Below are 57671 nucleotides of genomic sequence, written 5' to 3'. Positions count from 1 at the left end.
TAGCCGTAGGTGTAGTAAGACAGCATGCCCACATCAGACGTGTTCACAATCAAGGTGGTGATCACCAGTGCCAGCGCAATCACTGCCAGCAAGAAGTGATGGATCTTGACGCGCGTTACAATGGCAGTAGACGCCAATGCACCCAGCAAGGCGGCAGCCCAATATTGCGTGATGATGTTGCCGGCATCTTCAAACGGAATGTCGAACTTTTGCTTAACGAACAGCGGCGCCCATGTCAGGAAGGTATACAGCGCCAGCATGCCCAAGAACAAACCAAAGCCACCGCTTAACAGGCCAAAATTCCACTCCGATTTGGCGTTATCACAGCTTTCGGCACTTTGCTCGCAGCGGCGGAAGTTAGTGAGCGCGGCAATCAGCATGGTTACCAGCGCTACACCACCCACGGTCAGGTAGCTGTAGCTCCATGACATAGAACGCGTCAGCGTATAGGTGGTCACCAGTGGGAATACAACCCCTGCCACGTTAAAGGTGGCGTCTTGTACCACCAGCATGGTGCTTTGCAGTTTATCTTTCCATACTGCCACCACAATGGTACCGGCAATACACAAGCCAACACCGCCGCAAAAACCGATCACGGTCATAGCAGCCATCACGACGGCCAGCGATCCGGTAAGATGCAGGGTCAAGGCGCTAAGCGCAATCAGTGTATAGCTGAGCAAGGTAATGCGTTTGATACCGATTTTTTCAATCAGGAAGAAGGCGGCGATGGTGCCCGCCAGAGCGCCGCCATTAAGCAGCGAGAAAATGGCCGCCACATCGTTCACCGGCGCAGCAAATTTTGCAGCAATCGGCTCTATCAGCATGCCAAACTGGGTGGCAAACCCGGCCATAACAAAGTTTGCCAAGAAACTGATGGCGGTAAGTGAGAGTTTGTTTTTCATTGTTATTATCCCGTACTGATGTTGAAGGGTACGATATGGCGACCTTAGCTATCGCGACATTAGCGCGATAAATTAGCAGGACAAGGCCGTCTCCAGCGCCAACTCAATCATGTGATTGAATGACAACTGACGCTCTTCGGCGGTGGTCTCTTCGCCTGTCAGACAGTGGTCAGACACAGTGAGGATCGCCAGCGCTTCGATACCCTGCTGATGCGCCAGACCATACAGACCGGCCACTTCCATATCGATACCCAGTACGCCAAATTTCTCCAGCGCAGGGATCAGATTTTCGTCTGGATCGTAGTAGAGATCGCCAGTAAAGACGTTACCGGCACGCACAGGGATCTCCTTCTCCTTCGCTAAGGTGTAGGCGCGGTGCAGCAGGTTGAAATCTGCGGAGGTAGCCATGTGGTATCCGGCGCTGCGCTTGGCGTTGGTTGGTGAGTCAGTACCGGCGGCTACCGCCAGAATCACATCACGCATCTGCACATCACGCTGGGTCGCACCTAGGCTTCCGATACGAATGATTCGCTTGACGTTAAAATCATTCACCAGCTCATGGGCGTACAGCACCATGGAAGGGATCCCCATACCGTGGCCCATCACTGAGATCCGCTGACCTTGATAAAAGCCGGTGTAACCGAGCATGTTACGGACATTGGTCACTTCACGGGCGTCGGTCAGATAAGTTTCAGCAATATAGCGGGCGCGCAGTGGGTCACCCGGCATAATCACGGTTTCGGCAAAATCACCTGGCTGAGCATTGATATGTGCTGTCATTTACTTCATTCCTCTTACAACCAATTCGGTGCGTATCTACCGGTTATCTATACCCTTTCGACTTGAAGCTGCAGGTAGGCGGCAAGTTGTTTGGGTATACAGCGTGTTTGCTTTGCTAAAAAACACGAATAAAAAACACGAAAGAGCAGATACATAACTCGGTAGCGCGAACATGGTCGCAGTGTACGGCTGCGCTGACTGCGTTGCAGAGGACATATGTCCTGTCTGGCGGATCGGCCTCTCATTTCACGGATTTTATTCCGCATTGCAGCCAAATCACCGGATAAATGAGCGATTCAGAGGAAGGAAAAAATGAGAAAGCAACGGCGACCTATGAAAGCGCCGCCGTTGTCTTACATTGAGTTAATGTGTTTCACACTTCAACCGCCTACCCCAAGCCTCGCCCTGTGCACGCATGATGGCAATTATGTATGCCATTTATGTCATGTATGAGGTGAGTTGCACTGTGGCGAGTAGCGCGGTGGTGAGTCAGCCTCAGGCTTTAACTGGTTCGCCGGACACCGTTTTATGCCCTTCTTGCAAATGCACCACATCCACCAAATCATCACTGCTGACTTGGAACGCCTGACCAAATCCTTTCACGTACAGACCTTGCTCTGGCACCATGCGGAACAGGATAAAGTCTGCCATTTGCGACAAATTGGCCACGATATCACCGTGACGAGCTTCCAGCGCCGCAACAGCCTCCTGCCAGCTTGCCGTATCACGCGCCACTTTCTCAACACGCGCATCGAACGTCAGACGCTTACGGGCAAACAGCTGGCGCGACTGACTTTCATCCTCAATCATCATCAACGACGTACGCGGCACCTGCTGTAAATTGCGCGCATGCCGTGCAATTTCTGAAATCAGCACATAATAGCCATCCGCCAGTTGCACAAAGGGCGCGTAGCTGACATTCGGCATGCCATCGGCATCCACGGTCGCCAGCACCACGGTGCGGCATTCGTTACGAAACTCAGTGATTTCTGGTTGCAGGCGATTTTGCAGACGCTCTTGACGTTCGTTGGTCATGACAATGTCTTCCTTCATTCAATACTTATTAGTCTAATTTACTGCCCTGATAAGGCTATTCACGTTGTCGATTTTTATTATCATTCGCGTTGTTTGGCCCGGCGGAACGCCGAGCCAGCTAAACGCGAGGTATCCAACCCGATAGATGCCACTTAAGAGCGATGTCACTTAAGCGAGCGCGATTACTCTGCTGCCGGCTGCGGCTGGGCAATCAAGCGCACACGCAGCTGCTCAAACAGCGCAACTTGTTCCGGCAACAGCTGACGCTGTTTGTCTCTACCTAAGTACACTTTGAACATAGTGCGGCCGTTAGCAGCAAAGAATTGCAGGCTATAACTGGCCTTGCCCATAAACGGTTTGGCCAGCAACGCGATGTGCGAAACTTGCGATAACAGCAGGTGGCCATGCAAACCGGTTCCCTCTTTGGAGTACAGGTTGAAATAGCCGTGCCCCGGTTTACCGGCAGGGAATGCCCCTTTGAATTCAAAAATGCTGCCTTCGGACTCCACGATGGTGGTCAGTTGGCCCCAACCGGTCAGCTCTTCCAGCAGCGATTGCGCCCAGCTACCATGCGCCATCACCGCCATCTCTTCGGGCAGTGCGGCAACCAGCTGATATTCACTGACGCCAAAGCGCGCAGCTAACTCTTGTGTGCTGGCACTCATCTCTTTTTCTGACAGCTCCGCCAATTGCCGGCACAATTCGCTGTGAACGGCATCATTTTTCGTGACTGCATCAGCTTTAGGTGCGGTGTCAGCCAGTACATCCGTATGAGACATGTTTTCTCTCCGTATTCATTCAGGTTTCATTGCGACCCGATGAGAGCGCAATTGGGGCGCACCACATCAGGTCAGAAAAAGGGGACAAAATAGCCGTAACAGGCAACTCAGGCGGCTAAGGGCGGCGATAAACGCAATGCGTTAATCAGCCCTTGTGCCATGTTGATATTCCAGAAACTACCGGCCGTGGTTAGACGCGCTTGGTCTGCCTCTAACGCCAACAGCCCTCGCTCTTGCCACTGTGTTAAGAGTGGGCTGACGTAGTCATACAGCGCCATACCACTTAGGCTATCTAACTCGCTGCGTTGCAGTCGGCCACGATCAAAACCGGCCTTAATAGCACAGTGCAGCGCATGCTGCGGATTAGGGCTCATCATCATCACCACCGGATAACGCTCTTCGCGGATGGCTTGGTGATAGCTCTCAAGATCGCGAGTTTGCATCAGGGCAAAGCCGTCAATAAAGCCACCCGCGCCAGCCCCCGCCGGCAACACATCGGCGGTCGTTTTCGCCAGATGGTTGTAGCGGCTGCGTTCGCGTGCATCGCGCGTCCAGTGATTGACACTGATTTGCTGAATGCCGTGCTGCTGCATAAACGCGACGCCTTGGGCGTACATACGCGATTTTTCAGGTGTCGCGGCCGGTGCCGGCAGACGGTTCTCCTCCACCAAACGCGCCATCGGAGTGCCTTGCATCTCAATCAGCTGATACAGGTCCACCCCGTGTGCGCCGCTGTGTAGGAAGTCCTGCAGGTCTTGCTGCCACGCCGTGGCCGATTGATGCGGTAAACCAAACATCAGATCGACGATAATCGGCGCGCGGTCCAGCGCCACCAGATGACTCACGGTCTCCAGCAACTTTTCGCGTGGATCGAGCCGCTTGGCTTTACGCCGAACATCGGTATCGAAACTCTGCACCCCGAACGAGAAACGATTCACGCCACCATCAACTGCGGCGTGGTATTTCTCATCGCTAAAGCGATTGAGACGGCCTTCCAGCGTAATCTCACAATCGTCGGTCAGCGGGAAATGCGATTTAATCAGCTGGCCGAGGGCAAAGATTTGCTCGGCAGTCAGATCCGTCGGCGTACCGCCACCAATGTATACAGCGGAAAACGGTGCGGCTTGTGTCCACGGCATCGCCGCTTTGCGTTTTAGCTCTTCACTCAGCGCCGCGAAATATTCGGCCACCAGCGCAGGGCTGGCGGCATACTGAAAGAACGAGCAAAAGGTGCAGCGCACCCGACAAAACGGGATATGGATGTACAAACAGCGCGGACGAATCGCCGGCGTGTCTTGCATCAATAACTGCTGCAGTTGCCCTTGCACCGCCGGAGGAGGCAGCGGTCGCCCGCTGCCTCCGGCATGTGCCTGACGTTTGCCGGTAAAGGCGTACGCGAGAGGGTCTGGGCTGTGATGGCCCAGAATGGAGTCATCCAAAACAGATAAATCAATCATCATCAGAAGGAATACCGCACACCAACCTTAAAGTTACGACCGGCGGAATAGAGCTGGTCAAAGGCCTGACGGTAATATTCGTCAGTCACGTTATCGATACCCACATCCACTTTGACTGCTTTGAACGCGCCCGTTTGTGGCTGCCAAGTGGTATAGAGATCCACCAAGGTGTAGGACGGATACACATTGGTCACGTTAGATGGCAATTCATCTTGTGATTCGTAATGGCTGACGTTCACGCCCGCTTTCAAGTCGCGATCCATAAAGTAGTGGCTCACGCCCAATACCCACTTATGCGCCGGAATGTTATTCAGTGGCTGGTTGGTTTTCTTGTCCCGCCCTTCTGTCTGGGCATAGCTCAGGCTGGTTTCCAGATCGCGCCAGTTATAACGCGCGTCTAACTCAACGCCACGCAAACGCGCATCGGTCACGTTCACGTATTGGGTGGTGAACATGTTGACCTGCTGATCAATGTAGTTGTTGACGTTGTTATGGAAATATGTCGCGCCAAACGCTAACTCATCGTCAGCCAGCACGTTGTTAAAGCGCATCTGTGCTGAGATTTCTTTGTTTTTGGCGGTTTCCGGTTTCAAATCGGGATTGGCTTTAAACACGTTGCAGCCCATCGGGCCCATGCAGAAGTGAGTACCGGTGGTGTACATCTCTTCCATGCTTGGTGCACGGAACGCTTCGTCGTAACGCGCGTTTAAAGTCAGCCAATCGGTCGCCGCCCAGCGCAGGCCAACGGATGGCGACAAGTGATCTTCGCTACGCTCGGAGCCGGCAATATTCTTGTCTTCGGCGGTAAAGTGGTCATAACGCAGACCCGGTAACAGGTTCCACTGGCTACCTAATGGAATATCGGCCTGAACATAACTGCCCCAGACTTTGCTGCGGCCATCGGCTGGAATCGGACGGTTCTTCCCTTCCCGCTCGCCTTGGGTTTTATCTTCATAAATATCGCCGCCATAGGTCAGGCTCAGCAGATCAAACTGCGAATGGTTACTGATATTCATACCCAGTGTGCGGTAATCCACCTTATCGCTTTGCTTTTTCGTGACGCGATATTCATCAAATTCCGTTTTGTTCACATAGGCAGTAACGCGTGCGTCCAACCAACGGCTATCGGTTGGATTCAGGCGATAATCCAAGGTGGTATTGAAATCACGGGTTTTCTGCTGCACCAGCGGCACCGAGGTGCTGACCATCTGTGATGGGTTACTCGGTGCATTCTGATGGGTTTCGGCTTGGCGAACTGACAGCTCCAGACGCTGCGCGTCATCTGCCTGCCAGCCCAATTTGGCTAACCCCCCCTGATTGCGATAGGCCGAATCAGTCAGGTGCTCGCCGTTCCCCAAACGCAGGTTATTGGCATCGGCGTAGTAGCCGTTCAGCAGGAAATCGACGGAGTCCCCCAACAGGCCATACACGGCACCGCTGGTTTTGGTTTCATCATTGGCGCTGGCGTAACCTTGTTTCAGATAGCCACCCACACTCTGATCGCCTTGCAGCATATCGGGGGCGGAAATAGTTTGCTGCGCGACCACGCCACCCAGTGCGCCACTGCCCCACAGGGAGCTGGTCGGCCCTTTGATCACTTCGATGGATGACAACATTTCAGGATCCATGAAGTAAGTCGCACGGTGTCCTGAGGTGGTGTTCTGACGCACGCCATCCACCACCTGCAAAATGCGGTTGCCACTTAAACCCCGTACTGACGGGCTTTGCGCATTAGCGCGCGGACCGCCACTGACATCCACGTTAGGAATGTATTTCAGAGCTTCTGCCACGCTGGCCGGTTGTTGTTGCTGAATTTGTGCCTGCGTCACCACCGCAACCGAGCGCGTTTCTTGCGACAGCGCTTTATTTTCACGGGTTGCCGTAACCAGGACTTCATTGAGCTGAGTCTGAGGCTCAGCCGGTGCGGCGTTGGCGGCAAATGAAACCGCGACACTGTTCAGAATTAACAGACTCAGTGCTGAGCGTTTAAAGCCGGTGTGTTTAGCGGTCATCGCGGCTGTCGCGCTGGACAGTCGACCGGAAGATTGCAGATGGTTGGCCACTGGCATTAATTCCTTTTAGTTCATGATGAAAAGAGGAAAAACAAGCAATGTGTTAGCGGTGGCGAAGCGTAACCGATCATTGAATGCGAATGCAAATAATTTTCATTTGATCTCAGGTATCATCAAAATGTATAGTGCAGCCATTCTTGATTACTGACTGTTTTCTTTGCTGATAAGTCTGGAAGACCGGAGTTACCCATGCCGCTGACGTTGCTTACTGCTGGCGCTCACCTTCGCCGCAATAAACGCCTTTTACTGGCGTCAGGTTTATGTATGTCGGCCCACGCCGCCTTACTGCTGTTTGGACTGCAGCCAACCCAAACCCGAGCCGTCACCTTGGTCTCCCTCAGTGCAGGTCCCGCATTGGTGCTCAATTTGGCCGCCACCGGCGCACAAAGCGGTGCCGCAGCCGACGTACAGCCTGCGCCACAAAAGACTGAACCGAAAAAAGTCGTTGACCCGAGCGCCGTGCCAGCCAAAGCCGCTGAAACAGCAAAAACCGAGCAAGCTAAACCCAAGCAAGCTAAACCGGTCTTGAAAAAAGAACCTGCGCCTAAAAAAATAGCGCCGAAAATTCCAGAAGAAAAAGCTCCAAAAAAGACAGTTAAAAAGACAGCGAGAAAATCAACAGACAACACAGAACAGCACAACCCTGTCGCGGCTAACACGAGCACGACTGCCGCTCACTCCTTGGCCACCACGCAGTCAGCGGGCGGAGCACCGAACACAGCCTCCCGTGCAGCACCAGCCTCTACCGCACAAGCCCGTGGCAGCAGCAGTGAACCGCGTTTTCGCGTTCCCCCTTCGGCGCCGGAATACCCGAAAGCCTCACGCATGCGCCGTCAAGAAGGCACCGTATTGCTGGAAGTGAAACTGGGAACTCAAGGCGAGCAATTGCAAGTCGTACTGCTGAAAAGTAGCGGTTTCCCCCTACTGGATCGCTCGGCATTGAAAGCCGTAAAGGGATGGCAATTCTTGCCACAAGAAATCAACGGCCAAGGTGTCAGCCATGTGGTGCGAATTCCCGTGCGCTTTGAGCTGACTTAAACGCTGCCATTAAGACACAAAATTACGTACACCCACTTCTATTTAGACTTAAACAGGCTGTAAACCATGATTCTTGCGCAACTTGAACACCAACTCGGCAGCATGATGTGGCCGCTGCTGACCTGCTCTTTTCTGACCGGCGTGATTTTACTGGATCGGCTGTTTCGCCTGCTGCAAGCCGGTCGACTTGGCCAACATCATCTGGCCGCGCAGCTGTTACCTGGGCATAGCAATACCCTGAATAGCGTATCGGCCAGCCAGCTAGATACGATGCAGCAATCGTTGCAGCAACGCCGCTCGTTATTACTGCAAGGGGTCGCACTGCTGCTAACGCATCGCAACGAAAATAAAGCCTTACGCGAAGAAATTGCTGCGATCTGGCTGCAATCTAAGCGCCGTCAGCTCAGTAGTGGTCTGAAATTACTTAATCTGCTTGCCGCCATCAGCCCACTTCTGGGTCTGCTGGGCACCATTTTGGGCTTGATTCAGATGTTTCAGGATATCGGCGCGAGCAACAGTCCAGTGACTCCTGCATTGCTGGCCGATGGTTTAGGCGTTGCAATGTACACCACCGCCGCCGGGCTGTTTATTGCGCTACCGGCACTGGTGGGTGCACAGCTGTTCAGCTTATGGATTGATCGGCTGATTAACGGCGCCGAACACGGCATGAACCAATACAACTTGTGGCTAGAAGGGATCCCGCTGTGTGAGGATTTCACGTCATGATCCGCGATCGCTCAGCGCCAGAAAGCAGCAGCCTTGGGATAGATCTCACCCCGTTGCTCGACATCATCTTTATCGTACTGGTGTTTTTATTGCTGACCGCCAATGTGCGTATTCAGAGCATGGACATCACCTTACCGGAAGTGGCTGATAGCACCCAACCGGCACAAACGGTACCGGAAAGTCTGACATTACACCTGTTTGCCGATGCGCCTTACTGGGCGCTGGACGAGCAAAAATTCACGGATTGGGATGCCTTCAGCAACGCCATTTTGACCGCACGCGCCCAGCCGCATACCTCCGGCGCTCAGCCAGAGATTATTATCGCCGCCGATCGCGATGCCAGTACTGAACGCTTATTGAATTTACTCAATTTCCTGCAGCGACAGAACATTCCTGCCGCGCAGATTTTAACCAAGGGATCAGAATGAAACAGATGCGCCTTTCTCACTACGCCCTGCTGGCTTGCCTCAGCCTGCCAACCGTTACTTTGCACGCAGCACCTACCGATAGCGCGGCCATGAGCACACATCCAGTTGCAGCTTCTGCCACACCACCTATTGCGCCACAGACCGCGCCAACGCGCGTGATCAGTGCCGGTAGTAATGTGACAGAAATTATTGTGGCGCTGGGCGCTGGCGATGTACTGGTAGGTGTTGATAGCAGCAGCCGTCTTCCTGCCGACAGCAAAGCCGCAACACTGGGCTATATCCGTCAATTACCAGCCGAAGGCATGCTTGCCCTGCGCCCTGATTATGTGATTGGCTCAGATGAAATGGCGCCGGCCTCGGCGCTGACAGCGCTGCAACAGGCCAAAATTCCCCTGACCGTGTTGCAGTCCGATACCACACCAGAAGCGCTCAAAGCGCAAGTGACGCAAATTGCTGCCCTGCTGCATAAAGAAGCCGAAGGCCAAACACTGCAGACGAAAATCGATCGACAGCTCGAACAACTCGCACAAACGCGTGCTCAGTTGCAGAGCAAGCAACACGGCAAACCGCTCAAAGCCGTGTATCTGCTGCTGCATGATGGTCGCCCGCCGATGATTGCTGGCGGCAATACTCCCGCCGATACTCTGCTGACCTTAGCCGGCGCCGTGAATCCGGCCGCTTCGGTGCGTAATTACCAAACGGTGTCAGCCGAAAGTCTGCTGGCCATGCAGCCGGATTTGATTGTGGTCAGCGAGCGCAATTGGACTGACGATGCCGACTCTCTGCTGGCCAAACAACCGTTACTGCAAAACACACCGGCTGGACGCAATAAAGCGGTGCTACCGATTAACGGTAAAGCGTTGATTGGTGGTATCGGCCTGAGCACCTTGAGCGAAGCCCAGCGTCTGGCCAATCACCTGAATCAGCAGTAAGCGGAACGCCCGATGTTACGACTGAAACTCTCTTTGCTCGGTAGCAGTGGATTGCTGCTGCTGAGCTTCATGTTGCTGCTGTCAATTGCCACCGGTCCGGTGCGCCTGCCGTTAAGTGAGAGCCTGCAGGCGCTGCTTTCGTTACCGAGCCACGCCAACGATCTGAGCACACAGCAATTGATTATTCAGACCATCCGTCTGCCGCGCACCCTGCTGTGCATCAGTGTGGGGGGAATTTTGGCACTGGCGGGCGCGGTGTTGCAGGGGCTCTTTCGTAACCCCTTGGCTGATCCGGGCATTATCGGTGTCAGTGGCGGCGCGGCGCTGGGGGCGGGATTGTCGATTGTTTTGCTTCCTGCCGGCGTGTCGCTGGCCGGTTTGAGTATCGCCGGTTTCAGTCTGGGTTGGTTGTCGCTCGGTTATACCGCGCTGTGTGCGTTTTTGTGTGGGATGCTGACCACACTGCTGGTCTACCGTATCGGGCGCACACCGTTTGGCACCTCGGTCAACATGATGTTATTGGCCGGCGTGGCCATTGGCGCTATCGCATTTTCCGGTCTGGGATTGTTGAGCTATCTGGCCGATGATCAGCAACTGCGCGATCTGTCGCTTTGGCAGATGGGCTCCCTCGCCGGTGCCCGTTGGGACACCTTACTGCTCAGTAGCCTCACCCTGCTGGTATTGCTGGTCGGATTTTATCGACAAGCCCCTGCGCTCAATGCCCTGCTGCTGGGGGAGTCCGAAGCACGGCATCTGGGCGTGAATGTCGAGCGGCTCAAACGTCGCTTGATCATCGGCTGTGCGGTGGGTATTGGCGTTTCAGTGTCAGTCTCAGGGATGATTGGGTTTATCGGTCTGATCGTGCCCCATCTGGTACGCATGCTGTGCGGCCCAGATTATCGTAATTTGCTGCCGCTGAGTGCGCTGTGTGGCGCAATCTTATTGCTGCTGGCAGACTTACTGGCGCGCCAATTGGCGGCACCGGCAGAAATTCCGGTTGGGATCATCACCGCGCTGCTCGGCGCACCGTTTTTTATCTGGCTGCTGATCCAACAAAAAAGGAGCGCCGCATGACCGTGGTCGAATTGCGTAATCTGACCTTACAACGTGGTCGACGCCAGATTTTATCGCAGCTGTCGTTAGACTTGCGAGCCGGTGAGCTCACCGTACTGCTCGGCCCCAACGGCACCGGTAAATCCACCTTACTCAAGTGCATCAGTGGCGAAATGGCGGCGCAAGGCGAGATCCGCTTGTTCGGCCAACCGCAGTCGCAGTGGCCAGCGCCAATACTCGCCCGCCGGATGGCCATCTTGCCGCAAAGCTCGGCGCTGTCATTTTCGTTTTTAGCCCGTGAAGTGGTGGCGTTAGGCCGTCTGCCGCATGCATCAGGCAAAATCGCCGATGAGGCCATCATCCAGCGCTGCCTGCAAGCGGTCGGGGCGGAACATCTCGCCGATAGCGCCTATACCGTGCTCTCCGGCGGGGAGAAACAGCGCATTCACTTTGCACGCGTCCTCGCGCAGCTCGATGAGTATATGGCCGACTCGCCGCAGACCGAGCGCGAGCCCACCGCCGCCGCACCGAAACTCTTAATGTTGGATGAACCGACATCGGCACTGGATTTAAGCCACCAGCATCAGACGCTGCAAACGGCGCAGCGCCGTGCGCGACAGGGTGATGCGGTACTGGTGATTTTGCACGATTTAAATCTGGCGGCGCGCTATGCCGATCGGGTATTGCTGCTCAATCATGGGCAGATTCAGGCCGATGGCTCACCAGAAGAGGTGTTGACTGCTGAGTGTATTAAGCAAATTTTCGCTTTCGACGCGCAGGTGTTCCGTCATCCAGAAACCGGACGACTGCATATCAGCTAACGCGCCAACATAACGATAACGCAGCGCAGGCGACAAAATTGAGCGTTAAAAATACAAAAGGTGGACAGCATCCTTATGCCATCCACCTTTTTCTCATTTCTGCTGCGTGAAAGTACTTTCTGTATATTTAGCGAACTATTTAGTCAGCTATTTAGTGAGCTACCGGTAGTAAGCACGGCACGAATAGCGCGTGATTAACCTTCCAGCAGTTTAGTTAACAGCACGCCACTGTAGAGCGACTCTTTCACCAACCCCGCCCCCGGCATGGTGCCTTCGTTATAAAAACGGGTTGGCTCCAACGTGAGGTTTTGCGTATACAGTGGATAGGCATTGGCTTCCAACGTACGCATAATCACCGGAAACATAATGGACTGCGCCTGACTCAACGGTGAACCAAACAGTACTTTTTCTGGATGGAACAGGTTCACCAACATGCTGAGCAGCACACCAATGCGCTCCGCCGCTTCGGTAAGCAAATTCAGCGCCAGCGCATCAGCGTTTAATGCCGCTTGGCACAGGTTCGACACGTTCAGTGTCTGATGTCGCAACACGCTCTCTTCGCCGCTCTCTAAACGCTGCCGCGCTTTACGCAGCAAGGCTTGAATATTGATTTCCGTTTCCAGACAGCCACGATGCCCACACTCGCACGGCTCCCCTTGCGGGTTAACCACAATATGGCCAGCTTCAATCAGATTACGGTATTGGCCGTGGATCAGTTTGCCATCAATCATCACCCCAACGCCGACGCCATGATTGATACTTAGCTGAACCACGTTCTGACAGCCTTGTGAAGGCCCAAACAGCGCTTCGGCCATCGTCCACGCACACACATCATGGCGCAGCAGCACTGGCAGACCAGTTTTTTGCTCCAGCTCCGCCGCCAGCGGCATATCCTTCACATGGTAATACGGCATCTGGTGCACAATACCGCGCGTCGCATCAATGACACCGGGCAACGTAATGGCAATGGCACTCAAACGCTCCAGTTTGTCCTGATGACGAGTAAAGAACAGGTCAATTTCACTGACTAAACGCTTTAATAAAGCCGATTGCTCGCGCTCAATAATATCCAGCCGCTCTTCAATCAGCAGTTCGCTGCTCAGCTCATGCAATGCGAGGGTGAGATAGCCGCGTCCAAGACGCGCGGAGAGAAAATGCCAGCCTTCCGTATCCAAAATCAACCCGACCGCTGGGCGGCCACGGCTACCCGGCTCTTGGAATTCATCTTCCTTAATCAGGTGCGCATCCAACAACTCACGGGTAATTTTGGTAATACTGGCCGGAGCCAGATTAGCCTGCTTCGATAACTCAATACGGGAAATGGGTCCCAACTGATCAATCAGGCGATACACAGCTCCGGCATTAATTTGTTTTATTTGATCGATATGTCCGGGATTGTGCCCTTCCGCCATTTTAGTCCACTCCGACAGGGTATTTCATACCTCGAAATAATTAAGCCGTCATGGTGTTGGCTTTAAGGAACAGCGTCAACCCCGCTATCGTTGAAGCGTGACCAAGTTTACAACCAGCGCACCTTCTCGCCTTTCGACCACTGGCGGACCGCCTCGTTATAGCGCTGTTCGACCTTGTGCCGACGTAATTTCAGTGTCGGGGTCAGATCGCCACTGTCGATAGTCCACGGCTCGGAAATCACCGCAATCCCGCTCAATACCTCGTGCGGTTCGAGCTGTGCATTCACGCTTTCTAGATGTTCGGTCAACGCTTTGGCTAACATTTCCCGCGGCAGCGCCAGCGAACTGGCTGACAGTTGCACCAAGCCCACCGGCTGCGGTAAGCCGCTGCCAATCACACACAACTGCTCAATAATCTCCAACGAAGCCAGTTTAGCTTCCAACACCACCGGCGAGACATATTTGCCTTTTTCGGTTTTAAAGATGTCTTTCAAGCGACCGGTAATTCGCACATAGCCTTGCGCATCAATTTCGCCCAGATCGCCGGTATACAGCCACTCATCTTTAATCGCCAAAGCGGTTGAGATGTCATCCAGATAATAGCCCAACATGGTGCCGGGGCTGCGGGTCATGATCTCGCCTTCCTCCGACAACATCACTTCCACCCCTTTCGAGGCATGGCCAATTGAGCCAATTTTATCGGCGCGGAATGGATAATTGATGGTGCCGTAGGCTAAGTTTTCCGTCATCCCCCACGCTTCGGTGATATTCATCCCCAAACGGTGATACCAATGCAGAAGCGATGGCGCAACCGGCGCGGAGCCGCAGCCCAACACGCGGGCGCGGTGCAAGCCTAATTTGCGTTGGATGACGTACTTAATCAGGTTATTGACCAGCGGAATAGACAGCAGACGCTCCAACTTCTCTTCCGGCATTTTTTCCAAGATGCGCGAACGAAATGCTGACCACAGCCGCGGTACAGAGATAAAGATAGTTGGTGCCGTGGCCTTGATGTCGTCAACAAACGTATCTAGCGACTCAGGGAACGAAATCGTACAACCGCCATATAAGCTGCCACCGAGGATATACACCCGCTCAGTGATGTGAGACAGCGGCAGATAAGAAAAACCGCGATCATTCGGGCCTAATTGCACGGTTTGCGCCACCGATTTAGCCGCCCAGCCAAAGCGCTCGTGGCTGTGCATCACCGCCTTAGGCCGACCGGTACTGCCAGAGGTATACACCAGTGACATCAAGCTTTCCGGCTCAGGGATCGGACTTTCTTCCAGTGGCAGGAAATCATTAAGTAGCGCTTGCCACTGATACTGGCAAGGCGCGGTCGGATACGGGAAAGCGATACGTAAAATGTCCGGCGGCAATACCGCTTCGACATTTTCTGGATGATCTAATTTGCCGATAAAAATGGCTTTACTCTCGGAGTGCTCCAGCACATAGCGAATGGTTTCGCTGTTCGCCGTTGGATAGATAGGAACACTGACAAACCCGCCCATCATCATGGCGAAATCGGCAATAAACCATTCGGCACAGTTTTTCGAGAGCAAAGCTACCCGATCGCCCGGTGCAAGCCCCAAGCCACGCAGTGCGCTGGCAATCACCCGCGCTTGACGTGCCACTTCTTTCCACGAGTAGCAATTAAAATGACGATTAACCGGCTGGCGCAGATAGGTTTCATCTGGACGATGCGATTCCCAGTAGTAGAGCATTTCCAGCGGTTGTTTTCTGATGATACTCATAAATGCCCCCGATCACTGGTGTGGTAAAATCGACTTCATGGTTAATCTTTATTTAACATTATAATCACCATTAATCTACTTATGGCAATGAGTCACAACGGTTTTTCACGCTCTTTCCGCTATCCGTTAGCTGACTCGAATCAGGTTGCGATTTATTCGGTAACTTGCTCTCATCTCACCACTAAGCATGGGCATGCATAGTGCAAGCCGCCATCGGCCTAGAGCACAACCAGCAGGTTACGGTAGTCAGGGGGCGATGGGTTTGCGATAATCCGCGACTTGTGCTCAGACTATTCAACCACAGGCTTATTGATCCAGATGCTGTATCCGATTAATGAAGTATTTCAGACGCTGCAGGGTGAAGGGGTATATACCGGCGTTCCTGCAATTTTTGTCCGTTTGCAGGGCTGTCCGGTGGAATGCAGCTGGTGTGATACCAAACACACGTGGCAGCTTGATGCCGATCAACGCTTGTCTGATCCCGCGCTGATCTTAAAAACTGAAGATTCGGCCAGCTGGTGCTCAATGACCATCAGCGATTTACAAACGCTGTTTACCGAGCAGGGCTATACCGCCAAGCATGTGGTGATCACCGGTGGCGAGCCATGCCTGTATGACCTCACCCCGCTGACTACGCAGTTAGAAGCAGCCGGATTCCAGTGCCAGATTGAAACCAGTGGCACTTACGAGATTCGTTGCTCAGAACAAACGTGGGTGACAGTGTCGCCGAAAGTGGGTATGCGTGGCGGCTGCCAAGTACGTACCGATGCCTTGCTACGTGCCGATGAAATCAAACATCCGGTCGCGCGCGAAAGTGATATTGAAGCGCTGGATCAACTGCTAGCGCAGCGCGAGCAAAGCCTCGGCGCCGATGAAGCAAGCGCCCACAGCAAAACTCCGGTGATCTGTTTGCAGCCGATCAGTCAAAAGCCGCAAGCCACCGAGCTGTGTATCCACACCTGTATCGCCCGTAACTGGCGTTTATCAGTGCAAACACACAAGTACCTGTCGATTGCCTAAGACATAACAAAACGGTGTCGCCCACACGAAGTAGGCAGACACCGTTTTTTTGCCGTGCAGTTCGCGAACATAACTCTTCGCGAAAATGGCTCTTCGCAAGAAAATCACTCGCCGCGATAAGTACAACCTGACGTGCAGGTTTCCTTGATCATCACTGCTGACAGCAATGGCAATTGTGGTTTGAGTTTGTCCCAAATCCAACGCGACAACACTTCACTGGTCGGGTTTTCCAGCCCTTCAATATCATTCAGATAATAGTGATCCAGCTGGTCATAAATTGGCTTGAATACCTGCTTGATGTCACCGAAATCCATAATCCATCCGGTGTGCGGGTCAACTTCACCGCTGATCTCAATACGCACGGTAAAGGAGTGGCCATGCAGGCGTCCGCACTTGTGCCCTTCAGGGACATGCGGCAGGCGGTGCGCCGCTTCAAACATAAAGTCTTTGAACAAAGTGGTGGTCATCACTCTATTCCTATACAGCAATATAAAGGAACGGCGATGTTACCAGAATTTGTGGGGATGTGCGCCCGTTTGCAGACGCATGTGCACCCCGTTTATAGAACAGCACAGAGCTAATCCAACGTTTTACGAAAGCGGCGCGTCGCAATCAGTAAGCCGACGATAAAAAAGATCGCCAGCCACAGCAGCTCAAAACGCATATCCCACAGCCCCGCATCGCGCAGCACCACAGCGCGGATCACACGGATAAAATGCGTCGCTGGCAACACTTCGGCAATCCACTGCGCAGGCCGAGGCATGCCCTCAAACGGGAACATAAAGCCACTCAACAAAATTGACGGCAGAAGGATAAACACCGTCATCTGCATCGATTGCAGCTGCGTTTTCGCCAGCGTGGAGATAATCAAACCTAATGTCAAACTGGCACAAATAAACAGCAACGACGACAGAAAAATCGCATAGGCAGGACCGGTGATCGGCACATCAAAAATCAAATGCCCTAACCCCAACACGATCATGACCTGAATCAGCCCCACCAGAATGTAGGGAATGATTTTCCCTAGCATCAACTCCAGTGGCCGGATCGGCGTGTTGATCAGCAGCTCCATATTGCCGCGCTCGCGCTCACGCACAATCGCCGCTGACGTGAACATAATCATGGTCATGGTCAAGATAATGGCCGTCAGCCCCGGCACCACATTCACCGCGCTACGCTGCTCTGGGTTGTAATATTGCGCGACAGCAAACACCGGCACCTGCAAGTTCGGATTCTGATTTTGCAGTTCTGCCAGCGACATATTGCGCAGCTGACGTACCGCCGAGGCCACCATCAAATCCGAGCCGTCCACCAGCCATTGGCCTATCGGTTGCACCGTATTTTGCGTGCTGAGCGCAAAGTGTTGTGGTGTCTGCACATAATCGTTATAGCGGCGCTCCAAATCTGGCGGTAGCACCAACACCGCGCGTACTTTTCCCTGTCGTAAGGCATTTTCTGCATCGGGAACTTGAATGTAATGCGCCTTGATATCCACCACCTGCGTCACCGCTACCATCTGCTGCAGGATCCGGCTCAGCGAAGTCTGGCTTTGATCCACCACCGCAATCGGAATGTGCCGTACATTGGTGTTGATGGCATAGCCGAATAGAAATAGCTGAATCAGCGGGATCATGATCACCATGCCAAAGGTCATGCGATCGCGCGATAGCTGACGCAGCTCTTTGCGCACTACGGCGCTCATCCGCAGTAAAAATAAGCGTAACCCGCAGATCATTGGGGAATCAGGCATCTGAGTTGTCTCCCCTGTCTCGCTTAGTGTTATCTGAGGGGTTATCTGAGATTATCGCTTCGCGAGATCCTGCTGAATACATGGCTTGTGGGCCAGTCGCCAGCACAAACACGTCCTCTAGGCTGGGGCGAACTGGTTGAATGGTGCGAGCGTCAGAATCATCGCGCATGCTGTTAGCATCTATCTCAGCATTGTGTTGGGCATCCATCTGAGTATCAAATTGCCGCACCTGCTGCTGTAAAAATGTCAGTGGCTCAGCTTCAGCATGGCTCACCAAGACCCGCAACCGCGCCCCCAGCTGCGCGGCAGAAATCACCGACGTTAGCCCCAATAAATGCAGTTTGAGCTGACGCAAATGCGCGCCATCGACCTCAAAAACCGCCCCGCCCATCTCACTCATCAGCTGCGCTGGCGCGCCGGTCAAACGCATGCGGCCATCTTGCATGATGCCGATGCGATGGCAGCGTTCGGCTTCGTCCATATAATGGGTGGCGACCAAAATCGTGGTTCCGGCGGCGGACAGGTCAAATAGTTGCTCCCAGAATTCCCGCCGATTTTGCGGATCAACCGCAGCCGTCGGCTCATCCAAAAATAACAACTCGGGTTGATGGATAACCGCCGCGGCAAGGGCCAAGCGCTGTTTTTGTCCACCACTGAGACTCCCCGCCAAGCGGCGTTGTAACGCCTCTAGCTCATACTGACGACACAGTTCGGCCACCCGCGCTTTACGCACGGCGCCGCGTAAGCCATACACTTCGCCGATAAAATGCAGGTTTTCGGCAACGGTCAGATCGTCATACAGGGAAAATTTTTGCGTCATGTAGCCAATGCGCGTGCGCACCCGCTCGCCACCTTGGGGTAGCACTTGGCCCAGCACCCGCACACTGCCTTCGCTCGGCGACAGCAAACCGGTCAACATGCGGATAGTGGTGGATTTGCCACAGCCATTCGGGCCGAGAAAGCCAAATATTTCTCCACGCCGAATATGCAGGTTCAGATTATCTACCGCCGTAAACGCACCGAAACGGCGCGTCATTCCTTGTGTATCAATGACGGTATCGATAACGGTCTTAGGCACTGCATCTGCAGTATCCGATGCGCTCACGGCCCCCATCATGGCAAGATCACCTGCGCCGGAATACCCGACGGCAAATCACTATGCTCTGGCGACAGTTGCACTTCGGCCAAATACACCAAACGCGCTCGATCTTCGCGATTCAGTGCATAGTAAGGGGTAAACGCCGGATCATGGGCAATTTTGCGTACCGTGCCCGTCATCGGCTCATTAATACCATCGACCCGCACCGGCAACGTCATGCCCACATGGATCTGCGTGCGAAATGGCTCGGGAATATAGACGCGCGCATAAGGCGCTTGGTCGGCCAACATCACCACCAGCGTATTACCGGTTACCGGACGGTCGCCCAAATGAAATGGCAGACTTTCAACGATCCCATCACGTGTCGCGACCACCGACAGCTGCAGCAGTGCAATCTGACTTTCGGCCAATTTAGCCTGTGCGGCAGCAACATTAGCGCGCGCCTGCGCAATATCTTCCGGACGTGACCCATTTTTCAACGCCAGCCACTGCTGATAAGCTGCATTAACCTGCGCTTGACTGTTATTGCGCGAGGCCAAAGCCTGATCCAACTCCGCTTGCCCTACCGCTTTTCGCGCAAACAGCTGCACCATGCGTTGATATTGCAAGATACTCTCTTTTTCCAGTGCTTGCGTGCCGCGCCAATGCGCCTCCGCGGCCGCAATATCTTCACTGCGCGCACCTTGCTCTAATTTTTGTAAATTCGCCTGCGCTGCTTGCAGTGAGGCGGAAGCTTGCTCGACCAAGGTTTGTTGATGCGCGGGGTCTAACTGCACTAACAATGTTCCACGCGTCACCGCCTGCCCTTCTTGTACCGGCATGGCAATCACGGTTTCGGCAGCCATCGCCGGATAAGTTAGCCGATCGCGCTCCAAGGTTCCCAGTGCTTGTGAGGATGGCGCAAAATCGCATCCCCCCAATAACAGCAAACACAACGCTGCGAATACTCCGCGTTTCAGATAATCACGTTTCACAGTACGCATTTCATTACGCATCACCGCTGTCCTTGCTTACGCCTATCAATACAAAACGAATTGGCACACAACAAAAAAGCCGCATCGTCAGCAGATGCGGCTGTTATTACTCACTATCCATCATGGATGCACGCAGCTACCTCGCTTTGTGCATACTATAGACGGTTGATTTTCTGACGTCCTGTTGCTGATTCACATTTTATGTTGCATTTAAAGTGATCATTATGAGCGCTGAATATCTTTCGCCATGCGCAGGCCATTGGCAATCACCAGCAAACTCGCCCCTACATCGGCGAATACCGCCATCCACAAGGTTGCGACACCGGCCATCGCGAGGGCAAAAAAGACCGCTTTAATGCCCAGCGCCATGGCGATATTGGCTTTCAACACGCGCGACGTACGACGCGCATGGGCAAACAGATCCGGTAATTTATCCAACCGATCTTCCATCAGCGCGACACCCGCGGTTTCCAACGCAGTATCGGAGCCAGCTGCGCCCATGGCAATCCCCAAATCAGCACGCGCCAGCGCAGGAGCATCATTCACGCCATCACCAATCATCGCGACTTGCTGATAGCGCTCTTGCAACTCGGTAATGCGCTCCAGCTTATCTTGCGGTAACAACTCACCTTGCGCCTCTTCCACGCCAATCTGACGGGCAACCGCCGAGGCTACACCCTGATGATCCCCTGACAGCATAACGGTATGGATCCCCTGCTGGTTCAGCCGACGGATCACCTGCGCCGCTTCCGGACGAATTTTATCGGCGACAGTTAAAATCCCCAGCAGTTGCTCGGCTGACATCAGCAACAACAAGCCCTGACCTTGCGCTTCCAGCGCGCTTAACTCCGCAGCCTGCGCCGCCGTCAGCACCTGACGACGCTCAGCCAGACGACGGCTACCTAACCAGTAAGCATTGCCTTCGATATGGCCTTGTACACCAAAACCGACCAGCTCCTGAATCTCACTCGCGTGCGGATTGTTCTGCTCACTCGGCTCTTTGCTTAGCGCCTGACGGGCAGCCGCGGCGCGCAATACCGCACTGGCCAATGGGTGTGTGGAGTGCGCATCTAACGCTGCGGCTAACGCCAGAATACGATTTTCAGTCAGCGAACTGCCTTGTGGGACAATCACCTGTGTCACCTCTGGCTCGCCCAACGTCAGGGTGCCGGTTTTATCAAAGGCGATGGCATTGATTTTAGCCGCCATTTCCAGCGGTGCTCCGCCTTTAATCAACATGCCATAACGGGCCGACGACGCCAACGCACTGACCAAGGTCACTGGCGTAGCAATCACCAGCGCACAGGGGCACGCAATCACCAGCATCACCAACGCGGTATACACCGACGACTTCAGTGGCATCACGCCGAACAGCGGTAACAGCACCGCCACCAGCACGGCAACGACGACCACGGTCGGCGTATAGAAGCGGGCAAAACGGTCAATAAAACGCTGAATCGGCGCTTTGCTGGCCTGCGCATCACGCACGGTGGTAATAATGCGCGCGAGCACGCTGCCGCTGGCAGCTGCGGTAGTCTGGATCTCCACCACTCCATCACCATTAATGCTACCGGCAAACACCGTGCTGTTAGGCTCTTTACTGACCGGCAAACTTTCACCGGTGATCGGCGCTTCGTTAAAGTGGCTGGTGCCGCTAATGATCATGCCATCTAACGGCACCCGCTCTCCTGGGCGCACGCGCACGCGGGTACCCACCGCCACCTCGGCCACGGGCACTTCAACCCAATTACCCTCGCGCTGAATCCACGCCGTTTCCGGTGCCAAAGCCATCAAGGATTTCACCGCTTCGCCGGCACGCGTCAGTGACATATCCTCCAGCTTTTCGGCCACGGCGAACAAGAACAGCACCATCGCCGCTTCCGGCCACTGGCCAATGGCAATTGCGCCAATAACAGCTACTGACATCAAAAAATGAATGTTCATGCTGCCGGTTTTCAGGGCAATCCAGCCTTTCTTTAAGATAGGCAGGCCGCCACAGGCAATCGACGCCAAGGCCAACAGCGCAATCCATACACTGGTATCGGAGCCACTTATGATGGCAACCGCTTCTGCGCCAGCGGCAAACACCCCAGATAACGCGAACAAACCACGTTGACGCCAGCTGATTTTACGCTCGGCAGGCATGGCGGCGGCTTGCTCTGCGGTCAGCTCTACCGCTTCCATACCAACTCCGCGAATGGCGCGAACCACGGGAGTCACGTCATCTAAATCATGCCCCATCACCATCACACGCTCGATGTAGTTAAACTCTAACGTGCGCACGCCACTGACTTTGCTCAGCGCCTTTTCAATCAAGCCTGACTCAGTTGGGCAATCCATCGCCAAAATCTGGAATTTAGTCAGGAAACGGGCGTCGCCGCCCTCGCCTAAGCTCACACGGCTGGTCGCAGCATGCGGCGCATGCTCATGACCGCAGCACCCGCCATGGGCATGAGTATGTGTGTGTTCATGATTGTGCTCGTGCGCATGGTCATGGTCAGCAGCATGTTGGCCGCACGCGTGCTCATGCGCCGTGGCGACGGTTTGAGTGGCCGCGGTTTTAGTGATTGAACAGCAGACCCCCGCACTCTGCTTTTGTGCGGCCTTTGCCGCAGACGTTGCACAGCAAGTACCGGCGTTGGCAGCCTCGCGCATCTGATTATTTTTCTGGCAGCATGAAGTCATTGTCGGCTCCTTCAAAAGGTTTTATGCTTATTCCACACCCTGAAGTCACTTCAGGGTCAAGGCTTTTCGCAAGAAAATTCGGAGGGAAAGATGAGAATCGGTGAACTGGCTCGACAGGCGGGAACGGAAGTCGAAACTATCCGCTACTACGAGAAAGAAGGCTTGCTGTCAGCGCCGGCACGCAATGCGTCGGGCTATCGTATGTACCAATCTCAGCATTTGTCCGAGCTGAATTTTATTTTGCATTGTCGCTCGCTGGATATGTCTCTGGCGGAGATCCGGCAATTGGCCAACTACCGAGATAATCCTGCCCTTGGCTGCGCAGAAACCAATGCGATGATCGACCAGCATATTCAAAATGTGCATCAGCAATTGGATAAGCTACACCGCTTAGAGCAGCAGCTCATTATGCTGCGCGAACGCTGCACTGATGAGTATCCGGCTAATAAGCAATGTGGGATTTTGCAAACCCTGCTCACCGCCGCCGAGCAAGCCCCATCGCCGTGTAAGTGCCGTGGCGTACTGAATTCATTGATTGCTGCCGCTGAAGGTGAGTCTTGCCCTTGTCACAGCGCAGAAAGCTGCTCTCTGCAGCGAGAAGCCGAACGCTGCAGTCATACCGCCTGCCAACACGAATAAAAAACGGCCTTCGCATCTCATCCTTTATCACAAGAACGTGAATGCGAAGACCGTGGTGATTTGCCGCCTCAATCTACAGCGGCAATGCCGTGCTAACACTCAGTATGGGTTAAACGCGTAACCGCGACTGAACGGAACGGCTTCAGCGAAACTGTTTCATCCGCTGAATAAACTGGTCAATTTGTTCGCGGCCAGTGGCCGGATTCATAAAGACCGCTTTCTCTCCCGGGATATAGGCATACGCGCCTTTAGCGTTGTAAGACGAACGCGCAATAAATTCGACCCAGTTGGTGTACAAACCAAACTTGCCACGCTGCATAAACTGCTCACGGTGGTAATGGCTATTGCGTTTCATCCGCTCCATCGCCTGCGAATCGGTCATGCAGCTTTGCTCCAGCAAAAACTCGGCTTCTGGATCTTGCACGCAATTTGGGTCATACACTTTAAAGCCCACGCTTGGGCCTTGGTTTTCCGGCACCATCAATTTCACATTGCCCAATTGCTGCAGCTGATGTCGGAAGTAGTTCGCGTTTTGCAGGCAGTGCGCCAGAATAATCTGATAGCCTTCAATACCCATATGCTGCAACGCCGAAAACGCCCCAAACATACCGGCCGCCCCGCGTGAACACTCGATAGTTGATTGCAAGTGAGTTTGACCTTGCAAGTCATGCTCAAAATACGAGAAGTTTTCTGGATCGTTTTCCAGCGCATGCATGTCATCGCGATTTTTGATCATCACCAGACTGGAGGTGTACGGGACATATCCCCACTTCTGGAAATCGACCGTAAACGAATCGGCATATTTAACTTCACGGAAACGCTCAACGTTATGGCGAATCCCCGCTAAGGTCGATTCGTTGATCTCCAATGGGTTACGATCAAAATCATAATCAAGGAAGAACAGCATCGACCAACCAACTGCCGCATCCGCGTGAATGTGCGGTTTCACCGCAATATCATATTCATCACACAGACGATTACGCAGATCATATACGGGCTTGATGCGGTCAACGCCGAACGTATCGGTCGTACCCAGCGTCAACATGATGGCCGGAATTTTACAGTGCACATCAAAGCAAGCACGCATCTGGCGCTCTAAATCCACCAAATCGATATCATTGCTTTCGGTAACTTTGATACGAATGGTTTTATGCCGGATATCGACCCCCAGCAATGACAAGTTCGTCATGTTGGAGTAGTGACCACCTTGGGAATTGATGATGCGATAATCCTGATCGACCCCCATCCCCAAAGTCCGTGCTTCAGGCAGCGATTTACGAATACCCAGCAGATAGCCGTACAGGTTACAGAACGTACCGCCTTGGGTGAACACACCGGTCGCTTGTGCGGGATCATAACCGGCCAGCGTCGCCACTTGGCGGATCACCGTTTTTTCCAGATGGTCCGCCATCCCCGCATATTCGCAATACGCCAAATTCGGGTTAGCCAGCGAGCACATCATCGCGCCATACACCGCCGGATCACACGGCATCGTGATGACATTCTCGACAGAACTTGGATTTTCCCAATCTTTAGACATCGCCGCCGCAAAGGTCAGCAGCGGATCAGGGCCACTCCCCGGCTGGTGCATTCTCGGTTTAACCGCACTGAGAGATTCAATCTCGGCAAAAAAACGCTCACCTTGCGGATAAGCAGCCAACCGCTCGGCAGGAGCGAGATGTTTTTGACGAAATGCGTTGATTTGCTGGAATCCGGGGTCTTGATACACCGGCCAATGTTTAGGGTCACGGCTGAAGAACCAGTCCATCACCTGACGGTAACGACCTGAAAAATAAGATGAAACGTCATTCGCTTCGGCAGAGTTTAGCCACATATCGTGCTGATTCATGAGCATTTATATCCTTGTATCTGAAGCTGCCAAACATCAACAGCCATAACTTTAGCGCTCTAGCACGATTCACTATATACACATCAAATAGACAAAACAATGAATGGCATTTAAACATTATTTCAGCTTATTACTTTGACATAAAAACAAGATCTAGACATATAAACCACTAAAAACTCAATAACTAGCAACTCGTGCCAAGATCACGGCTAAAAAGTCTCGCAAACAGCAAATCGATGCTGAAAACGACAAAACGCACTTTTAAAATACAATTAGCAGGAATTTGTACTTGAGTCCTGCTGATCGGCAGGTAACATAAGCAGTTATCCTTGCTGAGCACATTCAGTGCCAAACAAAAAGCAAAAATTGGAGTATGAGAACATTATGAGCGTAATGCCTGTAGTTGATGTGTTGCGCGGCCAAGCCCCAGTTGACAGTGAAGTCACCGTGAAGGGTTGGGTGCGCACCCGTCGAGATTCCAAAGCAGGAATCTCATTCCTTGCCGTTTATGACGGTTCTTGTTTTGACCCGCTGCAGGCTGTCATTGCTAATACTCTGCCTAATTACGAGAGCGAAGTACTGCGCCTGACAACCGGCTGTTCTGTTGAAGTCACCGGTAAAGTGGTTGCTTCCATGGGTCAAGGCCAAGCGTTTGAAGTGCAAGCCACTTCTATTACCGTTCTGGGTTGGGTTGAAGATCCGGATACTTACCCGATGGCGGCCAAGCGTCACTCTATTGAATACCTGCGTGAAGTCGGCCACCTGCGTGCCCGTACCAACATCGTGGGTGCGGTGACCCGTGTGCGTAACACCCTGGCACAAGCGATCCACCGTTTCTTCCATGAGAACGGCTATCTGTGGATCTCTACGCCACTGATCACTGCTTCTGACTGTGAAGGTGCCGGTGAAATGTTCCGCGTATCCACGCTGGATATGGAAAACCTGCCACGTACCGATAAAGGCACAGTGGATTACAGCGAAGACTTCTTCGGTAAAGAAGCATTCCTGACAGTATCTGGTCAGCTGAACGTTGAAACCTATGCGTGTGCGCTGTCTAAGGTATATACCTTTGGCCCAACCTTCCGCGCAGAAAACTCTAACACCACTCGCCACTTGGCTGAGTTCTGGATGGTAGAGCCAGAGATCGCGTTCGCGAACTTGGACGATGCTGCCGGTCTGGCTGAGCAACTGCTGAAGTACGTGTTCAAAGCGGTACTCGACGAGCGCATGGACGACATGAAGTTCTTCGCCGAGCGTGTAGATAAAGATGCCATTGCACGTCTGGAGCGCTTCATCGCTTCTGACTTTGCCCAGATTGACTACACCGACGCGATTAAGATCCTGGAAACTTGCGGTAAGCAGTTCGAAAACCCAGTGTTCTGGGGTGTCGATATGGCTTCTGAGCACGAGCGTTATCTGGCGGAAGAGCACTTCCAATCCCCAGTGGTCGTGAAGAACTACCCGAAAGACATCAAAGCCTTCTACATGCGTATGAACGAAGACGGTAAGACCGTGGCTGCGATGGACGTTCTGGCTCCAGGAATCGGTGAAATCATCGGTGGTTCACAGCGTGAAGAGCGTCTGGATGTTCTGGATGCCCGTCTGGATGAAATGGGTCTGAACAAAGAAGACTACTGGTGGTATCGCGATCTGCGCCGTTACGGCACCGTGCCACACGCAGGTTTCGGTCTGGGCTTCGAGCGTCTGGTGGTTTATGTCACCGGTATGCAGAACGTTCGTGACGTGATCCCATTCCCACGGACTCCACGTAACGCGCTGTTCTAATACGGTTTCTCACATAAGGTCATCCAGTCTTCTCGTGTTGAACTGAGACCGCTAAGATTAGACCGTAGAGACGCGTAGATAATAAAAGCCGGCATTGTCCGGCTTTTATTTTTAGATATCACCCTGTTGAGACTATTGACGAATCATGTCTCACACTCATCATAAACAAAAACGAATAAACCGGATTTATCAATACGCCCGCTATTCGTTTGCTCTGCAATTAAAGTGACGAATCCTTTCATCCTCTTTTATTTACACTCGCAATTATCGAACGCTCATGTTTTATTCAATGCGGGTATAAGTCACGAGATTTAAAACGAGATGTCTTCTTTTTATGATGTGAACAAATATTTTCAACGCGAAAGTAAAAGCATTAAATTGATAATTCGTAAAATAAGAGAAGTCGCAATATCAAATAAGTTTCATCGGGGACACAATTAATTACAGTCGGTTTCTCGCTGCAAAGACTGATACGGATGGATGCAATTAGTGACTAGCATCACATCATCACAAATGCGACATTACGCCTCAAGGAAAGTTCCGCACTAATGAGAATCAAGCGGAACTCTACGTCACTGAATGAGGAAATAGCATGAAACGTACTGTTCTTGCAGCCATGATCCCAGCACTGCTGGTAGCAGGCGCAGCTAATGCCGCAGTAATCTACGATCAGAATAACAACAAACTGGATCTGTACGGCAAAATTGCTGGTGAATACCATTTCGTATCTAACCACAATGCTGGAATGTATGATCGTGGCGATGCAAGCTACGTTCGCTTGGGCCTGAATGGCACCACTCAAATCAACGATCACCTGCAAGGTTTCGGTCAAGTTGAATACAACTTGGCGCCAAACGAAGACAACAACTTCAACGGCCCTAACCAAATGCGTCTGGCCTTTGCTGGCCTGAAAGATGACCGTTACGGTAGCATCAGCTATGGTCGTAACTGGGGCGTATCTTATGACGTAACTGGCTTCACTGATATGCTGCCAGAATGGGGTGAAGATACCCAAGGTTACATGCCTGAAGCAACCAACAACTACAGCGGCTCTGCGCCAACTCTGTTCGGTAACGGTCGTTCTGACGGCGTTCTGCAGTATCGTAATAGCTGGGATGGTTTCAACCTGGCACTGCAACTGCTGGCACCAAACGATTCTTATGATGGCGACAGCTCCAACCACAGCTATTCTCGTCTGATCGAGAACGGTACTGGTTACGGTATCGCGATGACTTACGACGCCGGCATGGGCGTAACTCTGGGTGCGACTTACAACAACGCGCAGAAATCTGATTGGCAGAAACAAAACCTAGCCAATGATAAAAACGCACAGCTATGGTCAGTTGGTGCTAAGTATGATGCTAACAACATCTATGCAGCAATCAACTATACCCAAACCAAAAACCAAATGGCTTACAGTATGAAGCCTATCACCGGTAAGAGTGGAAACATCGGTGATGTAAACAGCATCAACGAAAACGCATTTGCTTCTACCAGCCAAGCAGTGTTCGCTGTTGCTCAATACAACTTCGACAACGGCCTGACTCCAAGCATCGGTTATGCTCAAGGCTGGCTGCGTCATCCAAATGGTTACGTAGGCAACCAAGACTACAGCAAGTATGTTGACCTGGCGCTGACTTATAACTTCAACGCTAACATGAATGCGTATGTTGACTATAAGATCAACCTGCTGGACAACAACGAATACACTGCCAACAACGCTCTGTACACCAACAACGTTGCTGCTGTGGGCCTGCAATACACCTTCTAATTTCTCGCTACGCGAAAAATTTAGATATTGCGAGCTGCGCCGATCTCCTACGGGAGATCGGCTTTTTTCGTTAGCCCGACATGAAGAACCATAATCTCGCTATCAATTCCTTTCTTGCTCACCTTTTGCGCAATAAATAACTTACCAACCACCATTTCTCAGCATGTAATCCTAAGTTTACAGTTGTCATCACACAAATTTGCATAGCGTAAAATTTCAGGCTATGTATTCACTGTTTATAGCAATTTAAAGGCATTTAATTTTGATAACTTGGATATAAAAACCATTTATTCTATTTTAGTGCGAAATTCATGGTTTTTATCACTGGCTTAGTCAAATGCGCTCAACAGGTACAGCGAGTACTATGCACGTAAAGATTAACCACCTCGGAAACCGTCATGAAATCCGCTGTAGCACTATCCCCTACCGAATCAAAAACTCTCGTTTGGTCCAAGCAAGACTCGCATTGGGTCTTTAGCCTGTTTGGCACTGCCGTTGGCGCCGGCATTTTATTCCTGCCTATCAATCTGGGGATTGGCGGTTTCTGGCCGCTGCTGATTCTGGCAGCACTGACATACCCGATGACCTATCTAGCTCACCGTGGTCTTGCACGCTTTGTACACTCTTCAGCCAATGCTGAAGCAGATTTTACCGATGTGGTGGATGAGCATTTCGGAGCGCGTTTTGGCCGCTTGGTTACCTTGCTCTATTTTCTGTCAATCTTCCCCATCCTGATGATTTACGGTGTTGCGATCACCAATACTACGGATAGTTTTATGGTCAATCAGCTTGGCATGGCTTCGCCACCACGCGCGCTGCTGTCGGGTGGCCTGATTTTCGCTCTGATTGCTATCATGATTGCCGGCGAAAAAGTGTTGCTGAAAAGTTTTGAAGTAATGGTGTATCCACTCGCCGGTATTTTGGGCCTGCTCTCTTTGTATTTGATCCCACATTGGCAAATGCCAGCACTGAGTATGCCGTCAGCTAAAGATTTTATGACCACATTGTGGCTGGCCATTCCGGTCGTGGTGTTCTCATTCAGCTACACTCCGGCAGTCTCTTATTTTGCCAAAGTACAACGCCAACGCTATGGCGCACACTCTGAGGCGAAAACAGATAGCATCATGCGTCGTACCACCACCATGCTGGTCTGTTTTGTGCTGCTGTTTGTGTTCTCTTGCGTACTGACCTTGTCGCCGGCTCAACTGGCACAGGCCAAAGCCGAAAACGTGTCGATTTTGTCTTATCTGGCCAACATCATGCACAATCCAGTGCTGGGTTTACTGGGGCCGTTGGTTGCGTTTATTGCCATTACCTCCTCATTCTTAGGCCACTTCCTTGGTGCGCGCGAAAGTCTGAATGGCTTGTTGACCAAAAATACTCGCTTATCACTGCGTCATGCTGACAAACTGAGTATTGTGATCCTGTTTCTGGCTATCTGGTTCTCTGCTATCCAAAACCCAAGCATTCTGGGCGTAATGGAAGCGCTGTCTGGTCCGGTGATCGCGATTATCCTGTTTATCATGCCGGTGTATGCGGTTTATAACGTCAAATCACTGCATGCCTATCGTCACCGTTTTGGTACCTACTTTACCTTGGCCGTTGGTCTGCTGGCGGTATCTGCGTTAGTGTTTAATTTGTTGTTCTAACTGCATTCCTCTCATCTCCTAGCGAGTTTTTTATCACGCCCCTTTTTGGGGCGTTTTTATTCTTTGACTCTTCATTTTCTTAGCTATTTTAAGTTGTTTCTTCTTTTTTATTTAATCTCTGCTCGCGTATTTCCTTTCTCTTGCTTTTTTCTCTTCTATCTCACGCTATTTACTTTCTTTCCTTGCTTTATTTTTCGCATATTTATCATGTATTCCTGATGATTAGCGCTAAATACGGCAACGTGTTTTAAATGGCGAATTTACCAACCCCTTCTATTCTTATTAATGCAACGGCGAATTTGGAATGTACGCCGCAATAAAGCTGTGGTGGGTGCAAAACACCCTAAAAATACAAGGGGTTTAACCATGAAATACAATTCTCTTGCCGTAGTTTTACCTGCTCTTTTACTATCGTCCACCAGCTATGCTGTTGAACTGTATAACAAAGATGGGAATACCATTGATTTCTATGGGTATGTCATGGGGGATTACCACTTCTCCAAGAAAAATGACATTTCCACACACGGGGATCAGAGTAACTCTCGCTTTGGTATCAAAGGCACAACAGAAATTAATCCTGAATTGAAAGGCTTTGGTCATTTTGAATATAACCAGCCAATCAATAATAACGAAAACTCATTTTGGGGCGAAGAAGGTGAAGTTCGCTTAGGCTATGCCGGCTTAACCCATGATACCTATGGCACCATTCAATACGGTCATAACTGGTCTGTGATGTATGACGTGACCCAGTATGCCGATATGCTGCCAGAATTTGGTGAAGATACGTTGGGTTACTTCTCCGAAGTCTCAGGCAGTACCGTGATAGATCCAGATTCGATGTTCGGTTCAGGCCGTGGTAACGGTATGCTGCAATACCGCTACAGCTATGCTGGCTTTGATATGGGTCTGCAATATCTGGCTAGCAGTACCGGCGTACAGGGCGAAGGTGCCGGTGCCTCATTGCAATATACCTTCGATTCGGTCGGCATCACCTTAGGTGGTGCATATAACGCCGGTAGCAAAGATATGCAGGCCATTCGTAATCTCGGTGCTCCACTGGCGTCAGACTTCAACGAAAGCCGCGCGCATATGTGGGCTCTGGGCGCAAAATACGATCTTAACAACATCTATCTGTCAGCGGTGTATGCCGAAACCGACAATCAGCAACCGTATGTTGATATCAACAATAACAACAACTTTGCTGACAAAACACAAGCCTATTTCTTGACCGCGCAATACACCTTCGACATGGGCCTGACCCCAGGTATTGCCTATGCGCAAGGTAAAGCGAAAAGCTTAAACGGTTATGGCGATCAGGATTACAGTAAATATGTCGACTTATCGTTGAACTACGCGATCAATAACCACTTCACCACCTATGTGGATTACAAAATCAATCTGCTCGACAACAACGAATACACTCGTCAAAACAGTGTGCTCACCGATGATGTGGTCGCCGTTGCGTTCCAGTACAACTTCTGACCAATCCAGCAGATTAACAACAGGGTGACATAAAGGCGCTACGGCGCCTTTTCTTGTGTTTTTTCTTGGCCGGATTGATTGTCAAGACACTATGCAAAAGGTATAAGGATAAAGGAACTTTGTATTACTTGCATGGATGTCACCACATATGTTTGAACACATCATTGCCGCTCCGGCAGATCCAATTCTCGGCCTCGCCGATACCTTCCGCGCCGATCCACGAACTCACAAAATTAACCTTAGCGTTGGTGTTTACAAGGATGATGCCGGCCAAACCCCGGTACTGCACAGCGTGAAAAAAGCGGAAAAACGTCTGCTGGAAGAAGAAAGCAGCAAAAACTATCTGGGCATTGATGGCCTAGCCAGTTTTGCCGCCTGCACTCAAGCCCTGCTGTTTGGCGCTGACAGCGCTATTGTGCGGGAAAAGCGTGCCAAAACCGCACAAACACCTGGTGGTACAGGTGCTCTGCGTGTTGCTGCGGAATTCATCGCTCGCCAAACCTCTGCGAGCACGATTTGGATCAGCAATCCAACTTGGCCTAACCACGCGAGCGTGTTTAAAGCGGTCGGTCTGGAAGTGCGTGAGTACGGTTATTTTGATGCCGCCAATATGGCGCTCGACTTTGATGCCATGCTGACCTCACTGGAGCAAGCCAAAGCGGGTGATGTGGTGTTATTCCACGGTTGCTGCCACAACCCAACCGGTATCGACCCAACGCCAGCGCAGTGGGATCAACTGGCCAAGCTGTCAGCAGCCAAAGGCTGGTTGCCACTGTTTGACTTCGCCTATCAAGGCTTTGCTCGTGGTCTGGAAGAAGATGCTTACGGCCTGCGCGCTTTCTGCGCCAACCACAGCGAATTGCTGGTAGCCAGCTCCTTCTCTAAAAACTTCGGCCTGTACAACGAGCGCGTCGGTGCTTGTACTTTGGTCGCAGCCGATCAGGAAACCGCGGAGCGTGCGTTTAGCCAAGTCAAATCGGTGATCCGTGCTAACTACTCCAACCCACCTGCACACGGTGCTGCCGTTGTTGCGTTGATCCTGTCTGACCCGCAGCTGAAAGCAGAGTGGGAAGCGGAACTGACTGAGATGCGTGGTCGCATTCATCAGATGCGTGAGCTGTTTGTCGCCAAACTGCAAGCGCTGGGCGCGAACCGTGATTTCAGCTTCATCGCACGTCAAAATGGTATGTTCTCTTTTAGTGGCCTGAATCCACAGCAGGTTGCCCGTTTGAAAGATGAATTTGCAATTTATGCTGTCGGCTCCGGTCGTATCAATGTGGCAGGGATCACCTCCTCCAACATTGATCCGCTGTGTCAGGCAATTGCTCAAGTACTGTAAATCTGTCGAGCGAGTACTTCTTGAGCGCTCATCTTTAACGCTCACCTAAGATCACCTCACGCTATTACGGTCAGCTAACGCTGGCCGTAATATTTTGCCTCTAATCCATTCATGCTAAACGCTCCTGACCAATTCCCCCGCTCACTCATCACGTCGCCTTTCTGAGGGCACAGCTCAAACGTTGCGTACTTTTATCAGCCTGCCAGTGTTTAGCTCGCCGCCATAACTCAAGCTAAACAGACATTTTGTCTGCAACGATCTTTTGCACGCAAAAATAACTGTGAAGAACTTCTCAAAATGACACAGATACTTCCATACTCATAACACGCTTGTCATTCAGGAGAGGCCGATGGAAAGTTTGCACATGCGCCCCGTGATCAAAAAGCATTGTCTGACGCTGCTGCTAAGCGGCACCTTACTCTGCTTCTCGGCAGTGTTCCTGATGTATATCAGCGAGCATGGCTGGCTGTTTCTCCTGCTGATGCTGTTTCCAGCCATTTACCTGTCATGGCATGGCTTTAAACGCTGGTTAGAGCCGGATATTGGGCTGACACTGTCAGTCGGGCACATTCAGTATCATCACCGCCATGGCGGCTGGGCATTACCGTGGCAGGAAATTCAGAGTATTGGTGTACCACGCCAGCAAGTGGGGCTGGATTGGCAACCGCTAGACTATCTCGGCGTGCGTGTTAGAAACTACACCGCGATTTTAGACCGCATCAGCCCTGATTTGATCAACAGTCTGATTAGCGAACAACGCGATCTGATTGATATTGGTATGTCGCAAGAGGAATTCAGCGTCCCGTATGATGGCACGCTGCTGTATGACGACACACCAGTGGTGCTGCAGCAAGAAATTTACACCGGTACAGAAGCCATGCTGCTGAACCGGATGCGCCACTGCCGGCGTTTACTAGGCTACGATCTTTATATCCCCATCACTGCGCTGGATCGCTCCGCGCAGGAAGTGATTACCCTCTCGCGCAGCTATCGTGAACACGCCGAGCGCAGTGCTTATCAGTATGCTGACGGACAGGTGATCCCCGCCGCCGAATCCGGCTTAGCGCTACAACACCTGCACACTGATCAGCATACTGAATAATCATCGCGTAAGATGATGCACAGTCTTACCAGGCTGGCATATCCTCACCGACAAAAGGATTTGTCCGTTTCTCATGACCGATGGTGGATGACGGACCATGCCCCGGCACAAACACCGTATCATCACTCAATGACCACAATTCATTGCGGATCGACGCCAGCAACTGCGCATGATCGCCCATCGGGAAATCCGTGCGACCAATACCGCCTTTGAACAACACATCGCCAACGAACGCCATCTTCTCAGCCTGATTCACAAACACCACGTGACCTGGTGTATGGCCTGGGCAATGACGCACTTCTAAGGTCATTTGACCGATACGAATTTCATCGCCGCCATTCAGCCAATGATCTGGCGTCAACGCGCCGCAATCGGCCAAACCAAACATCTGCGCCTGCTGCGATAACCCATCCAGCCAAAACTTATCCGCCAACTGCGGGCCATAAACCGGCACACCATAATGGCTAGCCAATTCCGCTGCTGCGCCCACATGATCCAGATGACCGTGCGTCAGCAAGATATGCGTCAGGGTTACACCGGTCTGTTCAATGGCGCGTTTTAAGGCTGGGGCATCACCACCTGGGTCAATTAACGCCGCTTGCAGCGTCTGCGAACACCAGATCAGGGAACAGTTTTGTTGAAACGCGGTAACCGGCAAAATCGTAAATTTCATGCTAAACCTGAGAAGAAAAAAGATCTGAGTTCAGATTCTGCAATTTTCTGTCCCCAAAAAGCAATTTCTTCTACCACTTTTCCTGTCCTGCTCCATAGTATTAACGTGGATAAAAGGAATTTGTGCCATGTTTGATGCAGGTTATACAGAACAAGCCGTGCCGGCCGCTGAAATGCAATACTGCATCAGTATGGCTAGCCGTCTCTACAACGTACCGGGCATTTTGCTCAAAGCCATTTCACAAGTGGAAGGCGGCAAGAAAGGCACCATCAGTAAAAACAGCAATGGCTCTTACGATTTGGGGCCAATGCAGATTAACACTATACATTTACCACGGTTAGAAGCGCAGTTTCCCGGCCTAACGTGGAAAGCGCTCGCTAGCAATACTTGCTTGAATGTGGCAGTCGCGGGTGCTCTCTTGCGTGAACACCTGACCCAATGTCAGGAGGATGTGTGGTGCGCGGTAGGTAACTACCACTCTAAAACGCCCAAATACCACATTACCTATCGCACCAAAGTGGTCAATGCCTACCTCAGTTTGCTCATTGCCAAGCAAAACAAAAATACGGCCAAAAAAGCGCGCCCTCGCCCCGATACTCAATCTTAATACCTAAAAAGCCCCATAGCCGTCACTGCCATAATAACGCTGGCTAACGCGTTATTTTTTATTCCGCAGCGGGAGACAAAAATTATGCGTATTTCTCATTCCCTCAGCACTCTCAATTTTTTTCGCCAATTTTTGTTAACGAATATTTATTACACTACTCTGCTACCAAAATCCCTGTAACATTAACGGATATGTCATATTTTTAACGTAAATAATATCCGTTACTGCCGCTGACTTGGAGCTTAGGGATGATTAATGTGGATGATGTACTTCATAAATACGCACCAACACTGCCACAGCGTACATGGCTGTACCGTCCGGTGAGTTCCGTACTGAAAAATCTGCTGCATGAAGACGATTTTCAGCAATTTGCGCGCACCTATCCGGACGTCACCGGATTTGAGTTTGTTGAGCAGGTTTTACGCTATTTTGATTTTCACGCTACCGTTCGTGATAACGCCCTAGAAAATATACCGGTCACGGGCCGCGTCGTTATCATCGCTAACCACCCTATCGGCTCATTGGATGGCCTTACTCTGCTGCGTTTGGTTGGTCAGCTGCGTAAAGATGTCAAAATCATCGCCAATAACATGTTGATGCAATTAGCACCGCTGGAGCCATTATTGCTACCGGTTAATAACATGGGCGGCAAAACACCGAAAGAAAACCTCAACCAGATCCATCAGTGGCTAGAACAAGAAGGTGCGGTGATCATTTTTCCTGCGGGTGAAGTGTCACGCCTGCGCCCTAACGGGGTGCGCGATACACGCTGGCATAGTGGTTTTTTGCGGATCGCCAGCCGCGCTCAAGCACCGGTAGTGCCCATTTATATTAAAGGCCGTAACTCGGCGCTGTTTTACGGCACGTCGATGGTGTACAAACCGCTGGCCACGTTATTGCTGGTCAAAGAGATGTTTAATCAAACCCATAAAGGGATCCAGATTAATATCGGTGCACCTATTCCCTATCGCAGTTATCACACCCTTTGCCATTTACCAACACCGACTCGGATCAAACTGTTTCGCAAACACCTGTATCAACTCGGCTCCAATAAAGCAGGCGTGTTACCCACTGAGATCCCGATTGCCCATCCGGAAAATCGCGTGACGCTGCGTAAAGAGATCCAAGAGTGTGATTTACTCGGAACCAGCAGTGATGACAAAAAAATCTACCTGTATCGCTACAGCGAAAACTCCGCCATCATGCGCGAAATTGGTCGCTTACGCGAAGTCGCGTTTCGCGCTGTAGGCGAAGGCTCTGGGCAACGGTATGACATCGATGGCTATGATCGTCACTATGTCCACATTGTGCTGTGGGATGATCAGGATCTGGAGATTGTCGGTGCCTACCGATTGTGCGATACCGCCACCACCTTACGCGAAAAAGGCTTAGACGGTATCTATACCCACTCGCTTTTCCAATACGATGAAGGAATGACGCCTATCTTGCAGCAAGGGCTAGAGTTGGGGCGAAGCTTTGTGCAGCCGCGCTACTGGGGTTTACGCAGCTTAGATTATCTGTGGCTAGGCATCGGAGCATTTTTGGCGCGCAATCCACATTTTCGCTATCTGTTCGGGCCGGTCAGCATCAGTAATGGTTTACCACCGGAAGCGAAAAACCTGCTGGTCTACTTCTATCAAACCTATTTTGCCGCTCACCAGAGCATGGCCCGCTCACGTCGCCCTTATCAGCTGACGAACGAGCTGCAAAAAGAACTACAGCAACAGTTTTGTGGCACGGACTACCTTAAAGATCTCACGACCCTTAAATCGCTAATGCACCATTTTGGCGTGCAGATCCCGACCTTGTACAAACAGTACAGTGAACTGTGCGAACCTGGTGGCGTGCAATTCTTGGATTTTGGTACTGATCCGGACTTTGCTGACTGTATTGATGGCTTAGTACTGGTTGATACCAGCAAGCTGAAAGAGAAAAAACGCGCGCGCTACATCACTCCACATTTGAAAGCGTCCTCTCAGGAAGCGCCACAGGATGATGCGAAGACACAAAACACGAGCCTAACCACTCAACCGGCTCAATCATAGCCTGTCACACACAAGCCTCTGGCGCGGCAATCAGCACCATCCAGTAGAGTTAAATAGCACAAAGCCCGAAACTCAGTTCGGGCTTTGTCATTATGCTGCAAGCAGATTTACCATGCGCGTACAGGGCCGGTATCCACATGCACAAAATTGCTTTTTGGATAGTAACCCACACCGCCGGCTTTCATTTTCATGGCCGCTTTGCGGACATTACTCAATGATGCGCCTTCGATGCGAAAATCCACGGCTCGTGCCAGAGTATGGTAGCTGTGCTTAGCCACACCCCGAGAATGTTTGCGCAGATTTTTATTGGTTTTCGGTGAACGGTAGCCAGAAATCAGTTGGATTTCCCCACGTGCGCCGACCATCAGTTGAATGCGGTATAGTTGATCAAACAATCGTTTATCAATCTTGGTAACCTGATTGGCTCGGTAATCACGCAACAAAAAATTCAGGCGTGACAACTCTTCCGAGACGTAGTTTTTACCATCAAAAAACTCGGCCCGAACCTTTTCCCCGGTATTGATGTTATTCAATGTCAGGATCTTTGGTTTAGACGTAGATAATGAGGCCAAAGCTTGCCCGGGAAGCAGCGCACAACCGAGTACTACGCCACCTAAAGCAAGCCACTTACGACGACTGTGATCAATCCCTTGCTCAAGATCTTGCATAATTTAAGTGATTACTATCCGGTTAATTATAAGGAAACGCTATAAACCCAACGCGATGCACCTTAACCGCACAGGCAAAGTCAGTCAACCTATACGGCAGCACAAAGATCTGACAGATCCCTCTGACGCTGACCTATTTAAGACCGGATGTCAGTAGAAAGATTCGGATAAGCACCCATTTTCATGAACTTAATCACAAAATAAGTTTCTTCAGACGGAACATATCGAGATGTATCACAATATGACAGGGCAGAAATGATTTTTCTGATTCTGTTACTCAGATTCAGCTTTCGCCATCAATGTTCTGACAATACATCTGCGGTAAATGCTGGATATCAGAAAATATCGTGCTGTGACACGATTTCAGATTTATGTCGTGCTACCTCTCCCCCTCATGCTAAACCCAAATCGGGTTACGCCAATCAGGTACACACTAAAGAGCTGTGTAAAATAGCGCCATGAAATAGCACCGTCAGGCATGATGCAAAACTGCCAGAGAAACAAGACTTGAAAACAAAAAAAGAGAAGCCAAGCTTCTCTTTTTTGAGATCAGATATATCGGTGTCGCGCTCAGTCAGCCGCTTAATTGAGTAGCTGACGCAGGTTACGCTGCACCACCGCACTTGGGCGTGGCACCTTATCGTAATCGTAAATATCGGTACGGTATTGCACCTGACCATCATCCCCAACCCAAGAAGAGAGGTAATAGATCTGCACCGGCACACGATTACGGATTGTCACGTACTGAGTCTTACCCTTGTTCAGCGAATTTTCAATGCGGCTTTGATTCCAACCGACCTCGCCCAACAGCATATCAGCCAGTTCAGCCGCTTTATTCACCCGTACACAGCCTGAGCTGAGCGCGCGGATATCTTTACCGAACAGCCCTTTGGATGGCGTATCGTGCAGGTAAATAGCCTCAGAGTTTGGCATATTGAATTTATAACGGCCCAATGAGTTACCATCTCCCGGCGCTTGCTTGAGGCGATACGGGAAGTTCTTCGCTGACATCATGCTCCAATCGATATCATAGGGCGAGATTTCGTAAGCGTTCTCAGTCCAGTCACTCAAGATCACATAGCCATGCTGTGCCAAGTAGCTCGGATTTTGCTTCACTTTCGGGATGATATCTTCACGGATCAGCTTAGTCGGTACCGACCAAGGCGGGTTCAGCACCACATTATTCAGCTGGCTGTGCATGAACGGCGTTTTACGCGCCGGACGACCGACAATCACTTTCGAGTCCAGCACCTTTTTACCGTCGCGGAAGTAATCCAGACGATAATCTGGGATGTTGACCCAAATACCATTGGTTTTCTCTGCCGGTAACAAACGCAGACGCTGCATGTTTAACGCCAGCAAGGTCGCGCGAGCTTGTGGATCTTGGTTTAACCAAAAACGTGTCCGTGGACCAATGACGCCATCAGTCGCCAACCCATGACGGGCTTGGAAACTCTCGACCGCGCTGACCAAGGTCGCGTTATACAGGTCATCACCGTTATCCTGATAATCGGCAGGCAAATCGCCGGTTAAACGCAGGATCTGCGCCAGACCAATCACCATTGGGCTGTATTCACCCGGACGCAAGGTTGTCGAGGTGACCAGCTGTGGCCATCCCTTTTCATGCTGCTCTTCGAGCAAAGTATGCAGCGCTTTTTGCATCTTCGGATATTGCGGATTCATGGGCGCTAGCGAATCAATAAACGCCGTCAGGCGATTTTGGTCTTTGGCTTTCAGCCAAGCCAGAACACGCTCTGGAGGTGGTGCCGGTAGACGTGCCATCTTGTTGTTGCCATACAGCCAGACACTGCCGTTAGCCCCCACATTCTGCACATAGCCCAGATAACCCAGCATCGCATCAGACAGCAGTTTATCGCGTGCCATCTCTGATAAATGGGTATTGCTGATCTCTTTGACCCACTGAGTAAAGCGCGGATTGATCCCCGCCAAAGCCAGTTCATTCAGCTGCACCAAAAAGGCGCGTGTCGCCTCTTCGTTTTGCCACAACGGCTGCATATTACTGGCGGCGTACAGCTTATTGACCTGCTGTGGGAAGTTAAGCTCCACATGCTGCGGTAAACCCTGCTGCACAGGTCCGGCGACATTTGCTGTGTCTGCCGCATTGGCGGCCGCCGCAACGCCAAAAGGCTGCACCAATAATGCAGAAACCAATAAACAACCAGCGGCTTGAGTGACTTTCGATGGACGCATCTGAATTCGGCTCTTTAAGCGAGATTATCCGCACAAATAATGTGCAGGTTGGATGTTATTAAAATATAGGATAAAAAAAGCATACTCCAATCATGCGCGGTAATCTATTTTTAACCTCATCATTTATTTACAACACATTGCTGATAATAAAAGAAAAAGCTGCGCATGACGGATTATCATGCACAGCTTTTTATTAAAATTCTACCGAAAAATTAACCGTTCAGTATCACAAGATCTCGGCACTCTCAGGCGCTGCTTGCGGCGCGCTTTGCGGTAACTCAGCCCCAAAGCCACGCAGCCCCACCACATGCACATGCTCGTGGTTTTGGAAGATCTTACGTACCAGTTTGTAGGTGGTCCCCTTCTCTGGGCTGATGTTTTCTGGCGCTGCAATCAGCAGCTGCATATCCAGACGCTCACACAGCTCAAACAAAGTAGCGATAGATTTCGCATCAAGACGCGCAGCTTCATCAAGGAACAACAAGCGGCACGGTGCAATGTCTTTACCACGCAAACGGCGCGACTCTTCTTCCCAGCTTTGTACGACCATCAGCAAGATAGCCATACCGGTACCGATCGCCTCACCGGTAGACAACGCACCACTTTCGGCGCGCAGCCAACCATCCGAGCCACGGAAGACTTCTACTTCCAAATCCAAGTAGTTACGATAATCCAGCAACTCTTCACCGATAGTCTGCGGCGTGCGCTGACCCATATCGATGTGCGGATTCAGGCGCTGATACAGCTTCGCCAACGCTTCAGAGAAGGTCAGACGATTGTTAGAGAACAAGTCCTGATGCTGCTCTTGCTGATCAGACAGGCCACTCAGCAACATGGCGTGACTATCACGGATATTCACCGACAGTCGAACGCTTTGTACCTGACCAAACGAGATATTCTGCAAGCCTTGGTTCAGCATGCGAATACGATTTTGCTCGCGCTGAATGGTCTTACGCATGATGTTGGCTACCGCTTCGGAGCTGATTGCCAGCTTCTGTTCGCGGCTAGTCAGCTCTTCGGTCAGACGCGCCAGCTCGATTTCCATCTGCTCGATAGCATCCACCGGATCGTCGGTACGGATGATGTCCTGACGAATACGCTCACGCAGGTGCTGATACACGGCAATGTAGAACAGCACTTTCTTCTGTGGATAACGCGAATCTTCTGATGCACGCAGTACATCGCGCAGCATCTCGTTATTCGCCACCGCTTGGCGCAACGTACCCAGCGCTTTATCCGACATCGAGCGCAGCTCGTCTGCTGACAAGTAAGCCAGCTCACGACGATGCAAACGACGCTCCACATCGTTATCGCGCGCCAGACGCAATACTGCGCACCATTCAGCTTTGGCTTGCACCACTTGCTGACGCAGGCTCAGATATTCACGCTCCAGCTTACGCAGACGTTTTTGCTGGCCATCCATTTCGGCTTCCAACGTCGCGATCTGTTTTTCCAGCTGGCTGCAGCGCTGGCGGTTGTTGCTGAGCTGGGCATGCAGCTCGTCGCGGCGGCTACGCGCGCGGGCTTCTGCATCGGCATCAGCGCGCACGCCAATGTCTTGCATCTCTTGCTCCAGCTCTGCCAGCATGTCGCGCTTAGCATCGTGCGAGCTGCGTAACGAAGCAAACACCTGATGATATTGGCTATGCTGACTTTGCAGCTGACGCAGACGATCACGCTGACGGCTACGCTCAGCTTCGGCATGCGCCAGTTGCTCACGCAGTTTTTCGGTTAGACCAGAGGACTCACCGGCCATACCCACGGAGTCGGCATAAGCAAAGTAAGCGCGGCGCTGCACCACTTCAGACAGGGCAAACAGCTTTTGCTTAGCTTCACGCTGCTGGTTTTGCGCCTGCTGATAATCGGCTTGCAAGCTATCTTGCTGCTGCGGGTCATTTTGCAGTACCGACAACAACGGCTCTAATTGTTGCAACTGCGCGCCATATTGCTGGATATAACGCTGGGCTTCCAGCGCCGCATCCAACTCTTCGCGCAGCACTTCGGTGCGATCAATAAGATCTTCATCGGCCAGCAACGCGGTCAGCGGCACCAAGCGATTGAGCAGGTTCAGTTGTTCACGCAGTTGCTCTTGTGACGTGCGCAGCTGTTTTTCAATGGCATCGGCCTGCGCCAGCTCACGTTCGATATCACTGCGCTGCTGGTTCAGCAGACGAATTTCTTCTTCTGGATCAGACTCAAACGCCACTGCCAGATGCTCACCGACAAAGCGGCTAAACGCCTGATGCAGACGTTGCAGTTTTTGCACGTCAAATGACAGCGTGGCGTAACGCTCAGCTAACTCTTCACGCTCCGCGCGCAACGTTTCCAGACGGCTTTCGCGTGCGGCACGACCAAACAGCGGTACGGCTGGGAAACGCGAATAACGCAGCTGACGCTCGGAGATCTGCACCACCACCGCGCCTTCGAGCTCTTGCGTTTCAAAAACGCTGTCATCGAACGACTGCGGATCGCCTTCAATCAGATACAAGTCTTCTGGGCAGTCATCCACCAGCTCTGGCAGCAGTTCACGTACCGCAGAAAGATCTTGCACCACGATGCCATGACGCGCCGGACCATACAGCGCCGAGAAGTACGGCGCATCATCCAGCGTCACATCATCATAAATTTCGGACAGCAATACACCGCCCAAACGCTCCGCCAGCGCAACCAGACGGCTATCTTCCGCCCCGCCCGGTTGTGCCAAACGTTCGATTTGCGCTTCGATAACGGCCTTTTTCGCGGCCACCTGATCGCGTGCCACGGTGCGCTCACGCTCTTGCTCCAGCAGATTTTGCATCTGCTGCATCACGGCTTGCGCATCTTCCAGTGGCTGTTCAATCTGGGTGCTTAAGGTATTCAGCGCATCTTGCGCGGTCAGCCACTGCGGCGCACGCTTAGACAGCGCGGCAATCTGACCGGCAAACTGCTCGCGTTGCTGACGCAAGCTGCTACGCTGCTCCAGATGCTCAGACAGCTCCGCCGCAACGGTTTCAGCTTGCAGATCTAAACGCGCTTGCTCTTCGGCCAGCTCAGCCGGATGATCAATGCGACTGCCACTACGACGGATAAAATCATTGAGCAGACGCTCAGCATCTTGCTGACTACGCAGACGCTGCTCTAGCTCGGCCAACTGACTGCGCAGCGGGGAAACCCGCTCGGCCAGATGCTGTTGCGAAGGCAAATCACGCAGCAGTTCACGGGCGGTTTGCCACGCATCACTGCGCGCCACTTCACCTGCAATGCGGCAAACCAGCTGATACGCGCGATCAAATTGACCGGCCGCGGCTTGCTCCACGTTCACTTTTTGTTCAAGGCTCAGCAGGCACTCGGTGGCTTCCTGTTCACGGGCCACAAACTCCTCTTGCCACTCGGCAGCATTGTCAGCAGTCAGCTCTGGCAATGCACACAGCGCGCGCGCTTTTTCCAGCGCCTGCACCGCTTGCTGATATTGCAGTGCACGAGTTTGCTGGGAATCCAGGGCTTGCTGGTAATCGGCCAACTGAGACTTGAGATCGTCCACCTCAATTTCCGCGCCTTCCGCCAGCTCTTCAGCTTCGGCCAGCGCTTCAGTGGATTCGGCGACCACTTCGTTCTGCTCTTCCAGACGAACCGACAGCTCTTCTAAATCATCGCGATAACGCTCGATTTTCTCTTGCTGACGCAGAGCGGTCATCACCAAGTTCAGGTGATCACTGGCCGCCTGATGATCGGCTTCCAGATCGTTTTCGGCACCTTTGTGCTCCGCCAGCTCGCGGCCCATCTCGACCAGACGATACTGCTGGTTAACCAGCTCACCGCGAACACCGAACCATTCACGGCGCAGATTCAGCACATCTTCCAAATGCTGACGGCGCTCGTTGGCATGCCGCATGTAGTCCGCCGCCACGTAGTTGGTGGCTTCGGCAATCAGCTGCTTAAACATGTCACGGTCAGACTGGGTGACGCGAATCGCTTCCAGCGTCATGCGGTTTTCACGCAGCGCCGCTTCCATATCTTGGAAGGCTTTACGCACGCCAACGTTTTCTGGCAGCAAATAATCGCGCAGAGAACGGGTAATGGCGCTGGAAATACCACCGTACAGAGACGCTTCAATCAGACGATAGAACTTACTGCGATCAGATGAAGAGCGCAGACGTTTCGGGATCACGCCCATGTCGAACATCAGGCTGTGATAATCAGCAATTGAGTTGAATTGCTTAAACTGCACGCCTTCCAACTCATCGACCAAATCACGCACTTCTTGCAGCTGACGAACACGTGCTTTGGAGTCAGACAGTTTTTCGGTCAGCAAATCGGTCGGATTGGTGGCCATCGGCAAGCCTTGAATGGCAAACGGCTTGATATCCACCTTGCGATCACGACCAGCGACTTGCTGCAAACGCACACCAATCAGCATACGTTGATTGCGTGAGTTCAGCGTATCAATAGCGGCATAACAGACACCGGCTTTCAGCTTACCGTACAGACCTTTATCGCGAGAGCCTGAGGTCGCGCCCGCTTCGGTGGTGTTACGAAAGTGCAGTAACGTCAGATCGGGGATCAAGGTGGTGACAAAGGCCGCCATGGTGGTGGACTTACCCGCACCGTTACCGCCGGACAACGTCGTGACCAGATCATCAAGATCAAATGTCCGAGCAAAGAAGCCGTTCCAGTTAACCAGTGTTAATGAGCGAAATTTTCCGCGTTCGATCATGTTCGATTATTCCTCACCATCATCGACGATGGTTTCGCCCGCATCGTCCACAGCATCATCTAATGACAACGTGTCTGCCGCCATCGCTTCCCCATCACGGATCATGCGCAACTGCGCTTCGCGTGGATCATCGCCGCTACGTACATCCGCGCCAAAACGGAATACCGCTTCAGAGATACGGAATTTGCCACTGTCACCAATCATCACCAACATGCCCAGACGGCGCAGGCGGTTCAGGGAGGTATTCACCTTCTCCTGCAGCTTTTTGCGGTCCAGATCCGAGCCGGTGGAGCGGTTATTCACCAGCTTGAGCAACTTGGTTTCGTCGGCCAGATTCAGTAGCTCGTCATACAGGTCGGCTACGGTAAAAATACCTTCTTGTGCCAAACGCTCAGGGCTGAGGTAGAGGTAACACAATACCTTGCCGACCATCATGTCGAGCTCAGACAGCACGCTTCGCGCAATCAAGGTGGTTGAGCGTGGGCGCAGATAGAAGAACCCTTCCGGCGCGCGGATTAACTCCACGTTATAGCGACGGTAAAACTCATCCAGCTCACCTTGGAAATCCATCAGGAAGGCATGGTTATCCAAATCTTCCAAACCGATGTGACGACCGGCGCGCAGCTGGCTGTCGAGGACAGGGAAAATCGGATTAGCAATCGCCTGTGCCATACGCACAGGAATATATTGATCAATATTCATCGATGACATGGGCCTGAACCTTGGCTCCGTGGTCGTTAATGGCCTGCCATTCTGGCTGCAGGCCGGCAAAATCGGCTTTCGCTACCCCAAGGCGTACCGCTTGGTCAACAAGCAGACGCGATACATCAAAGTGACGCGCACCTGGGAAGCGTCGTAAGAAGTCTTTCAGCACCGCCGCCAAATCAAGCGGACGCTGCTGCTGGCGATACTCAATCAGCAAGCTTTCAATGCTGGCGGCCAGTTGCTCGTTCAGATCGCTTAAGCTTTCGTACTCCAGCTCTGGCGGTAAATCCCCCACCGCAATCTCGTTACGCAGCGCCATCTCTTCGTCGCGCATATCCAGCAGACGATCGGCATTGGCGTGATACAGTACCCACGGCATATCAAAGTAATCGCGGATAGACTGGCGCAGACGCTGAGCAAAGATCCGATTTTTATCCATATCAATTGCGGTACGGATAAATTTATGGACGTGGCGGTCATAGCCAATCCAAAGATCAATGGCTTGCTGACCCCAACTGATAATGCGGTCGAGCTTGGCTTGCAAGTCCAGCACCAGTTGATCGACAAACGCCAGATCATCGTGGCCTAAAGTGGCATCTTGAATGCGCAGCAAACGGGCTTGCAGCTTGTCGCCAGCGGCTTCCAGCGTATCTTGCAGTTCGCGCAGGTTACCGGAGGTTTGATCCAGCAACGTTTCACAGCTGCTGATCGCCGCCCGCCAATCTTTGCTCAGTAGCGCAGCAATATCGTCTTTCACGGCTTGCTGATGGTCATCCATCAGACGCTGGGTCAGGTCGATACTGTCAAAAATTTCAGCTACGGAATATTTGAGCGGTGCATAGACATTACGCCGCCAGTGGGCGTCATCCCCGTTCTCTTCTGCCGCTTCCGCCGCACGCTGAATCTCATCCGCCACAATCGACAGCTGGACAGACAAACGCAGCGCTGAAAATTCACGCTGACGAATATAGTAATCGGTAATGCCAATGCCGAGCGGGGTCAGGCGATAAATTGACTGCCCTTCCATCACTTCGCTGGTAAAACGACTCAGTAAACGCTGGCGAACCAGATCGTTAATGGCGTTGTTGGCGCGCTGATTCAGGGTTTCATTGGCCAGACTGAAGCTTTCGCTCACATGACGAAACGCATCGACCAGTTCCCCTTCTGACATTTCGCCATCAAAACGCTCGGTATTGAGGGTGGCAATGGCAAGCAGAAAAGCCAGACGCTCCACCGGCAATGCAATGGAGAAGTCATTTTTCCTCGCCCAGGCGACCAGCTCAGGTACGGTCTGGGAAAATTCACTCATGCAATGTCCCTTAAAATTTCATCTCAGGCTTGCGTGCCATGACATGAATGTAACGGCCAAGACTAATATAAGGCTCTTGCCGGCAATAACGCTGCTCCATTTCCAGCAGCAGCTCAAATTTGGTTTCCTGCTGTGATTTATCACGCAGATAATCATGCAATACGCGCACACCGGTCTTACCGACAATGCGTAGCTGCAAATCGGTTAACCATTGATACACCTGCTCAGGGTGGCGCGGATGAGTCGGCACTAAAGATTTTTTACGTCGCCGCGGCATGCCCGCATTCACGTAATCAAAGTTGCCGCCAATCAGGTGATGATGCAGCATGCCATTGTAGTTATAAAACATTAATGACAGCGCGCCGCCCGGTACCAGCTGCTCCGCCAAACGCGTCAGCACATCGACCGGATCTTCGACCCATTCCAGCACAGCATGGAACAATATCAGATCTACTGGAGCGTCTAAATGCTCTCCCACCTGTTGTGCCGGACAGTGCACAAACTGCATGCGATCAGACAGCCCTTCGGCAGCGGCCGCAGCGGCAGCACTTTCTAGCATCTCTTGCGAAATATCGCACAAGGTGACGAAATGCCCTTGTGACGCCAGAAAACGAGACAACTGCCCCATTCCACCACCGGCATCCAAGATCCGTAGCGGACGCGCAGGCAGCTGCGCCAGCAGATGATTTAAATCTTGCTGCAGAACGGCTTCACGGATCCGCCCTTTAGTCGAGCCGTAAATATTCTGTGCGAACTTATCGACAATGCCGTCAAAATTCTGATCTTCAGACACCGCTGGCACCCACTCATGCATGAAAGGTCCTATTTTGACATATTCTGCGCGGAAAAATGCCCTTTGCCGGTCTGATCGGTTTTTTATTATTCAATTATGACGTTGTGCACGGGAAGAGAGGTGGAAAGCGGATTTTTTGCGATCGTTTTGCGCGGTTTTAAAGGGAAATACCCGCCGGTAAAGGGGCGTCTGCAAAGCAATACGGCGACAAGAACTGCGTTCTGTCGCCGTATGAGACTATCAGCATGAAACAACAAGTCTGTGGCACATCCTTAAAATGGCATTTAGTTAACTTTTGCTGCTGGTTGCCGCATGAGCACTATCGACAACGGCAGCGCTGTGTTTTTTCGCCGCCACATAGGTGTACAGCGGAATGGTGATCAGCACCATCAAAATGCCCCAGTATAGCGAGTTACTGCCGGAGCCCAGCAAGGCATAGAGGCAAAATACAATCCCGATTAACACCAATCCGGTATACACGCGAAACGTACGGGTGGCGGCCATATCACGGTTAATCATCAAAATAGGCAGCGAAATAATCGCGTAGATATACGGCAATAATGAGGCAAAGACTGACAACAGAATCACAATCTCAAACTGTTTAGCCAGATTTGGCGATGCAGTCATGAATAACACCAGACTCATCAGCACACCGGTAAACACCAGACTTTTTACCGGCACATTGTTTTTATTGGTCTCTGCAAAAAACGCAGGAAAGATGCCATCTTTGGCTGCCGCTCGCGGCGCTTCCGATTGCAAAATCAACCAGCCCGACAGTGACCCAAAACACGCAATGATACTTAACGCTGACGCCACTTTACCGGCCAACGGACCAAACATATAGCTGGCCGCCGACGCAAACGGCGCTGGCGAATGCACCAGCACTTCGTGCGGCACGATCCCCATGATTACGGTACAACTGCTGACATAGCAAATGGCGGTGATCAGCAAACCAAACACGGTGGCTTTTGGCACGGTACGTTCAGGATCTTTGACCTGACCGGTCGATACCACAGCCGATTCCACGCCAAGAAAGCCCCACAGCGCAATAGATGCTGCGCTCATCACGGCCTGCAAATCGCTTTTGCCGGTGGCGTTATACACCTGAGTAAAGTTATCCGGTTTAAACCAGAACCAGCCAATAAACCCGACCCCAAGCACCACAATCAGCATACAGGTGGCAGTAAATGACTGAGAGCGGCCCGCAATATCCGCGCCAAATGAGCCTAATAAAACAAATGCCCACAAAATGACGATGGAGGTAATGCAGCTATACACCGGCTCATGCAGTGCGGGGAAGAAATAACTCAAATAACCCACCCCAGCAACTAACAAAGCAACATTACCAATCCAGGCACTTATCCAATAACAGATGGTGGATTGAAAACCTACAAACGGCCCAAATGCATCTTTGGCATAAGACACAATCCCGCCAATACGTGGATTAATTAGGCTGGACTTGGCAAATACTAATGCCAAGGCGATAACACCAATAATCGTAATGACCCATCCCCATAGAGAGATATAACCGACTCCGGCTAAGTTAGTCGGTAACATAAAAACACCGGAGCCCATCATATTAGATGCCGTCACCAGTGTTAGTGCTGCAAGGCCGATTTTATGCGCACTGCTCCCTGACATTTCAGCCATCATTATCACCTTTAATTTTCGGTTTCAGCGCACACCCGATAACAAAACCTCTCAACCCAGACAGTGAATATCACTGACGACAAAAAGTTTTGCTATCGGGTGTAATAAGCGGAAATTCACATGTTATTTAGACAGACGCGGCAAATTACGATCTGCCAACCATTCATTTAACTGCATATTATTCAGGCTATGGAAGCCACAGGTTGGGATCGCATTACGCGCCAAGGTCGCATAAGGGGCGCAAGTCAAAGCAGTACCAATTTCACCCGGTTTCATGATGGTATAAGAGAAGCCAACATACGTGCGGTCGAAGAGAACGTGGGAATCTTTACCACAGGCAATCACTGACCACGCTACCGAGGTACGGTGCTCTTCGAGGAATTTTTTCAGATCCGCTTCGCTATCGTTTTTGGTCCAGATACCGGCATCTTCAATGAATAAATCTGCGCAGTTATCGCGGTCATGCGACAGCGAAATCGCAATAAATGACCACACGCCATACGCTTCGCCTTCATGCAGCACATCGTCTTTCGGACGATACGCGGTCACACTCTTGTTAGCGCAAATAACATGCGCGCCCGGCAACAGCGGGAAGCGGCGATTAGACTCGGTACCAAACAACTCTTTACCGGCATCCAGCAATGGCTGAGCATCGAAAACATCCAGCATCGTGCCGTCATATTGTTCAATGGATAATACCGGCTTGATTTTATTGTCATGGATATCTTCATGCACCGCTAAATCATGGCCCCACACTTGACCGGCCAAGCCACAGAAGCTTGAGGCCGTCAGCATATTAATCTGGCCTACATACGCATCATTACATTCAGCGCGGTCATAGGCCACGATCCCATCTAGCAGGTCATCATCGGTTTTATATACGCTACCAGAAGAGACTTTCAGAACGGACACATACCCTAACCCTTGAGCACCTGGCGCACCATAACCATCACAATATTGGTCAAATGGACTGATCGCCGTTTTATCAATTTTAGGAGCTCGCATAATTTCACCCTCAGCGTAGATAGATATTCACTAAACTGAGGAGTAAATTAATCGATTTATCCTGCTGAATCGTGACTCTAATCACACATATAACTCTGTTACATTCGTAAGAGTAAGCAAACAATTCTCACTGTAATCTTTTTGCGTATTTGATGGCGAAAGAATTATATGGAAATCGCATTGACATATTTTTATTCCTTTCCAATTTCATTTTTACTATTACATTTTTAAACAGCATGACAATATTAAACATGCCCATTTAATTTTCATCATACGACTAACTTCAGCGATAATTCATCAACGAATATTTGGTTATAGACTAATATATTTAAAATCAAAGACTGACAGGAAGACAACCCAAAATTACCAACAACACCAGCATGCAAAGGAATAAGAGAACTAAAGGAACAAAAAACCTAAATACTGCGTATAGCTCAGCTTCAACCCTAGGTGTAACGGTGTTCATTTTTCACACAGCAAGTTGCGAGCAAGGCGAGATTGTAGGTACACAACGTCATCACAAGGAGCCTAATCTGGCGTATGTGGTTATTTTTTCAGACTTAATCGACTATCATGGCAGAAAATAATGTCTACGGGGATGCTATGTCTGCATTCGGAATGTTTGAACTGAAAAAACTGATTGGCGCATTGGTCATGCCGTTACCGGCCATGCTGCTGCTAATCTTGCTCGGGTTATTGCTGCTGTGGTTTACCCGCTGGCAAAAAACGGGCAAAACCCTAATCTCTGCGGGATGGATTGTTTTGTTGCTGCTTTCCTTCCAGCCGGTGGCCGATGCACTGCTGCGCCCCACCGAAAACAAATACCCGACTTATCAACCTAATGGTGATGTCAGCTTTGTCATCGTGCTCGGCGGCTCTTACTCTTATGATCCGCTGCTGCCACCAAGTGCGCAAGTTGGCCGTAATACACTGGCACGTATTGCTGAAGGGATACGTATTTACCGCATGCACCCCAAAGCCAAGTTGGTGTTTAGCGGCGCACCGGCGGCATCTGAGGTCAGTAGCGCGCGTGTCGCGGCGCAGGTGGCCTCCAGCCTTGGGGTACCTAAAGAAGACATGGTACTGATTGAAACCCCGCGTGACACTGAAGATGAAGCGCTGGCGATGAAAGCGTTGATCAAAGATCAGCCTGCGGTGCTGGTCACCTCCGCCAGCCATTTGCCGCGCGCGATGCGCCTGTTTGCCGATAACGGCATGCACCCCATCCCCGCACCGGCCAACCAGTTAACCTCTGATGGCCATGCTAATTTCTGGGAGACTTACTTCCCCGCCGCTTCGTACCTTGAGCGCAGTGAACGCGCATGGTATGAGCTACTGGGTGAATGGTGGTTAACCCTCAAAGGTAAGCACTAAATAGGCGAGGAATAACCGCTGCGCTGGCGGTTATTCCAACCACGGGATCAAGTTTTGGCTGTAGGCCGCCAACCGCTCATGGTTCATTTTGCCACAACGTAACCCCGCCGCCACTTCATCCCACACTTTATAAAGCCAACGCCGCGCGGCAAATTGCTCCGCCACAGGGGCGCGTTTGAGGTAAGTGGACAGCACTTTCTCGGCAAAGGGATCGTCACACAGGTGCATCAAATCATATTCGCGTGGTGCCGCTTGGATCTCGCCCGGATCGAGTACCGCTAAGAGCTGATCTGTTTTCACATCTTTAAGCAGGTTACGTAAGCGAAAATCGCCGTGCACCAACACACAAGTATCATCAAACTCACTAAACAGGCGCGACGTTTTCTCCAGTGAACGGTACAAAATCACCCGCTCGGCATAATCGCAATCGGTAAAGGCTTCCAACTGGTTCCACAGCTGCACTTGATAGCGGGTATACCACTCCGTCCATCCTTGCTCTTTAAGATCGCCACTGATCCCCGTGAAACCTTGGCTATCAACACGGTGCCAGCTCAGCAAGCAATCTACGATATGTTCACTTAATGCCTGAGAGCGATCAGTGCTGCGACAAGGGGCTGAAACCGTGATCCCCGGTAAACGCTCCAACAATAAGATTTCTTTATAGAGGGATGTTCGGGTCGGACAATACACGCTGTGCACCGCGGGCACGCGAACCCAAGAGTGACGAGATAACAGCAACAGCTTGTTCATCTCATTTTGCGCCACCCCCGCCACTGGGTAGGCTTTCGCTACCACAGGGAAGGTGCGGTTTTGACTGTCGTACAAGGCATACACGGTCGCCACCTGACCACGGCCAATCACTTCCGCCCGTGACACTGGCTCTCCCAGCAACTGACCCAGATCGTCCAGCAAACCTTCCATTTCGTACCTCCTGTACCGCCCTGCATTGTCTGCTTCTTATAAAGATGACACCATTTTTCTTATTGTGGCAAATAAAATATGGCCAATAAAAAACCACCGCAAGGGTGGTTTTTCAGTTTTGTCTGCTCGGTAAAGAATTAACCCGCAATAATCTGGCGTACTTTATCCAGATCTTCGGGGGTATCCACGCCCGCCGGCAAGGCTTCGGATGCCTGTGCGACATGGATCTTCTCGCCGTACCACAGCACGCGCAGCTGCTCAAGGCACTCAATTTGCTCTAACTGGCTCGGCTGCCAATTGATGTACTGACGGATAAAACCGGCGCGGTAGGCATAAATGCCCACATGGCGTTGGTAAAAATCGCCAATCTGCTCACGGCTGTGGGCAAAGTTATCGCGATCCCACGGGATGGTAGCGCGTGAGAAATAGAGGGCATAGCCATCTTTGTCGGTCAGCACTTTCACCGCATTAGGATTAAAAGCTTCTTCGGCATCACGAATCGGCACGGACAGGGTCGCCATACGCGCTTGTGTCGCTTGCGCCAGATTATCCGCGACCTGACGAATCACCGCCGGAGGGATCAACGGCTCATCGCCCTGCACGTTTACCACGATGGCATCATCGGCCAGCCCGTAATGTTCAATCACTTCGGCTAAGCGTTCAGTACCGGAATTGTGATCAACGCGCGTCATGCAAACTTCACCGCCAGCGGCTTTGACCGCTGTCGCAACGTCAGGATGATCGGTCGCCACAATCACACGTTCAGCACCCGATTGCAGTGCCTTTTCCATCACGTGCACCACCATCGGTTTACCACCGATGTCCGCCAGCGGCTTACCCGGCAAACGGGTGGACGCGTAGCGAGCCGGAATAATCACGGTAAAACTCATGACAGGATCTCTTCAGCGGTCAGTTCACGGGCGCGGTTTTCCAGCAATACCGGAATGCCGTCGGTCATTGGATAAGCCAGACGGTCCAGTTTGCAAACCAACTCTTGTTTCTCTTTATCGTAATGCAGCTTTCCCTTACAAACCGGGCACGCCACAATTTCAAGCAGACGGTGATCCATACGTCATCTCCTTAGATATGATCGGTTTTTTGCGCTGTGATCTTGGCGATGATCTGCGCCAACAGCGCCTGCCCTGCACTTTCCGGCAGCTGAGCACTGACTGGCAAATACCACCAGTTTGGTTGGATAAAATCACGGCATTTGACGGCATCTTTTTCCGTCATCAACAAGGTTTGTTCTGTCGTCGCGAGCGCATTGAGCTGCTCTGCGTGGTAGGCCTGATGATCGGCAAACGCCACACAGCGCTCCGGTGCAGCGCCTAGTTGCTGCAAAGTAGCAAAAAAGCGTGGGGGATGGCCAATACCGGCCATCGCAACAATATGCGGTAACGCACTCACCGCGCGGCGCTCTCCAGTCGCCAAATTGATGGCCAAATCGGGCGCTAATTGCATCGGGATTTCGCCGTGCTGCGCATTACCGCCATTCACCACTACCGCGGCTACCGAGAATAAACGCTGTGGCGTTTCTCGTAGTGGGCCTGCTGGCAGCAAAAAGCCATTTCCGAAGCGACGCACCCCATCGACAATCACGATTTCGATATCGCGCGCCAGCGCATAATGCTGCAACCCATCATCAGTAATGATGACATCAATCTGCTGTGGATAGGTATCAAGCAGCGCCTGCACCGCAGCACTGCGCTGCGGCGCTACCGCCACCGGCACCCCAGTGCGCCGACGGATCAGCACCGGCTCATCACCGGCCTGCGCCGTGGACACGTTATCGGTCACCAGCAGTGGATAGCACTCGGCCTTGCCGCCATAACCGCGTGACACAACCGCCGGACGGTAACCTTGTGCCTGCAATTGCTCCACCAGCCAGACAACCATCGGCGTTTTACCGTTACCGCCGACCGTAATATTGCCGACCACCACCACAGGCACCGGCGCACGCCACGCTTTTTTTAGCCCGAAACGAAACGCCAGTCGGCGCACACCACTGATCAGGGCAAACAAGGCGCTGAGCGGCAACAGCAGCCAACACCAAGGCGAGCGGGAAAACCAGAGTTTCTCTATCATCGCCCAGCTCCTCGCATGATGCCTTGCATTATTCCTTTCGGTATCGGCTCCTGAAAGAGCCACGTAAACGCGGCTCGCTCCAGATATTGCACGGCTTGCATACGCGGTTATTCCCCAAACTGCATGCGATGCAATTGGGCATAGGCACCGTTTCGCGCCAGCAGATCAGCATGTTTGCCACGCTCGACAATCTCGCCTTCATCCACCACCAGAATTTCATCCGCATTTTCGATGGTCGACAGACGGTGAGCAATCACCAGAGCAGTACGGTTCTTCTGCAGTTCATCCAACGCTGCTTGAATAGCGCGCTCCGATTCAGTATCCAGCGCCGAGGTGGCCTCATCCAGAATCAGAATTGGGCAATCGCGCAGCAAGGCTCGGGCAATCGCAATACGCTGACGCTGACCACCGGAAAGCAGCACGCCGTTTTCACCCACCAGCGTATCAAAACCCTGATCCATCTTCTGGATAAACTCGGAGGCGTGGGCGATTTCCGCCGCTTGCTCCACCTGCTCACGGCTGTACACATCGGTACGAGCATAAGCAATGTTGTTGGCCACGGTGTCATTGAACAGATGCACTTGCTGAGAAACCAGTGCGACCTGATTACGCAGGTCAGACAGCTGATATTCGCGCAGCTCATGACCATCCATCAGGATCTCACCCGCTTGGATGTCATAAAAACGGGTCAGCAAGTTAGCAATGGTCGATTTGCCTGAGCCAGAACGCCCCACCAATGCCACGGTTTTGCCCGCCGGAACGGTAAAGCTGATGTTTTTCAGCGCTGGATTATCTTTGGTTGGGTAGGTAAAGGTGACATTACGGAATTCGATATCGCCCTTGGCACGCTCCAGACGACGAGTGCCGTCATCTTTTTCCGGCTCCATATCCAAAATGGTAAACAGCGTTTGGCACGCGGCCATACCACGCTGGAACTGCGCGTTCACGTTAGTCAGCGATTTGAGCGGACGCAGCAACGCCATCATAGAAGAGAACACCACCGTGATAGTACCGGCACTCAACGTCTGCATCACTTCCGGCAATGACGCCACATACAGCACCACACACAGAGCACTGGACGCGATGATTTGCACCAGCGGATCAGAAATCGAGGTCGCCGACACCATTTTCATGGACTGCTGACGCATGCGATTACTGACTTCATCAAAGCGTTTGGCTTCCACTTCTTGGCCGCCAAAGCTCAGCACCACTTTATGCCCTTTGAGCATCTGTTCGGCAGAGGCCGTTACATGGCCCATGGTGTTTTGCATATCTTTGCTAAGCGTGCGGAAACGACGGGAAACCACCCGAATCGCCAACGCCACGACTGGGCCTACCACCACTAAAATCAGCGACAGCTGCCAGCTGTTGTAGAACATCATGCCCAGCAGACCGATGATGTACGCCCCTTCGCGCACCACGGTAATCAACGCACCGGAAGAGGATGACGCGACCTGCTCGGAGTCGTAGGTAATACGAGACAGCAGCGTACCAGTCGATTGTTTGTCAAAAAAAGACACCGGCATGTGCATCATGTGCTTGAACAGGCGCTGACGCATATGCATCACCACTTTGCCGGATACCCATGACAAGCCGTAGTTAGACACAAAGTTGGTGACACCGCGCAGCAGCATCAGGCCAAACAGGGCAAACGGCATTACCCGCAGGAAACTGGTATCCGCATTCCCGAAGCCGTCATCCAGCAGCGGCTTTAATAGCGAGATCATCGCGGTATCCGTGCCGGCGTTAATTACCAGCGCGATAGCCGCTACAATCAGTCCCAGACGGAACGGTTTGATCATCGGCCACAGACGGCGGAACGTCTGCCACGTCGTCAGGTCTTTATCATTCAGCATGTATTTCGCCTACTTATCACAATAGCGGGCTATTCTAACCGTTTGATCGGAGTGCGCCAAATAGCTGGCGATACCAAACCGGCGAAATATTCCTGCGATGGGTCAGGATTTGGTAACGGTCGGGGAAAAAATGAACGCTAATCTGCCCATTATCAATGGTATTCCACACGGGGATCTGCTGTTGCTGATAACGCGCTAAGATTTCTGCCCGCGGATGCCGCCACTGATTAAAGCGTCCTGCCGACACCAATGCCGCCTGTGGTTGTACTGCCTGCAAGAAAGCTAAAGTGGATGAGGAGCGACTACCATGATGGGGAATGGTCATGATATCCGCGCGGATATCGCTGCCCTTTTGCACTGACTGCTGCACAAGCTGCGCCTCGCCAGCGGCATCAATATCGCCCGTCAGCAATACACGAAAGCGCCCATCGGTCACCAGCAAGGTGCACGAATCGGTGTTACCGGCTTTCGTCACCTGTTGCAATGGCCATAACGGTTGGATCCCAAGGCCCTGCCACTGCCAGTTAAGCCCCCGATGACACGCCCCTGCCCCGCGTACCGAGCCGGATAAACGCAGCCAAGCATCGGGATAAGCACGCTGTAAGTCCGGCAAACCGCCGGCATGGTCGTTATCCTGATGTGAGAGAATAATGCCGTCTAGCCTCAGGCCATGCCAACGCAAAAAAGGCAGTAGCGTCAAGGTCGCCATACTACCGCCATCCCAACTGCTACCGGTATCGTAG

General features: G+C 51.9%; 47 protein-coding genes (2 of these 47 running past the window's edge). 18 read left to right on the top strand and 29 right to left on the bottom strand.

Translation table 11 applies throughout. The annotated features are described in order from the left end of the window. The 6 genes from tsgA to NCTC9997_RS06230 form a co-directional block, all read right to left on the bottom strand. A protein-coding gene (gene tsgA, locus NCTC9997_RS06255; RefSeq protein ID WP_064977593.1) for an MFS transporter TsgA crosses the window boundary here: on the bottom strand, positions 1 to 902 show its 5' portion. 277 nt of this gene lie to the left of the window's left edge; only the first 902 of its 1179 coding nucleotides appear in the window; its start codon is at positions 900 to 902; the stop codon falls past the left edge of the window. 72 nt (positions 903 to 974) lie between these two features. Continuing rightward, on the bottom strand, positions 975 to 1682 hold the full coding sequence (deoD, locus tag NCTC9997_RS06250) for a purine-nucleoside phosphorylase (RefSeq protein WP_010861793.1): 708 nt from the start codon (positions 1680 to 1682) through the stop codon (positions 975 to 977). Between the two features lie 495 nt (positions 1683 to 2177). Continuing rightward, positions 2178 to 2717 carry a heme utilization protein HutZ gene (gene hutZ / locus NCTC9997_RS06245; protein ID WP_010861794.1) on the bottom strand — a complete coding sequence of 180 codons (540 nt, stop codon included), beginning with the start codon at positions 2715 to 2717 and terminating at the stop codon, positions 2178 to 2180. 182 nt (positions 2718 to 2899) lie between these two features. Then, entirely contained in the window at positions 2900 to 3496 is a 597-nt protein-coding gene (gene hutX, locus NCTC9997_RS06240; protein ID WP_010861795.1) for a heme utilization cystosolic carrier protein HutX, read from the bottom strand. A 107-nt stretch (positions 3497 to 3603) separates the two neighbouring features. Continuing rightward, complete coding sequence (hutW, locus tag NCTC9997_RS06235; protein WP_064977592.1) at positions 3604 to 4956, bottom strand: heme anaerobic degradation radical SAM methyltransferase ChuW/HutW; 1353 nt, start codon at positions 4954 to 4956, stop codon at positions 3604 to 3606. Further along, positions 4956 to 7016, bottom strand: a complete 2061-nt coding sequence (locus tag NCTC9997_RS06230) for a TonB-dependent hemoglobin/transferrin/lactoferrin family receptor (protein WP_167550127.1) — start codon at positions 7014 to 7016, stop codon at positions 4956 to 4958. Before NCTC9997_RS06230 ends, hutW begins: the two co-directional genes overlap by 1 nt. 198 nt (positions 7017 to 7214) lie before the next feature. Between NCTC9997_RS06230 and NCTC9997_RS06225 the strand changes: the two genes are divergently transcribed. From NCTC9997_RS06225 to NCTC9997_RS06200, 6 genes are all read left to right on the top strand, one after another. Beyond that, positions 7215 to 8063 (top strand): energy transducer TonB, encoded by an 849-nt coding sequence (locus tag NCTC9997_RS06225; protein WP_064977591.1) that lies wholly within the window; start codon positions 7215 to 7217, stop codon positions 8061 to 8063. Between the two features lie 66 nt (positions 8064 to 8129). After that, complete coding sequence (locus tag NCTC9997_RS06220; protein WP_064977590.1) at positions 8130 to 8789, top strand: MotA/TolQ/ExbB proton channel family protein; 660 nt, start codon at positions 8130 to 8132, stop codon at positions 8787 to 8789. Further along, positions 8786 to 9217: an ExbD/TolR family protein gene (locus NCTC9997_RS06215; RefSeq protein WP_064977589.1), complete on the top strand. Its 432-nt coding sequence runs from the start codon at positions 8786 to 8788 to the stop codon at positions 9215 to 9217. Before NCTC9997_RS06220 ends, NCTC9997_RS06215 begins: the two co-directional genes overlap by 4 nt. Beyond that, entirely contained in the window at positions 9214 to 10149 is a 936-nt protein-coding gene (locus NCTC9997_RS06210) for a hemin ABC transporter substrate-binding protein (RefSeq protein WP_082935492.1), read from the top strand. Before NCTC9997_RS06215 ends, NCTC9997_RS06210 begins: the two co-directional genes overlap by 4 nt. Positions 10150 to 10161: 12 nt before the next feature. Continuing rightward, positions 10162 to 11223, top strand: a complete 1062-nt coding sequence (locus NCTC9997_RS06205) for a FecCD family ABC transporter permease (RefSeq protein ID WP_039045333.1) — start codon at positions 10162 to 10164, stop codon at positions 11221 to 11223. Continuing rightward, positions 11220 to 12023: a heme ABC transporter ATP-binding protein gene (locus tag NCTC9997_RS06200; RefSeq protein WP_064977588.1), complete on the top strand. Its 804-nt coding sequence runs from the start codon at positions 11220 to 11222 to the stop codon at positions 12021 to 12023. The genes NCTC9997_RS06205 and NCTC9997_RS06200 overlap by 4 nt, the downstream gene beginning before the upstream one ends. 194 nt (positions 12024 to 12217) lie before the next feature. Here NCTC9997_RS06200 and mlc read toward each other — a convergent pair whose 3' ends face one another. Together mlc and NCTC9997_RS06190 are read right to left on the bottom strand one after the other, a co-directional pair. Continuing rightward, positions 12218 to 13435, bottom strand: a complete 1218-nt coding sequence (mlc, locus tag NCTC9997_RS06195; protein ID WP_064977587.1) for a sugar metabolism global transcriptional regulator Mlc — start codon at positions 13433 to 13435, stop codon at positions 12218 to 12220. A gap of 107 nt (positions 13436 to 13542) precedes the next feature. After that, complete coding sequence (locus NCTC9997_RS06190; protein WP_010861806.1) at positions 13543 to 15189, bottom strand: AMP-binding protein; 1647 nt, start codon at positions 15187 to 15189, stop codon at positions 13543 to 13545. A 318-nt stretch (positions 15190 to 15507) separates the two neighbouring features. Here NCTC9997_RS06190 and queE point away from each other — a divergent pair, with 318 nt between their 5' ends. Beyond that, a complete protein-coding gene (queE, locus tag NCTC9997_RS06185) occupies positions 15508 to 16209 on the top strand; it encodes a 7-carboxy-7-deazaguanine synthase QueE (protein WP_064977586.1) in 702 nt (233 codons plus the stop codon). A gap of 104 nt (positions 16210 to 16313) precedes the next feature. Here the strand turns inward: queE and queD are convergent, their stop codons facing one another. The 5 genes from queD to NCTC9997_RS06160 form a co-directional block, all read right to left on the bottom strand. Then, entirely contained in the window at positions 16314 to 16676 is a 363-nt protein-coding gene (gene queD / locus NCTC9997_RS06180) for a 6-carboxytetrahydropterin synthase QueD (RefSeq protein WP_010861808.1), read from the bottom strand. A gap of 110 nt (positions 16677 to 16786) precedes the next feature. After that, positions 16787 to 17959: an ABC transporter permease gene (locus tag NCTC9997_RS06175; RefSeq protein ID WP_197665251.1), complete on the bottom strand. Its 1173-nt coding sequence runs from the start codon at positions 17957 to 17959 to the stop codon at positions 16787 to 16789. Further along, positions 17952 to 19076 carry an ABC transporter ATP-binding protein gene (locus NCTC9997_RS06170; protein ID WP_197665250.1) on the bottom strand — a complete coding sequence of 375 codons (1125 nt, stop codon included), beginning with the start codon at positions 19074 to 19076 and terminating at the stop codon, positions 17952 to 17954. The genes NCTC9997_RS06175 and NCTC9997_RS06170 overlap by 8 nt, the downstream gene beginning before the upstream one ends. Beyond that, positions 19073 to 20053 (bottom strand): HlyD family secretion protein, encoded by a 981-nt coding sequence (locus NCTC9997_RS06165; protein WP_152137227.1) that lies wholly within the window; start codon positions 20051 to 20053, stop codon positions 19073 to 19075. Before NCTC9997_RS06165 ends, NCTC9997_RS06170 begins: the two co-directional genes overlap by 4 nt. 201 nt (positions 20054 to 20254) lie before the next feature. Then, entirely contained in the window at positions 20255 to 22429 is a 2175-nt protein-coding gene (locus tag NCTC9997_RS06160) for a heavy metal translocating P-type ATPase (protein WP_197665249.1), read from the bottom strand. A gap of 30 nt (positions 22430 to 22459) precedes the next feature. Here NCTC9997_RS06160 and NCTC9997_RS15215 point away from each other — a divergent pair, with 30 nt between their 5' ends. Next, complete coding sequence (locus tag NCTC9997_RS15215) at positions 22460 to 22603, top strand: hypothetical protein (protein ID WP_197665248.1); 144 nt, start codon at positions 22460 to 22462, stop codon at positions 22601 to 22603. Positions 22604 to 22807: 204 nt separating this feature from the next. After that, a complete protein-coding gene (gene cadR, locus NCTC9997_RS06155; RefSeq protein ID WP_064977584.1) occupies positions 22808 to 23356 on the top strand; it encodes a Cd(II)/Pb(II)-responsive transcriptional regulator in 549 nt (182 codons plus the stop codon). A gap of 142 nt (positions 23357 to 23498) precedes the next feature. Here cadR and NCTC9997_RS06150 read toward each other — a convergent pair whose 3' ends face one another. Beyond that, entirely contained in the window at positions 23499 to 25205 is a 1707-nt protein-coding gene (locus tag NCTC9997_RS06150; RefSeq protein WP_064977583.1) for a pyridoxal phosphate-dependent decarboxylase family protein, read from the bottom strand. 384 nt (positions 25206 to 25589) lie between these two features. Between NCTC9997_RS06150 and asnS the strand changes: the two genes are divergently transcribed. The 6 genes from asnS (at position 25590) to NCTC9997_RS06120 (ending at position 34333) form a co-directional block, all read left to right on the top strand. Continuing rightward, positions 25590 to 26990 (top strand): asparagine--tRNA ligase, encoded by a 1401-nt coding sequence (gene asnS / locus NCTC9997_RS06145; RefSeq protein ID WP_010861815.1) that lies wholly within the window; start codon positions 25590 to 25592, stop codon positions 26988 to 26990. A 592-nt stretch (positions 26991 to 27582) separates the two neighbouring features. Then, a complete protein-coding gene (locus NCTC9997_RS06140) occupies positions 27583 to 28761 on the top strand; it encodes a porin (RefSeq protein ID WP_064977582.1) in 1179 nt (392 codons plus the stop codon). Between the two features lie 398 nt (positions 28762 to 29159). After that, entirely contained in the window at positions 29160 to 30410 is a 1251-nt protein-coding gene (locus NCTC9997_RS06135; RefSeq protein ID WP_064977581.1) for an aromatic amino acid transport family protein, read from the top strand. 366 nt (positions 30411 to 30776) lie between these two features. Continuing rightward, positions 30777 to 31892: a porin gene (locus NCTC9997_RS06130; protein WP_064977580.1), complete on the top strand. Its 1116-nt coding sequence runs from the start codon at positions 30777 to 30779 to the stop codon at positions 31890 to 31892. A 148-nt stretch (positions 31893 to 32040) separates the two neighbouring features. Continuing rightward, the gene (locus tag NCTC9997_RS06125) at positions 32041 to 33231 is read left to right on the top strand and encodes an amino acid aminotransferase (protein WP_064977579.1); all 1191 of its coding nucleotides are present in this window, start codon (positions 32041 to 32043) and stop codon (positions 33229 to 33231) included. A gap of 349 nt (positions 33232 to 33580) precedes the next feature. Next, positions 33581 to 34333, top strand: coding sequence for a DUF2982 domain-containing protein (locus NCTC9997_RS06120; protein WP_052181309.1), 753 nt, complete (start codon positions 33581 to 33583; stop codon positions 34331 to 34333). Positions 34334 to 34358: 25 nt separating this feature from the next. Here the strand turns inward: NCTC9997_RS06120 and NCTC9997_RS06115 are convergent, their stop codons facing one another. After that, entirely contained in the window at positions 34359 to 35006 is a 648-nt protein-coding gene (locus tag NCTC9997_RS06115; RefSeq protein ID WP_064977578.1) for an MBL fold metallo-hydrolase, read from the bottom strand. A 127-nt stretch (positions 35007 to 35133) separates the two neighbouring features. Between NCTC9997_RS06115 and NCTC9997_RS06110 the strand changes: the two genes are divergently transcribed. Both NCTC9997_RS06110 and olsF read left to right on the top strand, forming a co-directional pair. Further along, positions 35134 to 35613 carry a lytic transglycosylase domain-containing protein gene (locus tag NCTC9997_RS06110; RefSeq protein ID WP_010861822.1) on the top strand — a complete coding sequence of 160 codons (480 nt, stop codon included), beginning with the start codon at positions 35134 to 35136 and terminating at the stop codon, positions 35611 to 35613. A 248-nt stretch (positions 35614 to 35861) separates the two neighbouring features. After that, positions 35862 to 37658: a bifunctional ornithine lipid synthase OlsF gene (gene olsF, locus NCTC9997_RS06105; protein WP_064977577.1), complete on the top strand. Its 1797-nt coding sequence runs from the start codon at positions 35862 to 35864 to the stop codon at positions 37656 to 37658. A 107-nt stretch (positions 37659 to 37765) separates the two neighbouring features. On the opposite strand, the gene NCTC9997_RS06100 is transcribed toward olsF, so the two are convergent. From NCTC9997_RS06100 to hdcA, 8 genes are all read right to left on the bottom strand, one after another. Beyond that, positions 37766 to 38326 carry a YcbK family protein gene (locus tag NCTC9997_RS06100; protein ID WP_039045343.1) on the bottom strand — a complete coding sequence of 187 codons (561 nt, stop codon included), beginning with the start codon at positions 38324 to 38326 and terminating at the stop codon, positions 37766 to 37768. A 582-nt stretch (positions 38327 to 38908) separates the two neighbouring features. Then, a complete protein-coding gene (gene ldtD, locus NCTC9997_RS06095; RefSeq protein ID WP_064977576.1) occupies positions 38909 to 40537 on the bottom strand; it encodes a L,D-transpeptidase in 1629 nt (542 codons plus the stop codon). 226 nt (positions 40538 to 40763) lie between these two features. Further along, positions 40764 to 45230 carry a chromosome partition protein MukB gene (gene mukB / locus NCTC9997_RS06090; protein ID WP_064977575.1) on the bottom strand — a complete coding sequence of 1489 codons (4467 nt, stop codon included), beginning with the start codon at positions 45228 to 45230 and terminating at the stop codon, positions 40764 to 40766. A gap of 6 nt (positions 45231 to 45236) precedes the next feature. Further along, on the bottom strand, positions 45237 to 45941 hold the full coding sequence (gene mukE / locus NCTC9997_RS06085; protein WP_010861827.1) for a chromosome partition protein MukE: 705 nt from the start codon (positions 45939 to 45941) through the stop codon (positions 45237 to 45239). Continuing rightward, positions 45922 to 47244, bottom strand: coding sequence for a chromosome partition protein MukF (gene mukF, locus NCTC9997_RS06080; RefSeq protein WP_064977574.1), 1323 nt, complete (start codon positions 47242 to 47244; stop codon positions 45922 to 45924). Before mukF ends, mukE begins: the two co-directional genes overlap by 20 nt. Before the next feature lie 10 nt (positions 47245 to 47254). Continuing rightward, a complete protein-coding gene (gene cmoM, locus NCTC9997_RS06075) occupies positions 47255 to 48058 on the bottom strand; it encodes a tRNA uridine 5-oxyacetic acid(34) methyltransferase CmoM (RefSeq protein WP_047707716.1) in 804 nt (267 codons plus the stop codon). A gap of 267 nt (positions 48059 to 48325) precedes the next feature. Beyond that, on the bottom strand, positions 48326 to 49678 hold the full coding sequence (locus tag NCTC9997_RS06070; protein ID WP_197665247.1) for an amino acid permease: 1353 nt from the start codon (positions 49676 to 49678) through the stop codon (positions 48326 to 48328). A 132-nt stretch (positions 49679 to 49810) separates the two neighbouring features. Continuing rightward, a complete protein-coding gene (hdcA, locus tag NCTC9997_RS06065) occupies positions 49811 to 50692 on the bottom strand; it encodes a histidine decarboxylase, pyruvoyl type (RefSeq protein ID WP_064977572.1) in 882 nt (293 codons plus the stop codon). Positions 50693 to 51295: 603 nt separating this feature from the next. On the opposite strand from hdcA, the gene elyC reads away from it, so the two are divergent. Further along, entirely contained in the window at positions 51296 to 52066 is a 771-nt protein-coding gene (gene elyC / locus NCTC9997_RS06060; RefSeq protein ID WP_225624478.1) for an envelope biogenesis factor ElyC, read from the top strand. A gap of 30 nt (positions 52067 to 52096) precedes the next feature. Here the strand turns inward: elyC and NCTC9997_RS06055 are convergent, their stop codons facing one another. The 6 genes from NCTC9997_RS06055 to NCTC9997_RS06030 form a co-directional block, all read right to left on the bottom strand. After that, positions 52097 to 52987: a phosphotransferase gene (locus NCTC9997_RS06055; protein ID WP_064977571.1), complete on the bottom strand. Its 891-nt coding sequence runs from the start codon at positions 52985 to 52987 to the stop codon at positions 52097 to 52099. A gap of 137 nt (positions 52988 to 53124) precedes the next feature. Next, the gene (gene kdsB / locus NCTC9997_RS06050) at positions 53125 to 53877 is read right to left on the bottom strand and encodes a 3-deoxy-manno-octulosonate cytidylyltransferase (protein ID WP_064977570.1); all 753 of its coding nucleotides are present in this window, start codon (positions 53875 to 53877) and stop codon (positions 53125 to 53127) included. Continuing rightward, positions 53874 to 54056 (bottom strand): Trm112 family protein, encoded by a 183-nt coding sequence (locus tag NCTC9997_RS06045; protein ID WP_010861835.1) that lies wholly within the window; start codon positions 54054 to 54056, stop codon positions 53874 to 53876. The genes kdsB and NCTC9997_RS06045 overlap by 4 nt, the downstream gene beginning before the upstream one ends. A gap of 11 nt (positions 54057 to 54067) precedes the next feature. Further along, positions 54068 to 55072 (bottom strand): tetraacyldisaccharide 4'-kinase, encoded by a 1005-nt coding sequence (lpxK, locus tag NCTC9997_RS06040; RefSeq protein ID WP_064977569.1) that lies wholly within the window; start codon positions 55070 to 55072, stop codon positions 54068 to 54070. Positions 55073 to 55179: 107 nt separating this feature from the next. Further along, positions 55180 to 56928 (bottom strand): lipid A ABC transporter ATP-binding protein/permease MsbA, encoded by a 1749-nt coding sequence (msbA, locus tag NCTC9997_RS06035; protein WP_064977568.1) that lies wholly within the window; start codon positions 56926 to 56928, stop codon positions 55180 to 55182. 34 nt (positions 56929 to 56962) lie between these two features. Beyond that, positions 56963 to 57671, bottom strand: the 3' portion of a protein-coding gene (locus tag NCTC9997_RS06030) for a DNA internalization-related competence protein ComEC/Rec2 (RefSeq protein WP_167550125.1). It continues 1634 nt past the right edge of the window; 709 of the gene's 2343 nt are visible here — the last part of the coding sequence; the start codon falls outside the window, past its right edge — the gene reads right to left on this strand; it ends in the stop codon at positions 56963 to 56965.

Origin of the sequence: Plesiomonas shigelloides, from assembly GCF_900087055.1 — a bacterium.
GTDB lineage: Bacteria > Pseudomonadota > Gammaproteobacteria > Enterobacterales > CAMTGL01 > Plesiomonas > Plesiomonas shigelloides.
Note: the sequence above shows the minus strand (reverse complement) of the source record. Positions and strands in the feature narration are given on the sequence as shown.

What these genes read in the sequence shown, in the direction of transcription:
- deoD (WP_010861793.1), bottom strand. Translation starts at nt 1,682, where the DNA reads ATGACAGCACATATCAATGCTCAGCCAGGTGATTTTGCCGAAACCGTG.
- hutZ (WP_010861794.1), bottom strand. Translation starts at nt 2,717, where the DNA reads ATGACCAACGAACGTCAAGAGCGTCTGCAAAATCGCCTGCAACCAGAA.
- hutX (WP_010861795.1), bottom strand. Translation starts at nt 3,496, where the DNA reads ATGTCTCATACGGATGTACTGGCTGACACCGCACCTAAAGCTGATGCA.
- hutW (WP_064977592.1), bottom strand. Translation starts at nt 4,956, where the DNA reads ATGATGATTGATTTATCTGTTTTGGATGACTCCATTCTGGGCCATCAC.
- NCTC9997_RS06225 (WP_064977591.1), top strand. Translation starts at nt 7,215, where the DNA reads ATGCCGCTGACGTTGCTTACTGCTGGCGCTCACCTTCGCCGCAATAAA.
- NCTC9997_RS06220 (WP_064977590.1), top strand. Translation starts at nt 8,130, where the DNA reads ATGATTCTTGCGCAACTTGAACACCAACTCGGCAGCATGATGTGGCCG.
- NCTC9997_RS06215 (WP_064977589.1), top strand. Translation starts at nt 8,786, where the DNA reads ATGATCCGCGATCGCTCAGCGCCAGAAAGCAGCAGCCTTGGGATAGAT.
- NCTC9997_RS06210 (WP_082935492.1), top strand. Translation starts at nt 9,214, where the DNA reads ATGAAACAGATGCGCCTTTCTCACTACGCCCTGCTGGCTTGCCTCAGC.
- NCTC9997_RS06205 (WP_039045333.1), top strand. Translation starts at nt 10,162, where the DNA reads ATGTTACGACTGAAACTCTCTTTGCTCGGTAGCAGTGGATTGCTGCTG.
- NCTC9997_RS06200 (WP_064977588.1), top strand. Translation starts at nt 11,220, where the DNA reads ATGACCGTGGTCGAATTGCGTAATCTGACCTTACAACGTGGTCGACGC.
- mlc (WP_064977587.1), bottom strand. Translation starts at nt 13,435, where the DNA reads ATGGCGGAAGGGCACAATCCCGGACATATCGATCAAATAAAACAAATT.
- NCTC9997_RS06190 (WP_010861806.1), bottom strand. Translation starts at nt 15,189, where the DNA reads ATGAGTATCATCAGAAAACAACCGCTGGAAATGCTCTACTACTGGGAA.
- queE (WP_064977586.1), top strand. Translation starts at nt 15,508, where the DNA reads ATGCTGTATCCGATTAATGAAGTATTTCAGACGCTGCAGGGTGAAGGG.
- queD (WP_010861808.1), bottom strand. Translation starts at nt 16,676, where the DNA reads ATGACCACCACTTTGTTCAAAGACTTTATGTTTGAAGCGGCGCACCGC.
- NCTC9997_RS06175 (WP_197665251.1), bottom strand. Translation starts at nt 17,959, where the DNA reads ATGCCTGATTCCCCAATGATCTGCGGGTTACGCTTATTTTTACTGCGG.
- NCTC9997_RS06170 (WP_197665250.1), bottom strand. Translation starts at nt 19,076, where the DNA reads ATGATGGGGGCCGTGAGCGCATCGGATACTGCAGATGCAGTGCCTAAG.
- NCTC9997_RS06165 (WP_152137227.1), bottom strand. Translation starts at nt 20,053, where the DNA reads ATGCGTAATGAAATGCGTACTGTGAAACGTGATTATCTGAAACGCGGA.
- NCTC9997_RS15215 (WP_197665248.1), top strand. Translation starts at nt 22,460, where the DNA reads ATGACCGCAGCACCCGCCATGGGCATGAGTATGTGTGTGTTCATGATT.
- cadR (WP_064977584.1), top strand. Translation starts at nt 22,808, where the DNA reads ATGAGAATCGGTGAACTGGCTCGACAGGCGGGAACGGAAGTCGAAACT.
- NCTC9997_RS06150 (WP_064977583.1), bottom strand. Translation starts at nt 25,205, where the DNA reads ATGAATCAGCACGATATGTGGCTAAACTCTGCCGAAGCGAATGACGTT.
- asnS (WP_010861815.1), top strand. Translation starts at nt 25,590, where the DNA reads ATGAGCGTAATGCCTGTAGTTGATGTGTTGCGCGGCCAAGCCCCAGTT.
- NCTC9997_RS06140 (WP_064977582.1), top strand. Translation starts at nt 27,583, where the DNA reads ATGAAACGTACTGTTCTTGCAGCCATGATCCCAGCACTGCTGGTAGCA.
- NCTC9997_RS06135 (WP_064977581.1), top strand. Translation starts at nt 29,160, where the DNA reads ATGAAATCCGCTGTAGCACTATCCCCTACCGAATCAAAAACTCTCGTT.
- NCTC9997_RS06130 (WP_064977580.1), top strand. Translation starts at nt 30,777, where the DNA reads ATGAAATACAATTCTCTTGCCGTAGTTTTACCTGCTCTTTTACTATCG.
- NCTC9997_RS06125 (WP_064977579.1), top strand. Translation starts at nt 32,041, where the DNA reads ATGTTTGAACACATCATTGCCGCTCCGGCAGATCCAATTCTCGGCCTC.
- NCTC9997_RS06120 (WP_052181309.1), top strand. Translation starts at nt 33,581, where the DNA reads ATGGAAAGTTTGCACATGCGCCCCGTGATCAAAAAGCATTGTCTGACG.
- NCTC9997_RS06115 (WP_064977578.1), bottom strand. Translation starts at nt 35,006, where the DNA reads ATGAAATTTACGATTTTGCCGGTTACCGCGTTTCAACAAAACTGTTCC.
- NCTC9997_RS06110 (WP_010861822.1), top strand. Translation starts at nt 35,134, where the DNA reads ATGTTTGATGCAGGTTATACAGAACAAGCCGTGCCGGCCGCTGAAATG.
- olsF (WP_064977577.1), top strand. Translation starts at nt 35,862, where the DNA reads ATGATTAATGTGGATGATGTACTTCATAAATACGCACCAACACTGCCA.
- NCTC9997_RS06100 (WP_039045343.1), bottom strand. Translation starts at nt 38,326, where the DNA reads ATGCAAGATCTTGAGCAAGGGATTGATCACAGTCGTCGTAAGTGGCTT.
- ldtD (WP_064977576.1), bottom strand. Translation starts at nt 40,537, where the DNA reads ATGCGTCCATCGAAAGTCACTCAAGCCGCTGGTTGTTTATTGGTTTCT.
- mukB (WP_064977575.1), bottom strand. Translation starts at nt 45,230, where the DNA reads ATGATCGAACGCGGAAAATTTCGCTCATTAACACTGGTTAACTGGAAC.
- mukE (WP_010861827.1), bottom strand. Translation starts at nt 45,941, where the DNA reads ATGTCATCGATGAATATTGATCAATATATTCCTGTGCGTATGGCACAG.
- mukF (WP_064977574.1), bottom strand. Translation starts at nt 47,244, where the DNA reads ATGAGTGAATTTTCCCAGACCGTACCTGAGCTGGTCGCCTGGGCGAGG.
- cmoM (WP_047707716.1), bottom strand. Translation starts at nt 48,058, where the DNA reads ATGCATGAGTGGGTGCCAGCGGTGTCTGAAGATCAGAATTTTGACGGC.
- NCTC9997_RS06070 (WP_197665247.1), bottom strand. Translation starts at nt 49,678, where the DNA reads ATGTCAGGGAGCAGTGCGCATAAAATCGGCCTTGCAGCACTAACACTG.
- hdcA (WP_064977572.1), bottom strand. Translation starts at nt 50,692, where the DNA reads ATGCGAGCTCCTAAAATTGATAAAACGGCGATCAGTCCATTTGACCAA.
- elyC (WP_225624478.1), top strand. Translation starts at nt 51,296, where the DNA reads ATGTCTGCATTCGGAATGTTTGAACTGAAAAAACTGATTGGCGCATTG.
- NCTC9997_RS06055 (WP_064977571.1), bottom strand. Translation starts at nt 52,987, where the DNA reads ATGGAAGGTTTGCTGGACGATCTGGGTCAGTTGCTGGGAGAGCCAGTG.
- kdsB (WP_064977570.1), bottom strand. Translation starts at nt 53,877, where the DNA reads ATGAGTTTTACCGTGATTATTCCGGCTCGCTACGCGTCCACCCGTTTG.
- NCTC9997_RS06045 (WP_010861835.1), bottom strand. Translation starts at nt 54,056, where the DNA reads ATGGATCACCGTCTGCTTGAAATTGTGGCGTGCCCGGTTTGTAAGGGA.
- lpxK (WP_064977569.1), bottom strand. Translation starts at nt 55,072, where the DNA reads ATGATAGAGAAACTCTGGTTTTCCCGCTCGCCTTGGTGTTGGCTGCTG.
- msbA (WP_064977568.1), bottom strand. Translation starts at nt 56,928, where the DNA reads ATGCTGAATGATAAAGACCTGACGACGTGGCAGACGTTCCGCCGTCTG.